This window comes from Pseudoalteromonas rubra, from assembly GCF_000238295.3.
GTDB classification, from domain to species: domain Bacteria; phylum Pseudomonadota; class Gammaproteobacteria; order Enterobacterales; family Alteromonadaceae; genus Pseudoalteromonas; species Pseudoalteromonas rubra.
Genome location: NZ_AHCD03000030.1, coordinates 57,672 through 115,342, shown reverse-complemented (window position 1 = coordinate 115,342; position 57,671 = coordinate 57,672). Strand labels below are relative to the sequence as shown.

Sequence of the window (57,671 nt, the reverse complement as noted above, 5' to 3'; positions counted from 1 at the left end):
CATCAGCACCGACAATGGTCACCTGCTGGTTAACTTTAACCGTACCGCGCTTGATACGACCAACACCGATTACACCGATGTATGAGTTGTAGTCCAGCTGAGAGATCTGCATCTGGAAGTCGCCAGCTGGATCTGCATCCGGCTGCTCTACCTGCTCAACAATGGCTTCAAACATAGGCTGCATGTTGTCTGACGGCTCGTCCAGGTCCAATGTCGCCCAACCGTTAATCGCTGATGCGTAGATAACCTGGAAGTCTAGCTGCTCGTCAGTGGCACCTAGGTTATCGAACAGGTCAAATACCTGATCCATAACCCAATCAGGACGTGCGCCTGGCTTGTCGATTTTGTTGATAACAACAATAGGTTTCAGACCCAGCGCGAATGCTTTTTGCGTTACGAAACGCGTTTGTGGCATTGGACCTTCTTGGGCATCAACCAGTAGCAATACTGAGTCAACCATTGAAAGTACACGTTCTACCTCACCACCAAAGTCGGCGTGTCCCGGGGTGTCTACGATATTGATGTGGTAGTCATTCCACTCGATGGCGGTGTTTTTCGCCAGGATGGTGATGCCACGCTCTTTTTCAATATCATTCGAGTCCATGACACGCTCTTCGTTGCCACCGCGTGTCTCTAATGTGCCAGATTGTTCCAGCAGCTTATCGACTAGGGTAGTTTTACCATGGTCAACGTGCGCGATGATCGCGATATTTCTTAACTTTTCAATGCTCATATTTTTACTCAGAGAAGTTGGCCCTCAGTGATCCTAGTCGAATCGCGCAAAAATGCGCACCTAAGATGCCGATCCACAATTAAAGGTCGCGTATTATCCCCTAATAATGTGACAGATGAAAGTTTATCCAGCGTTTTTTTCTGCTTAGTATGCCTAAACACGCAATTGTCTGTGTCCAATGAACCGACTCAGCAGAGAACACGCAGTAAGGGCAGTCATTGTGTATACCTGAGCACCTGCCCCCTAATCCGGCCACAACTTTTAATCCTTGCAGACAAGCGTGAAGTCTGTATGACGGCTCGCATCGTATTGAAAGAAATTGACTATTGAGCCAAAAAACCCGCTCAGACCAAGATAATCTGAACTTTGCTCATGCTGGTTGCACTCTGACATATCACAGCAAACTCCGGCACTATGTACTTATAAGATACGACTCATCGGGTCTGCGCACTGCCGTTCAGGCTCCTTTATCCTGTCCACCTAGCTTGCCACCACAACGAAAAATAAAATACGCTCTGACCCGCCGGATACGGTTTCAACTGTGCTAGATTAAAACCGTGCTTAACGCACCTATATGGTGCATCAACAGCACCCTTAACGCACCAAATTAGTGCAAAACTATTTTTTATTTGTTTAGATATAAACTAAATCCTTTATAAACATGTAGTTAAAAAATTGGCACGAATAACGCTTAGTAGTGCGCAAATGCAGAGCACTGCAACAAAATATAACCCTACGAGTCGGAGGACACATGTCACAATCGGTTTTAGATCTTATTAAAGAACATGACGTTAAATTCGTTGATTTACGTTTCACGGATACTAAAGGTAAAGAGCAACACGTTTCTATTCCTCATCACCAGGCCGATGAAGACTTCTTTGAAGATGGCAAAATGTTCGACGGCTCATCTATCGCAGGCTGGAAAGGCATTAACGAATCAGACATGGTACTGATGCCAGATGCAACGACTGCTAAGCTTGACCCTTTCTCAGAAGAGACCACTCTGATTGTACGTTGTGACGTGCTTGAACCTTCAACCATGCAAGGTTACGAGCGTGACCCGCGTTCTGTTGCAAAACGCGCTGAAGACTACATGCGTTCTACTGGCATTGCTGACACAGTATTGTTCGGTCCTGAGCCTGAATTCTTCCTGTTTGACGACGTGAAGTTCAAAACAGATATGTCTGGCTCTATGTACAAAATTGATGCGCAAGAAGCGAGCTGGAACTCAGACAAAAGCTACGAAGAAGGCAACATGGGCCACCGTCCTGGCGTTAAAGGCGGTTACTTCCCGGTTGCACCAGTTGATTCGTCAGGTGACTGGCGTAGTGCAACCTGTCTTGTTCTGGAAGAAATGGGTCAGGTTGTAGAAGCACACCACCATGAAGTAGCAACAGCGGGTCAGAACGAGATCGCAACGCGCTTCAATACGATGGTTATCAAGGCTGACGAAATTCAGGAAATGAAATACGTTATCCACAACATGGCACACCTGTACGGCAAAACGGCAACCTTTATGCCTAAGCCAGTAGTTGGCGACAACGGTTCAGGTATGCACTGTCACCAGTCATTAGGTAAAGATGGCAAGAACATCTTCGCTGGCGACAAGTACGGCGGTCTGTCAGAAGACGCGCTTTACTACATCGGTGGTATCATCAAGCACGCGAAAGCCATCAACGCGTTTGCCAATGCTTCAACTAACTCTTACAAGCGTTTGGTACCTGGCTTCGAAGCACCTGTTATGCTGGCTTACTCTGCACGTAACCGCTCTGCGTCAATCCGTATTCCGGTTGTACCGTCTGAAAAAGCACGTCGTATTGAAGTCCGCTTCCCGGATCCAACTGCCAACCCTTACCTAGCATTCTCTGCCATGCTGATGGCAGGCCTTGATGGAATCAAAAACAAGATCCACCCTGGCGATGCAATGGACAAAGACCTATACGACCTGCCAGCTGAAGAAGCTGCAGAGATCCCTACCGTTGCCTCTTCACTGCAAGAAGCACTGGACTCTCTGGACGCAGACCGTGAATTCCTGATCCAGGGTGGCGTATTCACTAACGACCTGATCGACGCGTACATCGCATTGAAATCTCAGGAAGTTGAAAAGCTGAACATGACAACTCACCCGGTTGAGTTCGAAATGTACTACAGCGTATAAGCTGGTTTTCGGTGTTCTGGTGTGTGTGAGCTGCTATAGCTGACACACTGCGCGATCCGGAATGCTTATTTCAGCCGCATTCACTCACTGATCAGTCCGCTGGTCGTGAAAGAACAGGCTGACTCTGCGCTCTTAAATCATATGTGTTCTCAAGCCCGCAATGCGGGCTTTTTTCATGCCAGTGCAATGGTAAACTTGCACTAAAAGCACTAAAGTTATAGCTGGTAATGTGTGTCTTTTAAGCAAGGTGAAATCGTGTCGCGGCTTTATTGGGTGATTCTCTGTTTGGTGTTCAGCGCAAGTGCTGTGTCAGATCAAAAAGTCTACCGCTGGAAAGACGAAAATGGCAATTGGGTCTACTCCGATGTGCCAAAAAAAGGCTCTGAGAAAGTAAAACTGAGTACCAATATGCTCACCATGCCTGCCACCGACACCAGCATTTTAACGCCCACACAATCCACGCCCACCGTTTCTTATCAGGCAAAAATTACAGCCCCCAGCGATCAGCAAACTCTGCGTGAAAACAGTGGCAGCGTGTATGTGAACGGCTTAGTCACCCCGCGCTTTGCAAATGGTTTTCAGGTTCAGCTGTTTCTTGATGGTAAAGCCACCGGGCCCAAACAGAGCACCGCATCTTTTGCGTTACGCGATGTGCCCAGGGGGGAACATAAATTGCAAATGAAAGTATTTAATGACAAAGGCATGCTGGTTGCCCAAAGTGCAGTAACCACCTTTTTTCTACACCGCGCCAGCTTGCTCAACCGTTGATTATAATAATAGGTGTGCTAATCTGCTGTGCACCAACTTGGTGCAAGGCGATCCAATATGGCACAACCCTCCTCAGAATTAATACATGAATTATGGCAAAATCTATCCACTGCAGTGATCTTACTGACCGAAGACCTGACCATCTATTTTGCCAACAACAGCGCCAGCGAACTCCTTGGCCTGGGCAGTAAACGCTTATTAAACCAGCCATTCGAAGCGATTTTTCATCACCATATGATCGACATGAAGCGGCTTCAGCGTTACGTACTGGAAGACGGTGTCGATTGCCAGCAACACAAGGTTGACGTGGTCTTCATCGATAATCGCGCCAGCACACTGAACCTGTTTGCACGTCGTTTTATGTTCCAAAACAGGGCATTTATCCAACTGGAATGTCGGCGTATCGATGAAGAACTGCGATTCGATCAGGCCTTTAATCAGGCCCATCAATATCAGGCTGCCCGCAACTTGATCCGCGGTCTGGCACACGAAATAAAAAATCCGTTAGGCGGGATCCGAGGAGCGGCGCAATTATTGCAGTATGAAGTGCAGCAGGAAGAACGGGACGAGTGCGCAGAGTTAATTATTGAACAAGCAGATCGCCTGACCGAACTGGTAGACCGGCTATTGGGCCCCAATGAGTTGCCCCGCAAAGAGTCTTGCAATGTCCACCGCATGCTGGAATCGGTGATCCGGCTCAGTGAACTCGATGGTGCTGCCGGGATCCGCCTGGTCAAAGACTATGACCCGAGCATTCCGGATGTGGTTATGGATGAGGCGAAGATCCAGCAGGTGGTGTTAAACATTATCCGCAACGCACAACAGGCACTGGGTGAGCAAGGCGAGATAAAAGTATCAACCCGGATCCGTCATCGTATCAGACGCGGTAAGCAACTGATGAAAAAAGCGTTGCAGATCAGGGTTACAGATAACGGCCCCGGCATTGCCCAGGAAATGCAAGCCACCTTGTTCTACCCTATGGTAACCAACAAGGAAGGCGGTTCTGGATTAGGCTTGTCAATTGCCCAAACACTGGTCGAGCAACACCATGGTTTCATCGATTGCGACAGCTGGCCTGGCCATACTGAGTTTGCCATCTACCTGCCCTTTGAAGCATAAACGCGTCTTGTGACGTGCGTTCATAACCTATTTTGAGAAGTGGGATCACACCATGAAAAATGTTTGGCTTGTCGATGATGATGCATCTATTCGCTTTGTGTTGGAAAAAGCGCTGGCGCGTGCAGACTTTCAAACAGAGAGTTTCTCTAATGGCCAGGATGTACTCACCGCGCTGACCTATGATCAACCCGCGGTATTGATCTCAGATGTCAGAATGCCCGGCATAGATGGTATGGCTTTGCTGGAAGAAATCGCTGAGCAACACCCCAACCTGCCAGTCATCATCATGACTGCCCATTCCGATCTGGATTCAGCGGTCAATGCCTTTCAAAAGGGGGCGTTTGAATATCTCGCCAAGCCATTTGATCTGGACGAAGCTGTCTCTCTGGTGGAGCGCGCTTATCAGGCCAGCTCACAAAATAACAAAGCGAAGCGCCCCAGCAACAATGCCAAACAGCCAGATATCATTGGTGAGGCGCCGGCCATGCAGGAGGTTTTTCGCGCCATTGGCAAACTCTCGGTCTCCAGCATGAGCGTGTTGATCAACGGAGAGTCGGGCACAGGTAAAGAACTGGTGGCAGGTGCTTTGCACAACCACAGTCCGCGCCGGGAGCAGCCGTTTATCGCACTGAATATGGCAGCCATTCCCAAAGACCTCGTTGAATCTGAACTCTTTGGCCACGAAAAAGGCGCCTTTACCGGTGCAGACAGCATACGCCGCGGACGATTTGAGCAGGCCAATGGTGGTACGCTGTTTCTGGATGAAATCGGCGACATGCCACTGGATGTGCAAACCCGCCTGCTCAGAGTGCTGGCAGATGGCGAATTTTATCGGGTGGGCGGCCATCACAGTGTTAAGGTCGACGTGCGGATCATTGCGGCCACCCATCAGGACCTGGAACGCCTGGTAGAACAGGGGGAGTTTCGTGAAGACTTATTCCACCGCCTGAATGTCGTGCGGCTTAAGCTGCCGCCGCTGCGTGAACGCCGTGAAGACATTGCCAAACTGAGCGAGAACTTTCTCGTGCGCAGTGCCAAAGAGTTAAAAGTGCCTTGCAAGATACTGACAACCGAAGCACTCAACGTTATGCAGGCATTTCACTGGCCAGGTAACGTGCGTCAGCTTGAAAACAGCTGTCGCTGGTTAACAGTGATGGCACCTGGTGATGTCATCAATGTCGCTGATCTGCCAGAAGAGCTAAACCAGCCAATCAAAACCACCGCAGTGGACACCATCGAAGGCGACTGGCTGGATGCCTTTCAAAACTGGTTGGAACAGGAACTCCATCAGGGCAAAGAAGACATCTGGCCTCAGGTACAGGCTCAGCTGGAAACCCGCCTGATCAAAACTGCGCTGGCCGTATGCCATGGTCACAAACAAGAAGCGGCACTGAAAATTGGCTGGGGCCGTAATACCCTGACCCGCAAATTGAAGGAACGAAACTTTACCTGAGGAAAGCGTCGTCTGTATGAAAAAACATCACTTGTTCCTAAAAGCTTGAACTCGTACTTTTAATAGGTGCACTTTGCACACTAAAACTACAACGTTTAAGGAACGACTATGAAAATCAGCTTACAGAAAAAATCGCTCAAACGCTTGAATAACAAAACCCCGTTAGCTCAGGAACTGACGCCACAAGCTGCAGGTGGTATGTATGCCAGCTCGCCGTACAACCCAGGATGTATGACCTATCAGGGACTAACTTGCCCAACTTCTCCCTATGATCCGGGATGCTAAATATGCACCTGACTGCCGAGCGACAGCCCGGCAGTTTCTGAACTGGCTTCTGCCTTGACCCCATTGTAAAAAGCAAGCACTATGCTGTCATAGTGATCCGAATTTGCTTTATACCATGAAACTACTGGAGCATATCCCACTGATCAAACAGTTGGAAATTCTCAACAGACTCACCTTTTTCAAAGAGTTTACCCTGTCCGAGCGCCAGGTGCTGCTCGAATCCTTTAGCCACCTGTATCTGGTCAGCAAAGACAGACATGCATTTCGGCGTTTTGACAAAGATAATCGACTGTACATTGTGCTCAGCGGAGAGCTGTCTATCTACAACCAGGATCAACATCATGCCATTGGCCGGGTTGGCCCCGGTGAATTCCTCGGCGAAGGCGCTTTTATTTCTCACCGGGAACGCAGTACCAGCGCACTGGCATGCAAAGACACCATCCTGCTGGCTATTACACCCGATGCACTGACACGCTTACCAAATGTGATCAGAGAAAAAATCAAAGATAAGATCATTGAAGGGATGAGCGCGCGGATCAGCCAGCTCAATCATTATATTGAAGACCATTTATAACTGGTGAGCCTGGTGCTGAGTGCCCTCGTTAATCTAAATTGCAGCGAGACCTTTCTGGTTAAAAAAATCTCAATTGTCAACTAAGAATCCCCGCGGATATGATGGACCTGTTCAAACCACACTATAAGGACAGCTCTATGAAACTGACTCTATCAAAGAAATCCATCAAGCGACTGAACCAGACACCACTGGACAACCAGCAGACTCACGGCGTTGCCGGCGGTAACAGCCTCGCACCGGTAACTTGCCCACATACACAACCCGCCTGGCACTGTATGAGCTATCTGGGTTGCATCAGTAACAAGCCTCAGTACGGCTGCTGATATCTGGTGCATAAAAAAGGCGCCCTCAGACGCCTTTTTTTGTACTACTGTGCCAGTAATACTTCGAAGTGTCCGAACAAAGTGTCCAGCTCTTCAATTGTGTTGTAGTGCATACAACCGATACGCACAACGCCACCGCTTTGCATCACACCCAGCTGCTCACATAAACCCTGCGCATAGAAGTTACCATCCCACACGCAAATATGCTGTTTACCCAGGTATTCAGACACAGTGCGCGGTGCAATGCCATCAAAGGTCAATGCAAACGTCGGGGTCCGCTCGGCAAGGCGCGCCGTATCTTCGATACCATACAAACGGATTTGCGGAAATGCCTGCAGACGTGACAAGAAGTGCTCACTTAACGCCATTTCATGGGCTTTAGTATTGGCAAAAGCCACTCCCAGACGTTCACGTCGCGGGGTATCTTCAGGTAATCCACTCAGCGAGGCAATATAGTCAATGGCAGCCACAACCCCAGCCAGCCCTTCAAAACTTTGAGTGCCTGTTTCCCAGCGGCCCGGAACCACGTCTTTTGCAGGTTCGACTTTGTACGGCGTAAAGCCAGCCAGATGGGCCATCTTTCCGTATACCACACCGACATGCGGCCCAAAGAACTTATAGACAGAGCACGCCAGGAAATCACAGTCCAGTGCCTGCACATCAATCAGCTCATGGGGTGCATAGTGCACGGCATCAACATATACCAGTGCACCAACCTGGTGCGCCAGTTCAACGATCTGTTTAATGTCATTGATAGAGCCAGTGGTATTAGACGCATAAGTCACTGCCACCAGCTTAGTTTTACTGTTAAGCAAACTACGGAAATGATCCATATCCAGCGTGCAATCAGCTTCATTCACCTTCACGGCATGCACACTCGCTCCTTTGTCCTCAGCGGCCTGACGCCATGATGAGACATTGGAGTAATGATCCGCATTGGTAACAATGACCTCATCACCGGCCTGCCAGTCGCGTGAAATCGCGCGACTAAAACTAAACGTCAGACTGGTCATGTTGGCACCAAAAACAATCTGCTCTTTGGCAGGCGCATTGAGCAAGTCCGCCACTGCCTGACGCGCATTGTCCATCAGCTCGACGGTTTTATCACTGGAGAAAAAGGCTCCGCCAAGGTTGGAGTTAAAGTAACCCAGATACGCAGACATGGCACTCAGCACAGACTGCGGCACTTGCGAGCCCCCTGGACCATCCAGGAAAATAGGGGAACGGCCTGCTACTTGTTGCATCAGGGCAGGAAACTGACGACGCACTTGATTCAGATTCATAATGGCCTCTTACGCGGTAAATACAAAACAGTCCAAATACCCGGTCTGCGTGGCATCCAGCTTGTTCATTGGCGTCGCGTTGTGCCAGACCTCACGGTCATTGACCAGGGCAAACAAGCCATCTTTGATCTCCATCTTAAAGCAAGGCTCAGCGTCTTTGTGCTCGTATACCAGCAACTCACCACCCGCGATGTTCTCATGCGAAACACCACAGACACACACATGGTCGAAACCATCCTGATGCACGCCTTCTGGTGCTGGCGGTGTATCACTCTCAATGGCTAGCATGCGGAACTGATGCACTTCAATATCACGCTCATCGCTGATACCTGTCATTGCTCTAAACTCATTCAGCAGGTGCTTAAAACCTTCACTGTGGATCAGGTCTGCTTCCAGATTTTCATAAACGCGCTCAATGTTACCCTGAAAGGTGTTGATTGAGTCGTCCTGCACAAAAGCTTTAGTCGGCTGTAGAGCCACCTCACCATTGGCAAATTTCAATACGGAATAACGGCGTTTACGGAATGCGCCGTCTGCATAAGGGTTATCTGGCAGACGGTTAAACGAAGGTTTAACGGCATCGATGTGTGTTTGTTGAATAAAACGAAGTTGTAGCAAATTCTGGTTGTTTACTGCGGTCATTTTGCTCTCGCCTAGGGATGACAATTTGGCGGAGATCTTAATCTATTTATAGGGGAATTGTGATTTTGAATCTGTTTATTTAGTCGGTTTAAAAGAATAATTAGCCTGTTTTTTGCAATTTTTTAAATCAAAAATACACAAGTCATAAGTTGACTGTGTACTGCATACAAAAACAGGACTTTGTGTGCAAAGTCCTGTTTTAGCGGTCAGTGCCGTGTCGGTTAAACCGCAAAGCACAACGCTGGCATAGAATTAAGGCTGAGGCACAAACTCCACCTCTAACACACAATCCCCTCGCAATGGGCCAAGCCGGTAAACTGTGTCCAGTAACTCACCCGGGCAACCGGTGGCGCTGCCAAGCTGATGACCGGGATCGGGTCTCAGGTCAAGGTCAAATTTTTGCCCTTCAGCCATTTCCACATAAAGCCTACCAGCCTGGCCATTACCAGTTACTTTTATCTGAGCACGCGACACCTGACCAAAACGCAAATTGCTGTAACCTTGCGCCTGCATGTTCGCCAGATAGGCCATAGTCTCATCACTAAGCGGATTGAGGGTAAAATCAAGTGTTGCACCTTTATCATAAATAGACTCAATGCCGGAAACGGTAGTTACTGCGCTTTGCTGCACATCGAGATAGTGCAAAGAGGGGGTATGACTGAGGTCTAACGCGGTAATTTTTGTATTAACGATATCAAGGTACTTAAGTTGCGGGTGAGCACTCAAATCTAAACTGGTCAACTTAGTCCCTTGCAGGACCAAGTCGGTTAGTTGTGTTTGTTCACTAAAGCTTATCTCAGTTAAGGAACTCCCTGTCAGATAGAAGCGCTTAAGCTGAGGCAATTCAGACAGGTCCAGCTGCTCTACCTCCCCATTGAACCAAGATAGTGCTTCCAAGTTGCTCAGCTGAGCCAAATCGATATCTGCCGCATCCAAATCTGCCGCACCAATCTGATTTATACCTAATTGAACTAAGGCATTAAAAGTTGTTTTATCTATCATATCCAGTAAGTTTGGACTCGATGATATATTCAGATATCGCAGTGGTACGCCTGGTGCCAGAGTCAGTGTCTGCCAATGGTTGTTGTTTCCAACATCCAATTCAATCAGCTGAGATTGCTGACTCAGGTCCAACTCAGTTAGCTGTGATAAATTGCCAACATCAAGCTCCTGAAGTTGTGGGTTCGCCGATAAATCGAGCTGCTCAACAGGATTCCCATTAATATCCAATATCCGCAGCTGAGGGTTATATGCTAAGTCAAGTTGTGCAAAGTCGTTGTGCCATGCATCCAACACTGACAATTCAGGCATGTTTGTCAGATCCAGAGTACTTAAGTGGTTGTTCGATATTAAAAGAGTCGTTAATTGCGGATGGTTACCTGTGGTGAGTTGGCTCAGCGGGTTGCTGCTTACACTTAAAGATTCCAGCTGACTTAGAGTTGAAATATCCAGTTCCGTTAACTGATTAACACTCAAATCTAATTCTCTTAATGCTGTAAAACGGCTCAGTTCCAGCGCTGTAATCTGAGCGTTGGTTAAGCCGCAATAATTTAAGGTAAGCTCCTCTATTCGCTCTGGATTTGAGAGCGTTAATTGAGCTAGCCCATTGCAGCCATGGAAGACTTTTAACACCCTTAATTGCGTAAGCTCAGACAAATCTAACTCAGTGACAGACAGATTCAACAGCTTAAGCGTCTCCAGATGGGTCAGATTAGCTAATCCAGTAACAGACCTAATCTCATCATGACTGCTGCAATCCAGAACGGTCACTTCTTCAATCGACGAGACGTTGAGCTCATCCACACACTGTGCCAGAACAGGATCTGTTATCCCAACTTGTTTAGCCAGACTGGGCCGCTCGACAAAGGCTACTGTTACCTCACAGGATCCCGTTACTTCGGGGATTTCGTACCACCTGCCGTCTAGCCAACCATTACAACCCTGGATGGTATCGATCATATAACCCACATCGGGTATAACGTTTAACCCTGTGCTGTGACCTTCTATGACTTGCTGAGAATCCGGATCAACATAGCCATTACCTGTAGCACTGACTGCCACCGTAAACATGGTGGGGCTGAAGAACCAAGTCTGGCGATCTGCCTCGTGACAGCCTGTTGCCGCTGCATACACACACACCACCATTTTGTGCGGATCGTAATGCAGCAGATCGACAAAATACGCCTCTTCGTCCTTCGTAAATGCCAGCTTGCCTGCTCTTAAGGCAACAGGATAAGTCACCCCCTGTAAAGAAAGCTGATACCCGGCCTCACCTTGGTTGGGTGCATCTGCGTTTTGTGGCGTAATACCGGTGCCAAATAACACTTCCTGCCAACCTTGCTCTGCGTCATGAACCCGAAGCTGCTGCTTGCGTTCGAGGTTTCTTTGGTAAAATTCGCGCTGCGCTATCGTATCGCTGTACTGGTAAACAAACAGGTTGGCTCTGGTGAAGAATAGCTCTCCCTTTGAGTTATAATTTTCAAAGGTTTGTATCACGTATCGCTCATTCCCTGACACAGCCACGAGTTGATATTTATACCGGGCGTCAAGTATACAATCGGGCTCATCTGACTGGCACCCTTCGTCTTGAGGCCAGCGCGTGGAACTATAGTAGTCTCGATACAGCTCACCGTCCTTGATATACCAAGTTGACTTATCTTGAGACAGATTAAAATGCGTCTTACCGGTATCAAACAGATCTATATCGAATTGTTCAGTTCTACCAATCAAGCCATGCCAGCGACCTGCAGCCGTCTCTTCAGTCAAAGCCAAATCGGGCTGTGCAACGATCATCAGACCAAATTCGGTATTTGGCCACTGTGGCACGCTGAGGTCCAAGCTCACAACCTGGTAGCCCGTATCCAGCTTCTTGGTGAACCAGAACGCAATTGAGCCCGTCACATCGCCTTCACGGTAGCTCACCGTTAAAGTGTTATCGGTTAATTGCCAGCTGAGTTCATCATCGGGGTCATCCAGCGCTATAACCTGCCCGTCAGCTTTAAACTCAAATCTTTGGGGTGCTGATTTCTGAGATTCTTCATCTGCGTCCCTCAAGTCCAGGTACCAAACCCCCAGCAACGACTCTGGCGTGACTTGTACCGTTTTCAATTTGTCGATCAGATTACTGGTGTAGCTGACTTGGTGCACCTGCGTGCCGGCATTATCACCTTCTATCACCGCCTGTCCCAACTCGTCGATATCGACGGTTCTGAACACGGCATTTTCTGCCAGTACCGTGAGCTTGATTACATCAACATACACCATATGCTTACTGTGCGTTGATGGATAGACAGAGTAGTCTCTGTGCCACTTTGTGGATACATGAAGCGGCTGCTTCAGCGCAATGGTTACGGTGTTTTGATCCTGCACCCAGCGGTCAATTTCGACCGTATTAATTGCCGAAACTGAGCCGCTCCCTGCCTCATTCAGACTGATGTGATAGGGTGGCAGATCTGCGTACTTCACCGATTGAACAATGAAATCCCCCTCAAGTGAGGTGTGAGGCGCAGCAATCAAATCATCATCCGACTTAATACTTTTCCTGGTCTGTGCAATCAGCTGCGGATCAGCCGCATTCAATTCATCTTCGAATGCCTGCGCGGTTTGCTCATCATCGATTAAATCCAGCGTGGTGTTAACGCCCTCTGGCAGATTATATTCGTCGTTGTCCACCACAATTTTAATCAAAGATGCGAGGGTAAGTTGCTCGTCAGCATCCACATTCAATAACGCCTGCTCCAACTGTGCATCCGATTCAATGGTTGTGCCGGTGCGTGTCATTAAGGCATATTCAGCGGTGGTTACATTGGTCACATTCACACCGAAGTGCTCACTTTTGTCCAAAATACCATCCTCACCCGCTTGCTGCTCCAACCGGGCAACCGAATGAAGTACCGATACAAATTCGACCTGACTTTGTGCATCAACCCCAGTTGCGGTTACCACCACCGGACGATCGGCCTCGCTCTCATCCACAATGAGCGTTGCGGTATACTGACCTTCGCTGGATGCGCTCACTTGCGCTTGTGCACTAGCGGCTTGCACCACAACCTGTGCATTGGCTATCGGCTTGTCCGTCACAACACCGGTCAGGGTCACTGAGTTAATTTTTCGCTTGATCAAAACCTCTTGGCTGGCGCTACTTGTAGCCCCTTTATCATCGCTCACCGTGACAGTAAATGTGACTGTAATATCCTGATTTATGTCCGGCACAGTGTAGCTGGGCGTGGCCGTATTGGTGGCAGTTTCTGTCAACTCTAAGGGCGCATTGTGTGTCCAGACATAACTTGCCACTGAACCGTCGGTATCACTTCCCTCGGCTGTCAGTGTAAATGCTGTGCGCTCTAGCTGATCCCCGGTCGCGTTAATACTGACTACCGGAGGCTGGTTTTCCGGTTCGGTGGGTGTTGGTGTTGGTGTTGGTTTAGGGTTTGTCTGTGTATCTGGCTGGGTGTCAAGGGATGTACTTGGTTTATCACTCCCGCCGCCACAACCGGCCAATGTAAAGGCCATGGCTGAAATAAGTGGCAAACACCGCCACCTCGCATTCATTGCAAACTTCATGTTTTTCCTTATTGAAAAAATACAGCTAATTTAAAGGCTTATATGCCTTTTATGTTATTTTTGTCATTATTTACCCGGCTGTCCCAGTGTATGCCGACAGCCTCTGGGTACACGGTATTAAAGCTTATTGTTAATCGCCTCCAACTGCTCGCTAAAACTCAGGTGACGCAGATCCCCTAAACCAGCCTTATTTGTCATTTCTAAGAGCTGTGCTTCCAGTGCCAGCAACGGGGCTTCAGCGCGCTTATCGTCAATGGCAGCCTGCCTGCGCAAATGCTCGGAAAAAAGCTGCCCCATTCTTTTTATCTGTAACTCAGCGAGTTTCACCTTCAGCCTGATGTCTTCATAAGCACGCACATTTTGGCGAATATAACTTTGCGCAGACTCCGTCGTGGCTTTTACGTCCTGATATACGGTAGGCAAAGTGTCGGCCTTATCTGAGTTTGCCAGCGTTCGTACATCACGCAGCACATTTCCCAGGAAAAAGTGCTCAGCAGCGTCCTGTTCCAGCGCATTAAGCTGAGACCGCATTTCAGGCAACGCTCCCTCAACCTCAATGCGTTTGCCAGCAACCAACATCTCTTTGAAGTCCTCATGGCGCGCCGCAAGTCGCGCATAACGGCGCTTAAACTGCTGCTCAGCTTCAAGTGTATCAAGTACCGCAAAATGAGCGCGGACGGGTTCCAGTACACTGACTATCGCTTGCTTAGCGCTCTGCGCTGCGGCAATCAAGCTGACAATTTCCTGACTTAGTGCCATCACATCATCAGCTTTGGTGTCCGAAGAAAACAGGGAGGCACTTTCTAATGACTCCGCGGGGTTTGCAGTGAGCTCTGCAAAGTCCTCTTGCAAAGATTGCCAGAGTTTATTCGCTTTTGACGTCCGTTCGCTGTCGTATTCCCCCAGCTCCGCCTGGACAGACAAATCTATTGCCTGTTGTGCCTCCTGATAGGCCGCTTCAGCTTTATGATAGGCAGCCTGGATCTGCTCCGGGGTTGCCTTATCACTGCTAACAATATTACTCACTGAATCCAGTGTCTTACACCCGCCTAATAAGGTTACTGCCAGTAATAAGGCGATACTGCTTTGTTTGTACATTAATAACTCCATTGGATCCCGGCTGACAGGGATATATTGGTATACTCTATGTCCGGGACAGTGCGACGACTGCCATCTGATTCAGAGATAGCATCACGTTCTTTGTAGGATACATCCAGCCCCGCCATCACAGCAATGCTTTCAAAAACCTGGTAGCGGACGCCAGCACGCCCCTGCACGCCCCAGCCGTTAAAAGTTTCACTGAGTGTTCTCTCAATAGTCCGGGTATTCTGTACGCGGGTATAAACAGGCAGTGTCACTTCGGCGTCTGCATACCAGCTAAACTTATTCGATGGCTCCTGCAGTTTACTATCATACCTCAACCCGGCGGCAGCAATAATGCTCAACTGATCTTCTGTGGTAGAAACCGCAGGCTGCAAATTGCCTGGCAAGCCTTCCAGGTCCCCCGTGCCAGTATTATTTTGCCCGGGCAAATTGAAACGCGCAACGGGATCGCCATCACCGCGCGGGGCAGACTGTAAGACCTGATCAAACTGACCCGCTCCTGGTTGCGCGAACCGAAAGTCCGAGCGAGTAAAGCTAGCGGTGAAGATCCGCCCGCCCATAGTGACTTGCAATGCGCGAGTCATGTTATAGGCAGCGCTCATCGCTATTTCATTCGACTTTAATTTGAAATCGTTATGCTGCACAGCGCCAAACTGGTGCGTTACCGAGCTATCGTTGGGATCCTGAAAATCATTGACATACCAGGTTTCTGTATCCAGACCCGGATATATGGTTGCAGCAGTCCCAATATACACACCCCAGTCGTCATTAATACCAGAGTAGGACAATTGCCTGATTGTGGGATTACGCACTTTTGCGTCCTGAGTCAGACGACCCAGCCCGCTCAAATCATTGAGCGCTTCGCTGTATTCAATAGATTCAAAACCAAGTCGGATTTCACTAAAAGAAGGGTTAGGTGCAGCCACAGCGCTGCCTGAAACCAGGCAACACGCCATCATAAGTGATTTATTCATAACGTTAGACCTTGCGCAGAGTAGACTGGAAAGTAACTCAAGGACCAACGCACCACTCCCTGGTTACAGATTCTTACATTATTGTACAATAATAAGCCACCTCGCCAGATAGTCAAGAAACTCACCTCGCCTGACAAGGCCTGAAAAACAGCTGGAACAGGATATAAAAGAAATCAAAAACAAGTAGTTGCTTTCCAACTTTAATATATCAGAGCCAGCATGAAGCTGGCTCTGGCTGGATACCAACGGGTGACTTAAACAGCTTGCTGAATAATCACATCATCCGCTTTTTTAGTGTACTGAGGCATTTTGTGGAAATTCAGATAGCGGTAGGTATCCGCTGCTGTAGCATTGATCCGCTCAGCATATTGTTGATACTCCGCCGGCGTAGGTAGCTTACCCAAGATTGCCGCAACCGCAGCAAGCTCTGCCGATGCCAGATAGACATTGGCACCGGTGCCTAACCGGTTAGGGAAATTACGTGTTGAAGTCGAGACCACCGTTGCTTTGTCCGCAACCCGGGCCTGGTTGCCCATACACAAAGAACATCCAGGCGTTTCGATACGCGCTCCGACGCGGCCGTAAATACCGTAATACCCCTCATCGGTCAGTTGATCTCTGTCCATCTTAGTCGGCGGCGCAACCCAAAGCTGTGTGGGTAGCCGGGCACCAAAATGGTCGAGCAGTTTACCTGCGGCCCTGAAATGACCAATGTTGGTCATACAAGAACCAATAAACACCTCATCAATTGTTTCACCGGTTACCTCAGACAACAGACGTGCATCATCCGGATCATTTGGCGCACACAGAATAGGCTCTTTAATTTCAGCCAAATCAATCTCAATGGTATGTGCATATTCTGCGTCAGCATCTGCCGTCATCAGCTCAGGAGCCGCCAACCATGCTTCCATCTTGGTGATACGGCGCTCTATGGTACGGACATCACCATACCCTTCGGAAATCATCCACTTCAGCATGACAATATTGGAATTCAGGTACTCTTCAATCGACTCCTGAGATAATTTAACCGTACAGCCCGCAGCCGAGCGCTCAGCCGATGCATCGGACAATTCAAATGCCTGCTCTACAGTCAGGTGCTCAACCCCTTCAATTTCAAGAATGCGGCCAGAGAACTCATTGATCTTGCCTTTCTTTTCAACCGTGAGTAAGCCTTGATTAATCGCATAGTAGGGGATCGCATGAACCAGGTCGCGCAACGTGATCCCGGGTTGCATCTTACCTTTAAACCTCACCAATACGGATTCTGGCATATCTAGCGGCATCACACCGGTTGCAGCTGCAAATGCCACAGCCCCCGATCCGGCCGGAAATGAAATCCCCAATGGGAAACGGGTATGGGAGTCACCGCCTGTCCCCACGGTATCTGGCAGCAACATGCGGTTCAGCCATGAGTGGATCACGCCATCGCCTGGACGCAGTGATACGCCACCACGATTCATGATGAAATCCGGCAGAGTATGGTGGGTATTCACATCAATAGGCTTAGGGTAAGCTGAGGTATGACAGAATGACTGCATCGTCAGATCAGCCGAAAAACCCAGACATGCCAGATCTTTCAATTCATCTCGAGTCATTGGCCCTGTGGTATCCTGCGAGCCCACAGTGGTCATTGTTGGCTCACAATACTGACCGGGACGCACCCCTGGCATATTACAGGCACGACCAACCATTTTTTGCGCCAATGTGAACCCTTTGCCTGAGTCCTCTACCAATTTAGGTTTACAGAAAATATCTTCCTGGTCCAATCCCAGCGCATGCCGAGCCTTGTCAGTCAGCCCACGTCCAATGATCAAAGGAATACGACCACCGGCGCGTACTTCATCCAGGATCACCTCTGACTTCAAACTAAATGTGGTGATCACTTCATCGCTGCCATGGCGCTTAACGACCCCTTCGTATGGGTAGATATCAATCTGATCACCCATGTTCAGATCATCAACTGGCAGCTCAATGGGTAAGGCACCCGAATCTTCCATTGTATTGAAGAAAATAGGCGCAATCTTACCACCGAGGCACACACCACCCACGCGCTTATTTGGCACAAACGGAATATCGTCACCCATAAACCATAGCACAGAGTTAGTCGCTGACTTACGTGAAGAACCGGTACCTACAACATCACCGACATAGGCCAATGGCAAACCTTTTTGTTTCAGCGCCTCTAATTGGGTGACCGGACCAATTTCACCCGCTCTGTCAGGCGTAATGCCATCGCGCTCATTTTTCAACATGGCCAGCGCATGCAGCGGAATATCGGGTCGTGACCAGGCGTCCGGTGCCGGAGACAGGTCATCCGTATTGGTTTCGCCCGTCACCTTAAAGACCGTCACAGAGATTTTATCTGCGACTGCTGGCTTTTCCAGGAACCAATCGGCGTTTGCCCAGGATTCAATGACCTGCTTAGCAAATGTATTACCTGCTTTGGCTTTTTCCTCAACATCATAGAAGGCATCAAACATGAGCAAGGTGTGTGATAAGCCTTTCACCGCTATTGGCGCTAATGCGGTGTCATCCAGCAACTCAATCATCGGCGCAATGTTGTAACCACCCAACATAGTGCCCAATAGCTCCGCGGCATAAGCTTTAGAGATAAGGGGAGAGGTCGCTTCGCCTTGTGTAATAGCCGCTAAAAAGCCCGCTTTCACGTAGGCTGCATCATCCACACCGGGTGGTACACGATTGATAAACAGATCCACGATGAACTCTTCTTCACCTGCTGGTGGCGTTTTCAATAACTCGATCAGTTCTGCGGTTTGCTGCGCATCCAGCGGCTTGGGAACAATCCCTTGCGCTGCGCGCTCCTCAACATGGTTACGATATTCTTGAAGCACAATAATGCCCTCTTGGTGACGTGAACAGGTAATTAATTTTTAGGGTTAAAAACCCTAATAAATTTGCTTATATGTAAAATATGATGATTTATTATAAGGTCTTAGAGTATAGATGAAAATCAAACCGCCACTTTGCCGCCTTATATTGACTATAAACTCTGTGAATATACTGAGTTAAAAACAATGTTTATATGAATGGCTTGAAGTAAGGAAAAGAGACAAAAAGGCCCGGACAATGCCGGGCCAGAGTAGAATAAAGAATAAACAAGGGTTAGCGCTTAACTTTGACACGCTCTACAGATTTCACTTTTGCCTCAACACGGCGGTTTTCAGCATGGGCTTGCGCGGAGTCATCGGTATTTTTCAGACGCTCTTCACCATATCCCACTGTTGTGATGCGCATCTCATCAATGCCTTTCTCAATAAGCTGCTTGGCAACTGCATCAGCACGCTTCTTAGATAACCATTTGTTGTAGTCAGCTTTACCCACAGCGGAAGTATGGCCTTCAAGTACCACGGTGGTTTCTGGGTGCTCCTTCAGGAAGCTTACAACAGCTTGAATATCATCAAGATACTGTTGTGACACACTTGAATTATTGTTCGGGAAACGCACCAACAGGCTGACAGTCACCTCTTTGTCTTCGTACAAAGTACACCCTTGTGCATCCACTGCATCACTCATTGGTGTATTGGCACATTGGTCATCCATATCATAAATGCCATCTTTGTCCGTATCGACAGGCGCTGCGACAACAGCCACTGGCTCGGGCTGCGGAGCTGGTGCTGGCTCAACAGGTTTACTGCTGCTCGCGCCGCCAAAGAAATAGTTAATACCAAGCTTTGCGCCCACATCGGTGTAACCCCGATCAATGCCCTGATAAATAGCCGTTTCAAAGTTAGCTGCAAAGTTGTCGCTGAAGTGATGACGATAACCCGCGCCCACATTGGCAAAGGTGTTATTGTCGAACACATCGATTGATTTCAGACCAAATAGTGCATAGAAAGGGCCGCCATTAAAGTGGTAAAGGCCATCAATGCCAATTCTATCACCGTCTGCAGAGTCGCTACGTAATCCAGACAAATCAAAGTCCATATCAGCATACTCAAGACGAGCACTCCAGTATTTGCTAAAGCGATAACCCAGCTCGGCACCCCACCCCATTGAATCATCAACGGTGACACCAGCTGCATCCCGGCTGTTTTCCCACTCAGCATTATAGTAGTCACCAAAGACGCCCAAATAAACGCCTTCTTGGTGGTCATCCGCATACGCACTGGTTGCCATCAAAGCTGTTACAACAACGCTTAGCATTCGTAGTTTCATCATCCTTCCCTCTCTAAAATAATAATAATGCAATCTGATATTTGCAGTAATAATAGTAGATGATGTCTTAATATTTACTTAACACAAATTAGGAATTTTTTGTTAATTTTACATTCAGCTCTGATGACCAAATAACACCCGGTACAATCCCTGCTCCGCAACCAGACTATGATGATCTCCCGCCTGACTCACGACGCCATCATCCAGCACATAAATCTGATCCGCCTGACGAATCGCGCTCAGTCGATGGGCAATGATCAGGGTCGTACGGCCTGACAAGAAAGTATTCAGATTACGGTGTATCTTGGCTTCAGTTTCCACATCCAGCGCAGACGTTGCTTCATCTAGCACCACCACTTTAGGATCCGCGGCAACCATACGGGCAATGGCCAGGCGTTGCTTTTGTCCGCCCGACAGTCTCACCCCATTGCGACCCACCACAGTATCGAGCTGTTCGGGCATGTCTGTGACAGTGTCTGCCAGTTCAGCCACCTTTAACGCATGCCATAACAGCTCATCATCACAGGCTTTACCCATGGCCAGATTTTCCCGAATGCTGGCATTAAATAGAATCGGCTGCTGTAGCACTGTCACAACATGCTCCCGAATGGCATGAAAACCAACCTCTTCGGCAGGCTCGTCATTTATCAAAATCTCGCCGGACTGCTTCTGATATAATCCCAGCAATAATTGCACAACAGTCGACTTACCACCCCCCGATACCGCAACTAACGCTGTTTTCTTACCGCTGGGCAAGCTCAAAGACACATCATTGAGTACCGGCAAGCCATCTTGATAGGCAAAACTAACATGACGAAAATCGATGCGGATCGTCGGTTGTTTGAATACCTCACTGTTAGCAGGCTGATGGGGCTCTGTACTGAATGCCAACACTTGATTCAGACGCTGAAGCGCAGCGGTCGCGCCATAATAAGCATACTGAATACTCAGTATTTCCTGCACAGGTCCCATCATAAACCACAAGTAGCCAAATACCGCGAATATCTGACCTACGGTTAAGTCAGAGAAAACCACCATCAGCATAGCGATGGCACGAAAGACTTCAAATCCCAACAAGAAAACGGTGAAGCTGAGACGATTGACTGCGTCTGTTTTCCACTGTGACTGTACAGAGTGGTAACGAAGCGATTTTGCCGCCCCTACAACCGTATCGAAATAACTTTGCTCGCGTCGCATTGCCTTGAGCTGAGCGATGGCGTCTAAAGTATCGACCAGTGCACTTTGAAATGCCTCAAACGCATTATTCTGACGCTTCTTCAAATCTTTAACGCGCTTCCCGAACTGCCGGGAAAAATAAATCACCGCAGGGTTGAGTGTCAGAATGATCAAGCCCAACAGCCAGTCGATCCATAACAGTACCGCAGCCGTCCCAACAATCGTCAAAATACCTATCAAGAAACGAGACAGGGTCTGGCTGATAAAAGCATCCAGCGTCTCTATATCTGTGATACATCGCGAACTGATCGCCGCGGCGCCCTGAGTTTCATATTCCTTGAGTTGCACCTTTGCCAAATGGCCAAGCAGTCTTTCCCGGATCCGATAAGAAATGTCCTTTCCAATGATAGTGAACTGACGTGATTGAGCAACACCCAGCACCAATGCCCCCAGGCGCATACACACCACAGCTATCAGGATAGAGATGATATAGCCCGTCGCTCCGTGCCACTGAGCAGGCAATACATGATTGAGGACCTCCACCGCTGTACCAGGGCGTGCCAATAACACTTCATCCACCAATAATGGCATCATGAGCGGAATGGGCACACTCACCAAAGCGGCACAAAAAGCAATCAGGTGTGCGTAAATCAAGGGGGTTTTATGTGTCAGGATCTGTCGCTTGATTTCCTGCCAGGTCAGTGCCTGGTTGCTCTGCTCATTCATAGCTTACGTACCACAAAACGTCTGGTAGGCTTGTTCATGTGCCATAGTCGCCAACCATTGAGCAGGATAGGCTTGATAGGTATATGGAGTCTTCAGCGCATTTAGCCAATCAGTAAACTCATCACTCTGGGTCCCTTCATTAAACTGGGCAATAAATCGCTCCACCAGATCATTGCGCGGTATAATAGCCGGATTCACAGATTGCATCAGTGCCAGTGCCTCAGCTGTATTGTGTCCGCTAATCCGCTTTCGCCACTTACTCACCCAGTCAGCTAATACTTCAGGTACAGGATAGGCCGGTAGTGGACTGGCATGTAGTGCGTTTGTCAGAGCAGCAAACGTATTGGTGTAATCCAGTTTATTTTGCTGCATCAGCGATAATAACTCACTCAGTAATGCCTGATCGGATTCCTCCCAGGTGCCTATCCCAAGCTTTTTAGACCACATTAACTGGTAGCCCTCATTAAAACTCTCAGCAAACTGGCTTAGAATATTTGAAAAGCGCTCCAGCGCCGCGTCTTTATCCTCAATCAACTCCATCAGAGACTCCGCCAGGCGCCCACAATTCCAACTGGCAATGTTAGGTTGCTGACCGAAGGCATAGCGTCCTTGACGATCAATAGAGCTAAACACGGTATCGAACGAAAAAGACTCCATCATCGCACAGGGGCCATAGTCAATCGTCTCACCATTGACTAGGGTGTTATCTGTATTCATAACCCCATGAATGAAGCCAACCTGCATCCATTTAAGTATCAGTGCACACTGGCGCTGACATACCTGCGCAAAGAAATCAAAGATACGTGCCTCACCACTGGACGTAATATCGCTAAAGTGTTCACGGATACATAACTCGACAAGCTTACTCATCGCCGAAACATCTTTATTCACTGCCATCAACTGAAAGGTGCCAACCCGGATATGGCTTCGGGCAATGCGACATACAACAGCGCCGGGCTCTGGCGTCTGTCGCATCACCTGTTGACCCGTGGACAAGACTGCCAGACAGTGTGTTGTTGGTACGCCCAAAGCTTGCATTGCATGGCTCATGATGTACTCCCGGACAGCCGGGCCCAGTGCACACAGGCCATCCCCCCCTCGCGAAAAGACTGTCGCGCCGGAGCCTTTAAGGTGCATGTCATAGCTGAGGCCATCTGCTGCGGCGATTGATGCAATTAGGTGTGCTCGTCCATCACCAAGTTGCGGATTAAAATGACCAAACTGATGGCCACAGTACGCCATTGCAACCGGCTGAATGTGCTCGACCTGAGACACACCCGCAAGGTAGTCACGTAGCGCTCGCTGATCGATCTCAAAGCCTAATTCGGATAACAATGCCTGATTCGTAAGTAGCAATTGAGCCTGCTCAAACTGATAAGGCTGCTGAGGGACCAGGTAAGTCTCTCCCAACTCGGTGTAGCGGGTAAAAAACTGGCTCATGATGACACTCCTAGCACGTTGTCACCCACACTATAAGCGACAAGCTGACTTAATTTTTGCAATGAATAACCACTTTGTCCACGTAACTCATTGAAGAAGGCTTGTGCAGAGCGCAGTGATTTTTGGCTATGCAAACCACCAGAGATCACCTCATGGGCGCGTAGATAAGCTTCTACATCGCGGCTCAGAATAAATGTATCTTTACCAACAGCCCTCAGCGCATAAGGGCCGGTGTTGCCCCCTAATCGACTCCCTTGCTTTTTGAGTAACAGCCATAATTCAATGATGTTGTCCTCTGGCCAATGAGCAACAAGCTTACTAAAAGTGCCGTGTTCTAATGCCAATTCATGGATCATCAGACAGTTATGAGCAATGCTTTGTACTTTTTTATAGTTACGTACAATGCGTTCATCCTGAGCACGCTGTTCAAACATCTCAGGCGACATATAAAGTAACTTCTCAATCGAAAAGTCCCAGAATACTTCTCGAAAGCCAGCCCACTTGGCGTTAATCACTGACCAATAAAAACCACTTTGAAATATTTTACGAGTGAACTCTTCCAGCCAGACATCATCGGGAAGCATTGCAAGTTGTGTTTTTGATACTGGCTCGCTGAGTAATGATTCCAGTATGTCCTTCGAACCTTTTCGCTCGCACGCTCGTTCATAAATATCTAAAAAACTTTCCACAGCTTAGCCTTTTACTTTTGATCAATGGGATAGACGCTTTTGTTTGGCGATTCGTTTTATTCAACAATAAGCGCTATAGTTTTGTTTAGCCCGGTTTTCAGAGCGTTGTCAGTGAAATACATTATTTTTGTTTTATTTTATAGTTTTACGTTAAGTGCTGAAACAGTGCATATTACAACTGGTCAATGGCCTCCATACGTAGACCGGCATCGTGAGGATCAAGGGTGTACCGCTCAGCTTATCCGAGATGCCTTTGCTTTGCACGGGATCCGTGTTCGGTTTGTGTTTATGCCCTGGCAACGCGCATATGAAGAGGGGAAGAAAGCAGAGTTTATTGGCAGCGCTTATTGGTATTACAATGAAAAAAGAGCAACCGAATACCTGTATACGTCATACCCCCTCACCTCGGAAGTGTCTCACTTTTATCATCTGGATAGCATACCATTTAAATTTAACTCCTACGCCGACCTAAAGCCATACAGATTACTTATCAATAAAGGTTTAACGTATCCAAACACACTATGGCAGGCGATCAAAGAGTATGAAATTGAAGTGATGGAAGCCACCTACACCACCAAAAATTTGCAATTCCTGCTGCGTCAGCGCGCGGATATTGTCGTTCTGGATGAACAAACTGAGAGAGAGTATGCAAAAGCCCTATCTAACTCTGAGGTAAAACGCCTGGTACGGCAACCAAAACCGGCATTCGTCAATCAGGGGTTTTTACTGATAAATCAACATAACAAAAAATATGTGGCACTCTTTAATAGCGCACTTCAAAAGCTTATCTCAAACAAACCTTATCTGGCGCAATATCAAGACAATTGCTCATCGATTAGTACCCAGTGATTGTTCGTCATACCCATAAATACAGCTTTAAAGAGCGCTCGATCAGGTACCTGATCATGGTCGCCAGGTGGAAGTACGATTCATACTCTCCGTGTGGCCTGTGAGTAGTTCCCGCATCAAGTGCGGGATGACAGTAGTGTGGGCTTTGTGATCGGTAAGTTATACAACTTTTTTAAATCACACATAGCAAAAAAACCGCTGCATTGCTGCAACGGGTTTGACGTACATGGAAGTACGAATGTCGATGAGATTCATGGATGAATGTCTTTCGTCGACCTTTTATTAGGCCCTGGCGATGTCCTACTTTCACATGGGTGAATTGCGACCGAAGCACCGCTTCGCAGCTATCGTTCAAAGTCGTACTTTAGCGCGCCTTTGCGCAAGGTGAAATGAGCAATTGTAGAGAACGCAGACCTATTCACAACGCAAAAGAGCCCTCCACAAAGAAGTGTGCCCAAAGACTGCTAGATACCAGCTTCATGGATGAATAGACAACGCCATTCTGTCTACAGCTTCATCGACACTTTTTTAAATTTCAAACGCAAAAAAGCCCGACTCTTTCGAATCGGGCTTTCTTTTATTAGGAGCTTGGCAATGTCCTACTTTCACATGGGAAACCCCACACTATCATCGGCGCTATTTCGTTTCACTACTGAGTTCGGCATGGAGTCAGGTGGTTCCAAAATGCTATGGTTACCAAGCAAATTCTTTCGTGCAAGATGTTTATCAACACCTCACTAAAATCTGGAAAAGCGTATTAAATTCTTATCGTCTACTTTAATTCTTAACTTCTAACAAACAAAACCACTTTGGCGTTGTATGGTTAAGCCTCACGGGTAATTAGTACGAGTTAGCTCAATGGCTCACACCACTTCCACATCTCGCCTATCAACGTTGTAGTCTTCAACGGCCCTTCAGTTAACTTAAAGTTAAAGTGAGAACTCATCTCGAGGCTCGCTTCCCGCTTAGATGCTTTCAGCGGTTATCGATTCCGAACGTAGCTACCGGGCAATGCCATTGGCATGACAACCCGAACACCAGCGGTTCGTCCACTCCGGTCCTCTCGTACTAGGAGCAGCCCCTCTCAATTCTCAAACGCCCACGGCAGATAGGGACCGAACTGTCTCACGACGTTCTAAACCCAGCTCGCGTACCACTTTAAATGGCGAACAGCCATACCCTTGGGACCGACTTCAGCCCCAGGATGTGATGAGCCGACATCGAGGTGCCAAACACCGCCGTCGATATGAACTCTTGGGCGGTATCAGCCTGTTATCCCCGGAGTACCTTTTATCCGTTGAGCGATGGCCCTTCCATTCAGAACCACCGGATCACTATGACCTACTTTCGTACCTGCTCGACGTGTCTGTCTCGCAGTTAAGCTGGCTTCTACCATTACACTAACCGTACGATGTCCGACCGTACTTAGCCAACCTTCGTGCTCCTCCGTTACTCTTTGGGAGGAGACCGCCCCAGTCAAACTACCCACCAGGCACTGTCCTCAACCCCGATTAGGGGCCTAAGTTAGAACATCAACACTACAAGGGTGGTATTTCAAGGACGGCTCCACGCAATCTAGCGACTGCGCTTCAAAGCCTCCCACCTATCCTACACATGTAGGGTCAATGTTCAGTGCCAAGCTGTAGTAAAGGTTCACGGGGTCTTTCCGTCTAGCCGCGGGTACACAGCATCTTCACTGCGATTTCAATTTCACTGAGTCTCGGGTGGAGACAGCGTGGCCATGGTTACACCATTCGTGCAGGTCGGAACTTACCCGACAAGGAATTTCGCTACCTTAGGACCGTTATAGTTACGGCCGCCGTTTACCGGGGCTTCGATCAAGAGCTTCGCCTAAGCTAACCCCATCAATTAACCTTCCGGCACCGGGCAGGTGTCACACCGTATACGTCATCTTACGATTTTGCACAGTGCTGTGTTTTTAATAAACAGTCCCAGCCACCTGGTCACTGCGGCTCTCGCCTGCTTACGACGCGAAGTCTTCACAAGTAAGAGCGTACCTTCTCCCGAAGTTACGGTACAATTTTGCCTAGTTCCTTCACCCGAGTTCTCTCAAGCGCCTTAGTATTCTCTACCTGACCACCTGTGTCGGTTTAGGGTACGATTCGGTATAAACTGAAGCTTAGAGGCTTTTCCTGGAAGTAGGGCATCAACAACTTCACCACCGTGGTGGCTCGTCTCGACTCTCAGCCTTAGCGACCCGGATTTTCCTAAGTCACCAGCCTACAGTCTTTCACATGGACAACCAACGCCATGCTTGCCTAGCCTGCTCCGTCCCCCCATCGCATTTATACCAAGTACGGGAATATTAACCCGTTTCCCATCGACTACGCTCTTCAGCCTCGCCTTAGGGGTCGACTCACCCTACCCTGATTAACATGGGATAGGAACCCTTGGTCTTCCGGCGTGCGGGTTTTTCACCCGCATTATCGTTACTCATGTCAGCATTCGCACTTCTGATACGTCCAGCAAACCTTACAGTTCACCTTCAGCCGCTTACAGAACGCTCCCCTACCCCGCATACTAAGTATGCAGCCGTAGCTTCGGTGGTATGTTTAGCCCCGTTACATCTTCCGCGCAGGCCGACTCGACTAGTGAGCTATTACGCTTTCTTTAAAGGATGGCTGCTTCTAAGCCAACCTCCTAGCTGTTTTAGCCTTCCCACATCGTTTCCCACTTAACATACACTTTGGGACCTTAGCTGACGGTCTGGGTTGTTTCCCTCTCCACGATGGACGTTAGCACCCACCGTGTGTCTCCCGGATAGTACTTTACGGTATTCGGAGTTTGCAAAGGGTTGGTAAGTCGGGATGACCCCCTAGCCTTAACAGTGCTCTACCCCCGTAAGTATTCGTCCGAGGCTCTACCTAAATAGATTTCGGGGAGAACCAGCTATCTCCCGGTTTGATTAGCCTTTCACTCCTAGCCACAGGTCATCCCCTAACTTTTCAACGTTAGTGGGTTCGGTCCTCCAGTCAGTGTTACCTGACCTTCAACCTGCCCATGGCTAGATCACCGGGTTTCGGGTCTATACCCTGCAACTTAAGCGCCCAGTTAAGACTCGCTTTCGCTACGGCTCCCCTAAATGGTTAACCTTGCTACAGAATATAAGTCGCTGACCCATTATACAAAAGGTACGCAGTCACCCTCGAGGGGCTCCTACTGCTTGTACGTACACGGTTTCAGGTTCTATTTCACTCCCCTCACAGGGGTTCTTTTCGCCTTTCCCTCACGGTACTGGTTCACTATCGGTCAGTTGGGAGTATTTAGCCTTGGAGGATGGTCCCCCCATATTCAGTCAAAGTTTCACGTGCTCCGACCTACTCGATTTCACTTTAAATAAGTTGTCGTGTACGGGACTGTCACCCTGTATCGTCATACTTTCCAGAATGTTCCACTAACTACATTAAAGCTTAAGGGCTAATCCGATTTCGCTCGCCGCTACTTTCGGAATCTCGGTTGATTTCTTTTCCTACGGGTACTTAGATGTTTCAGTTCTCCGCGTTCGCTTCATACAGCTATGTATTCACTGCATGATGACCCAAAGGGCCGGGTTTCCCCATTCGGAAATCCTAGTCTCAAGTGCCTCTTACTGGCTCAACTAGGCTTATCGCAAGTTAGTACGTCCTTCATCGCCTCCAACTGCCAAGGCATCCACCGTGTACGCTTAGTCACTTAACCATACAACCCAAAATGGTTTTTCTGCGCCTTTGTCTCTCATGCTGCGTTCCTTAAATATTTTACTTGGTTACAACCAGTAAGGTTGCGCCCTGCGATAAAATATTTAAGCGCCTTGCCTGAAAAACAAATTCATTGAAAAATGTATTTTAAGCTGTAGTGCTAAAGACAGTTTTAACTTCGCCAGAAGTTAAGTAATACTAAAGTAGACGCTAATAAATTCTTTCGAATTTATCGGCATTTTTCTTTCGAAAACTCTATAGAACAACAATTTTCATTGTCATTCCGAGAATTTAATATCAGCTTTCCAAATTTTTAAAGAGCAAGAGAATGACTTCTCAGAGTTAAAAACTCTCAGAGTACCAAATCGTTGGTAAGAGTGTTTATCTATGAGGAGTAGGTAGTAAAGTGGTGGAGCTAAGCAGGATCGAACTGCTGACCTCCTGCGTGCAAGGCAGGCGCTCTCCCAGCTGAGCTATAGCCCCACATTACTAGGAATAACATTGTTTTGAACCGAGCTTCTTTTTGAGGCCAGGCATTAAGTGAGGACGTTTAGTGTTTTCTAAACGACGAGCTTAATAACGCAGCATCGGGAAGAAGTGGTGGGTCTGAGTAGACTTGAACTACCGACCTCACGCTTATCAGGCGTGCGCTCTAACCAGCTGAGCTACAGACCCAAACAATGTTTGTGTTCTCTAATTCTAATCAACAATCATCTGTGTGGACACTTCGAACAAATTAGTTCTAAGTCGATAAGGAGGTGATCCAGCCCCAGGTTCCCCTAGGGCTACCTTGTTACGACTTCACCCCAGTCATGAATCACTCCGTGGTGAACGCCCTCCCGAAGGTTAAGCTATCCACTTCTGGAGCAACCCACTCCCATGGTGTGACGGGCGGTGTGTACAAGGCCCGGGAACGTATTCACCGCGGCATTCTGATCCGCGATTACTAGCGATTCCGACTTCATGGAGTCGAGTTGCAGACTCCAATCCGGACTACGACATACTTTAAGTGATTCGCTTACTATCGCTAGTTCGCAGCACTCTGTATATGCCATTGTAGCACGTGTGTAGCCCTACACGTAAGGGCCATGATGACTTGACGTCGTCCCCACCTTCCTCCGGTTTATCACCGGCAGTCTCCTTAGAGTTCCCGACCGAATCGCTGGCAACTAAGGATAAGGGTTGCGCTCGTTGCGGGACTTAACCCAACATCTCACAACACGAGCTGACGACAGCCATGCAGCACCTGTATCAGAGTTCCCGAAGGCACCAAACCATCTCTGGTAAGTTCTCTGTATGTCAAGTGTAGGTAAGGTTCTTCGCGTTGCATCGAATTAAACCACATGCTCCACCGCTTGTGCGGGCCCCCGTCAATTCATTTGAGTTTTAACCTTGCGGCCGTACTCCCCAGGCGGTCTACTTAATGCGTTAGCTTTGGAAAAGTTGTCCGAAGACCCCAGCTCCTAGTAGACATCGTTTACGGCGTGGACTACCAGGGTATCTAATCCTGTTTGCTCCCCACGCTTTCGTACATGAGCGTCAGTGTTGACCCAGGTGGCTGCCTTCGCCATCGGTATTCCTTCAGATCTCTACGCATTTCACCGCTACACCTGAAATTCTACCACCCTCTATCACACTCTAGTTGACCAGTTCGAAATGCAGTTCCCAGGTTAAGCCCGGGGCTTTCACATCTCGCTTAACAAACCGCCTGCGTACGCTTTACGCCCAGTAATTCCGATTAACGCTCGCACCCTCCGTATTACCGCGGCTGCTGGCACGGAGTTAGCCGGTGCTTCTTCTGTCAGTAACGTCACAGCTAGCAGGTATTAACTACTAACCTTTCCTCCTGACTGAAAGTGCTTTACAACCCGAAGGCCTTCTTCACACACGCGGCATGGCTGCATCAGGCTTGCGCCCATTGTGCAATATTCCCCACTGCTGCCTCCCGTAGGAGTCTGGACCGTGTCTCAGTTCCAGTGTGGCTGATCATCCTCTCAAACCAGCTAGGGATCGTCGCCTTGGTAAGCCGTTACCTTACCAACTAGCTAATCCCACTTGGGCCAATCTAAAGGCGAGAGCCGAAGCCCCCTTTGGTCCGTAGACATTATGCGGTATTAGCCATCGTTTCCAATGGTTGTCCCCCACCTCAAGGCATGTTCCCAAGCATTACTCACCCGTCCGCCGCTCGTCATCTTCTAGCAAGCTAGAAATGTTACCGCTCGACTTGCATGTGTTAGGCCTGCCGCCAGCGTTCAATCTGAGCCATGATCAAACTCTTCAATTAAAAGTTTTTTGTTTGAAGTAAACTTCAAACCATGCTCAATGAATTCTGATTTTGATTCTTTCGAATCGAATTGACTGTTATAGTCACTCAGTTCAGTTGAGACTCTAAATTTTTGTGCGTCATTCAGTAAACTGAAATCCGCTGTTAGAACTCAATCTGTACGAGTGCCCACACAGATGATTGCTTCATATTTTTAAAGAACAGTGCGATAACTTGTTATCGCTGCGCTGTTAGCGCTGAGGGTTGTGCATTCTAATCACTTCCCATTTTATGTCAACACTTAATTTTGAAAAATTTCAGAACCAAGTTTTATTTGACTCCCAACTCGCTGGCTCGTAGAGTTCCCGAAGGCACCAAACCATCTCTGGTAAGTTCTCTGTATGTCAAGTGTAGGTAAGGTTCTTCGCGTTGCATCGAATTAAACCACATGCTCCACCGCTTGTGCGGGCCCCCGTCAATTCATTTGAGTTTTAACCTTGCGGCCGTACTCCCCAGGCGGTCTACTTAATGCGTTAGCTTTGGAAAAGTTGTCCGAAGACCCCAGCTCCTAGTAGACATCGTTTACGGCGTGGACTACCAGGGTATCTAATCCTGTTTGCTCCCCACGCTTTCGTACATGAGCGTCAGTGTTGACCCAGGTGGCTGCCTTCGCCATCGGTATTCCTTCAGATCTCTACGCATTTCACCGCTACACCTGAAATTCTACCACCCTCTATCACACTCTAGTTTGCCAGTTCGAAATGCAGTTCCCAGGTTAAGCCCGGGGCTTTCACATCTCGCTTAACAAACCGCCTGCGTACGCTTTACGCCCAGTAATTCCGATTAACGCTCGCACCCTCCGTATTACCGCGGCTGCTGGCACGGAGTTAGCCGGTGCTTCTTCTGTCAGTAACGTCACAGCTAGCAGGTATTAACTACTAACCTTTCCTCCTGACTGAAAGTGCTTTACAACCCGAAGGCCTTCTTCACACACGCGGCATGGCTGCATCAGGCTTGCGCCCATTGTGCAATATTCCCCACTGCTGCCTCCCGTAGGAGTCTGGACCGTGTCTCAGTTCCAGTGTGGCTGATCATCCTCTCAAACCAGCTAGGGATCGTCGCCTTGGTAAGCCGTTACCTTACCAACTAGCTAATCCCACTTGGGCCAATCTAAAGGCGAGAGCCGAAGCCCCCTTTGGTCCGTAGACATTATGCGGTATTAGCCATCGTTTCCAATGGTTGTCCCCCACCTCAAGGCATGTTCCCAAGCATTACTCACCCGTCCGCCGCTCGTCATCTTCTAGCAAGCTAGAAATGTTACCGCTCGACTTGCATGTGTTAGGCCTGCCGCCAGCGTTCAATCTGAGCCATGATCAAACTCTTCAATTAAAAGTTTTTTGTTCGAAGTAAACTTCAAACGCGCTCAATGAATTCTGTATAAATTGACTATGTTAGTCACTCATAAGAAATTGAGACTCTAAATTTTTGTGCGTCATTCAGTAAACTGAAATCCGCTGTTAGAACTCAATCTGTACGAGTGCCCACACAGATGATTGCTTCATATTTTTAAAGAACAGTGCGATAACTTGTTATCGCTGCGCTGTTAGCGCTGAGGGTTGTGCATTCTAATCACTTCCCATTTTATGTCAACACTTAATTTTGAAAAATTTCAGAACCAAGTTTTATTTGACTCCCAACTCGCCGGCTCGTTGCTTTTCAGCGTTGTGCCCCGTGTCGGTGGATGCGCATTATAGGGAAATCGAAACCCAGCGCAACCCCTTTTTTGAAGAAAAGTGAGAAAAACAGCGCGTTCGAACAAGATTCAAACAAAACGCACTTTTTTAGGCCTTTATTGTACAAAAAGAGCGCTTAATCGCGCTCAATTTTCAATATCCAACCGGCTTTTTCCTGATACCCAGCTTCTAACTCTAATTCGCTGCGCATCAATGGGTGCTCGTGCAACCACTCATCAGGCAAAGTCAGGGTAAGCGTTTCAGGTTCAGTCGCTGTGATGTATAGATCTGGCAAAACATCATCCTGGCGGCGCATAGATAAAATGACAGCAATCCGGAAGATCCTGACAAGTAACTCAATGAATCCCTGATGATGACCAAACTGAAGAAAGGTATCTTCTTCTACATCGAGTCGGTGATTACCTACTAAAGTTACCACCATCTGCTTTTGTACTCGGGAATATCCAGGCATGCCTGTGTGTTTTAAAATGTAAGCGCTGTGCAGATGATAAGACTTATAATCAATGACCAGACCAATCTCATGCATGGATGCAGCGGCATTCAATAAACTACATGCACTTTGAAAATCAAACTGCATTGGTGTTTTCAATTGCTGTAGAAAAATTTTGCAGATATCAAATACACGTGTCGCCTGCCCCGCATCAACATGATATCGGGACATAAAGCCGTCGAGTGTACGTTTACGAATATCAGCCTGATTCAGCTGATCAATCATGCAATATAGAATGCCTTCGCGCAGTGCTCCCCCTGCAAGACCCATTCGCTCGATCTGTAACGCTTCAAACAAAGCTATCAAGATTGCCAGACCAGAAACAAAGACCAAACGACGTTCTTCACTCAATCCGGGCAACTCAAGTTGCTCTATACTTTCAAATTGAATAGCTTGCGCACGAATTGCCTGGAGCTTATCCAGCGTCAGCATCTCATCCAGACCCAGCGCCGCAAAAATTTCCTGAATTGCCTGAACCGTTCCGGATGCGCCAATTGCCAGCTCCCAACCAGACGATTTATATTGAGCAGCAAAAGGAGCAACCACTTTGTGCGCAGCTGCGGTTGCAGCGGAGAAATTGGCCTCACTCAGTGCACCATCTGAGAAATAACGCTCTAAATAAGTGACACATCCCATATTCAGGCTATGGTACAACTGTGCTTCAAAGCCCTGACCAATGACAATTTCGGTGCTCGCACCGCCGATATCCACAACGAGCTGTCGGCCCTGGCAGGCTGAGGTATGCGCTACGCCCTTATATATAGATCGGGCCTCTTCTTCGCCACTAATGATAGAAATAGGGTGACCCAGAATTTGCTCGGCTTGGTGCTTAAAAACGTCAGCATTGGTTGCCAGACGCAAGGTTGCAGTGGCCACAATACGTATATTGTCAGCCGGGATATCCTGAAGTCGTTCGGCGAACAAGGATAAACACTCCCAGCCTCGCTGCATCGCTTCTTCACTCAGCAAATTTTGCTCATCCAGGCCTGCGGCCAGCCGTACTTTACGTTTGACTCGACCAATTGTATGCACACCGCCGGCCATATGTTTTGCGATCAACATGTGGAAGCTGTTTGATCCTAAATCAATCACCGCATACACATTTTCATGTGGAGATCTCTGAACCACGCTTACTAACCTCTATCTACCTCTACCAAAACGCCCGATTAATTGCGCGGGCGCGACTTTTGGTAACTACCTTGTCGACGGTTATTACCGCTGCGGTTACCGCGCTGACCGGACGTATTTCTGCGCCTTTGTTGTCTGGCTGGCGCTTTAATATCATCTAGCAGAGCTGACTTATCGTAGTGCGAAACCGGAATTGCATGATCAATGTATTCTTCAATCTCATGTAAGTTATATGCATATTGCTCGCAGGCAAAACTAATCGCATGCCCTGATGCGCCTGCTCGGCCAGTACGGCCAATACGATGCACATAATCTTCACAGTCATCTGGTAAATCAAAATTGAGTACATGACTCACTTCAGGAATATGCAACCCTCGCGCAGCAACATCCGTTGCAACCAGCAGGTCCAGTTCACCTTTAGTGAATTTAGACAAAATCGACAAACGCTTTTTCTGATTAACATCACCGGTTAACAGTCCAACCCGATGCCCATCATTTTTTAGCCATTCATACACGTTTTCACAACTGTGCTTAGTGTTGGCAAATACAATCGCCTTGTCTGGCCACTCTTCCTCAATCAAGGTAAGGAGTAAAGGAATTTTGTCCTCTTGCGAGGGATGGAACAACTCTTCTTTGATCCGTTTGCCTGTTTTAACATCCGGTTCAATTTGTACATGAATCGGATTGTGCATATGTTCAAAAGCTAGCTCCTGAACACGATAAGACAGAGTTGCAGAAAACAGCAGATTCAGACGTTGTTGTGTATCCGGCATGCGATTAAACATATAACGAATATCTTTGATAAAGCCCAAATCAAACATTCGGTCTGCTTCATCTAGTACAACAACTTCAATATTATTAAGGTTATAGGCACCTTGTTTATAGAAATCGATCAGGCGTCCGGTCGTACCAATGAGGATATCCACCCCTTTTTCTAGTTGTGACCGTTGTTTTTCGTATTCTTCGCCACCATATACTAAACCAAGCTTTAACCCACACGCCGGCGCCATGATTTGTGCGTCTTTGTGGATTTGGATCGCGAGCTCTCGTGTCGGTGCCATAATCAATGCCCGTGGCTGACCGGCAACCTGAGCGTCAGATTGGCTTTGCATCAGCCTGTGACAAGTTGCAGTTAAAAACGCCAGCGTTTTACCTGTACCTGTCTGAGCCTGACCGGCAATGTCTCTGCCCTCACTGATGTAGGGCATGCACTTTGCTTGGATTGGCGTACAGTATTCGAAGCCACTCGCTGTCAAACCGGCGACCACTTCCGGCGCTAAAGCAAAGTCGATAAATTTTTTATTGGTCAAATGTGTCTTAGTCATAGCGATTAAGCATAACGTTTAAACTTGCAATAAGAAACAAGAGTGTTTAAATACGCATTAAATAATTGACCTAATTCTAACGGAGAGCGCAATGAGCGACAAAATTATTCAATTAACTGATGACAGCTTCGAAGCAGACGTGCTTAAGTCGGATACCCCTGTACTGGTAGATTTCTGGGCTGAATGGTGTGGTCCATGTAAAATGATTGCACCTATCCTGGACGAAATTGCAGACGAGTTCGAAGGTCGCGCAACTGTAGCTAAGCTCAACATCGATCAAAACTCACTAACACCACCTAAATTTGGTATCCGTGGTATTCCAACTTTACTGCTATTCAAAGACGGTGCAGTTGCAGCCACTAAAGTTGGTGCGTTGTCTAAAACACAACTGATCGAGTTCCTTGAGAACAACATCTAACTGAACACTTATTACCAGCATCAGCGTACGCTGGTCGCTGATAAGTCACAGTCTGAATGTAACAGGTAGTGCTGTGTTGGCACTGCCTGATTAAATTTGTATAAAGACTGGACGACTGCTCCCCTAGCTGCTAACTTATAGAGCCACTAACCTTAAGCAATTTCAATTCAATCCCTCGTACCACGAGAGAACAACTTTTAAATAAAGAACCCACCAATATGCATTTACGCGAACTGAAAGACAAGTCAATCAATGAGCTTGTAAAACTTGCCGAGTCTATGGGACTCGAAAACGTCGCCCGTCTGAGAAAACAAGACATCATCTTCGCCATCTTGAAAGCGCACGCAAAAAGCGGCGAAAACATTTATGGTGGCGGCGTGCTGGAAATTCTTCAGGATGGCTTCGGCTTTTTACGCTCATCGGAAGCCTCCTACCTGGCAGGCCCGGATGACATTTATGTTTCGCCAAGCCAGATCAGACGCTTTAGCCTACGTACCGGTGACAGTATCAGCGGTCTGATCCGCCCACCTAAAGATGGTGAGCGCTACTTCGCACTGTTGAAAGTGAATGAAGTTAACTTTGATAAGCCTGAAAACTCCAGAACGAAAATCCTGTTCGAGAACCTAACGCCTATCCACGCCAACGAACGTATGGTGATGGAACGTGGTAACGGTAGTACAGAAGACATTACTGCCCGAGTTCTGGACCTGGCTTCTCCAATCGGTAAAGGTCAACGTGCATTGATTGTTGCACCACCTAAAGCCGGTAAAACCATGCTGCTACAGAACATTGCGCAGTCTATTTCTTACAACAACCCAGACGCAACACTCATGGTACTGCTGATTGACGAGCGTCCGGAAGAAGTAACAGAGATGCAGCGCCTGGTACAAGGTGAAGTAGTCGCCTCAACCTTCGATGAACCAGCAAGCCGTCACGTACAGGTTGCGGAAATGGTCATTGAAAAGGCAAAACGTTTAGTTGAGCACAAGAAAGACGTGATCATTCTACTGGACTCAATCACCCGTCTTGCACGTGCCTACAACACCGTAATCCCATCTTCAGGTAAAGTCCTGACAGGTGGTGTTGATGCCAACGCACTGCACAAGCCAAAACGCTTTTTCGGTGCTGCACGTAATGTAGAAGAAGGCGGCAGTTTGACCATCATCGCCACAGCCCTAATCGACACGGGCTCGAAGATGGACGAAGTTATTTACGAAGAGTTTAAAGGCACCGGTAACATGGAACTGCACTTAAACCGTAAAATTGCTGAAAAGCGTGTCTTCCCGGCGATCGACTTTAACCGCTCAGGTACCCGTCGTGAAGAACTGCTCACTAAGCCAGATGAGCTTCAGAAAATGTGGATTCTACGCAAAATTGTCCATGAGATGAGCGAAATCGATGCAATGGAGTTCCTGATCGATAAGCTGTCGATGTGCAAAACCAACAACGAGTTCTTTGACTCAATGAAGCGTAAGTAACCCATCGCTTAAGAAAAAGCCTGCTGATGCAGGCTTTTTTTATGCCATGATAGCTTGGAACTCTCTGCCGGGTGTTCTATATATTAGGAAGTGTGTAAAAACACATGTGTGTATGTCAGGGAAGGCCTCCTCTCCCAATCGCGCAGCTCGTACCCTGGGCCTGCAATGCACTACCACACGTGTTATTTAGTAAGCCTGATAAGGAAGAACACATCCATGCGTTTAGTAGCCAGTGCCATGGCCGTGACTACGGTGAACATAGCCGCCGTGCTGGTCTGTGCAGCCATATTTTCCCTCCCTCTGACAGCCACCGCTTTACTCATTGCTATGATGCTGGTTTCATCTGTTCTGATCACACTCTGGATAGATAAAAAGCAGGAAAAAGGCGCCTACCTGCAAAGTTTTGTCAGTGCGCTTCATCACCAGGACACCATTGATCTCACCTTTCGCTTTGACGAAAAAGACAAATCACTGCCCAAAGCTTGCCTGGCCATAAATGCCAGTATGGCAATGATGGAGCACATTATTGGTGAAGTATATGCCTCTTCATCGCGTCTCACCCCCATGGCCGATAGCCTGCGTGATACCTATGCCTCCATGACACAAAAGGCCACCATTCAACATGCTCATGGAGAAGACCTAGCCACGGCCATCAACCACATGCTGACGGTTTCAAGAGAGCTGGATGACAGCCTGGAGAAAATCTACAGCTCCGTCGAAAATGCCACCCAGGCGGTCAAAAAAACCCGAGTGGATACCGACAAGAGCCAACAAAGCCTGATGACGCTGGCAAGCAATATTCAGGCGACCAGCGAACAGATAGCCACCCTTAAAACAGACAGTGATGCCATTAGCTCCGTAATTGATGTGATTAATGCCATTGCCGATCAAACCAACTTACTGGCCCTGAATGCCGCCATTGAGGCCGCAAGAGCAGGTGAACAAGGCCGGGGGTTTGCCGTGGTAGCGGATGAGGTGCGCAGTCTTGCGGCACGCACCAGTCAGTCGACACAAGAGGTTCGCAACATGGTCAATAAGATCCAAGCAGGTACGGACAGTGCACACGCCCTGATGTTAACCGCGCTGGAAGAAACCGATAAAACGGTTAGTTTATCAGAAGCCTCAACGAAGGAAGTCGATCAGATAGAGCGGGCCATGATAGATATAAACGCCATGTCACACAGCATCCATGACCAGGTAAGCCAACAAAAAACCGTCTCTGACGAAGCCCAATCCAGTATAGAGTCTATGGTTGAACTCAATTCAGATGCCCTGTCTGCGTCAAAAATTCAGGCCGTATCGAGCAGTGATCTGATCAACCTGGCCGCATGTATTCATGAGAAATTGTCTATGTTTACGGCGGAGCGGCCACATCCTGATATGTCTCATAGGACCGATACCAGTCGCTATAACAGTGATGCCGATTCTAACGCGGTCTCCAATAAGCCTCACAGCCCCCAAGCTGAAGAACACAGTAAATTAGGAGACATCGAGCTGTTCTGAGTAACTGCACACTTTGAGTTCATCACACAGGATCAGAAACAAATCCTGATAAAGCGCTGTTTGCTCTTGCTTCAATGCTGCTTCAAACTGTGAGGCAATATCTGCAATATGCACAAACTCGAACATACTCGCCGCCCCGTTTAATTTATGACAGTGATGCTGTAATGCCTGCCAATCCTGCTCCTGCCACAGATCAATTAGCTTGTACCTTTCCTGTTCCAGAGTTTGTGCAAAACTCTGTTTGAGATCACTCATATCTATCGACAAATCCAGTGCCTGAGCCGCATTGGTGCGCTGCAAGGACTGAGCAAGCGTTTGATATAGCACATCACTGTTGATCGGTTTACTAAGATGACCACTGAACCCCTGAGCCAGATAACCTTTAATTTCGTGCTCCATCACGTTTGCCGTCAGTGCATAAACCTCTCCTTCAAAACCAGCTTGTCGCAATAATTGCAACGCTTCCAGACCATCCATTTCTGGCATCTGAATGTCCATCAGCACGACATCAGGATAAGCGCTGAGACAGCGCTCTACAGCTTGCTTTCCATTGCTGACGGTATCAACATCCAGCCCCATTTTTTCCAGCAAACGAGTAATAAGCACTCGGTTGTCATCATGATCTTCCGCCAGTAATACCGTGCCGGACAAACGTGGATCAGGCATTTGGGAAGGCATGGGCTGCACCTCATTAAGGCACTCAGCCTCCTTGGTATAACTCAGGCGGGCACAGGGGACAACCAGCTTAAACTGACTCCCTTTCTCAACTTCACTATGCACCGAAATCTCTCCCCCCATCATCTTGGCCAGATGCTGTGACAGACTAAGCCCTAATCCGGAGCCGCCAAATCGACGCGTGATACTATTATCACCTTGCTGAAAGCACTCAAATATCCTGGCCACCTGAGATGGCGACATCCCAATGCCACTGTCCTGAACAATAAACGTGAGGCCATCCTCATACTGGCGGATAATCAGCTCTACCTGCCCGTGCTGCGTAAACTTAACCGCATTGCTGAGTAAGTTAATTAAGATCTGTTTCAGACGCACATAGTCGAGCCGAACCAAATAAGGCACAGGCAAATCATTTTCTACTACTAAAGCGAGTGACTTTTCCATACAGGGGCGCTGGAACATATCGCAGACATCAGCCAATAAATTCTCTATGGTAAATTCGGTGTATTCCAGCTCCAGTCGCTGCGCCTCTATTTTACTCAGGTCCAGTACATCGCTGATGAGGTCTTTGAGATGATTGCCCTGTCGTGTCACAACAGCCAGTGACGACATAAGATGGGCGTCGTGCGTGTAATCCTGCTGCAAGCTTTCGGCATGGCCCAAAATTGCAGTCAGCGGCGTGCGAATCTCATGGCTGATATTGGCTAAAAACTGACTTTTTACCTGATTGGCATTACGCAGCTCATCGGCGCTTTGCTGCAACTGTGCCGTTCGCTGCGCGACTTTTTTACTGAGCTCAATTTTTGCCCGCCGCTCGGTCGCGCGATGATAAAAAGCAAACACGGAGATCAGCGCCAGACATAAGATCAGTCCACTCATCCACAACAGCTGATTACGTTGCTCGTCCTGCAGTTGTTGCAGCTCCTGTGCCTGCTTCATTTGCGCCAGTTCCTGGCTTAACTGACTTTCTTCAAACTTACTTTGATATTTATTGAGGCGCGTAATTAATCCCTCATTTAGCAATGAAAATTGCAAGTCCCGATAATAGTCGAGTGTTTCAGCCGCAGACTGCATCTTGCCTGTTGCCGCCTGAACCAGCGCCAGCAAATGTAAAAACTCACGCTCCCTGAGTCTGTCTCCCAGCTTGCGCGTCAGCATTAGCCCCCGATCAATACTGGCTTCCGCACCGGCGATATCATCACGCATCAGCTGCAACCTGGCCATCGGGTGCAAGGCATGCATTATCCCGGCCTGGTTGTCGGCTTTTTCAGCATAATACATAGCAAAATTGACCTCCTGCTCCGCTGCAGAGTAATCACGGATCAGCAGGCTCAGTTTCGCCATATTGACATATTCAAACGCCAAATGACGTGTATCATTAATACTGTGATAGTAATCAACAGCCGCTTTCACTGCTTCACGGGCCAGCTCAGGGCGGTTTGACTCGGTATAGATCACGCCCAGATTACCCTGCACTAAAGCCACACCATAATGATCTTCGAGCCGCTCAAACAAGGTCTTTGCACGCTTGAGTAGCTCCTCTGCTTTGTCATAACGAAACTGACGAATATAAACACCAGCAAGATTCAGCAACATGTCAGCTCTGTCCTGCTCATTACCGTGCTGTTCATACAACATGTATGCAGCCAGGTACTGCTCCAGTGAGGCTTCTAAGTCATGGATCTGGATAAATGACATACCCAGATTATTGTGAATGTCTGCGCGCTCAATGGGATTATTTCTTTGTTCAGCAACAGCGAGCGCCTGCTGATAATCAACCACAGATGCAGCATAATCTCCCTGATAAAACGCACTGATCCCCTGCATTTTAAGGGCGTGATACAAGCTGTCAGACAGGCGCTCATCACGACTAAAAGATTCCAGTTGCTCAAAATAACGGATCGCCATCTCATAGCGCATGCTTTCCAGCGCAATTTTACCTATCGCTTTAAGGGTCGCAGCACGGTGTTTCGGACTTAATTCAGGGACATGTAGCAAGCGTTCAGCACTGAGCACTTGCTCCTGCCAGTTGGGCATATCTGATAATGCCTCAATTTGTGATGTAATCTCAGGCTTGGCAGCAGATGTATCAGCATGGCCTTGCGCCGACCAGATCCCCACCAGTAACACAGTGGTCACAGCCCACTTAAACCCCTTTGTCATCCCTGTCTGCCCCGTAGTACTTGCAATAGACGTGTCAAAAAATAAGAATTGAACAAAGAAGATACACTATGTTTACAGGCGGAACAATGTTGAACCCCCTCCTTGATGCCACTTTTAGAATAATCACCCGTGAACGCGCAACTCAATTACATCGACTGGCCGCGGCGCTGGATGCTGAGTTTGGATTGCCGAAACTAGATAATGATCCAGACAAGGACCTTTTTAAGCGCAATTTTCTGCTGATGAACGCGCTGTATCAGCTACAACAAGAGATGGCGGAACAAGGTTACTACCTTCAGGTCGAGGCCATGGATATCCGCCTGAATGAGCAATCGACCCAATCAGCCTTACAAACACACGATCCGCTCAGAGACTATTATTTAGATTGGTGCAACTATGATACCAGCAAGGACGACGTGATAGCGTTACTCGATCAGTTCTGGCAACGCTACCTCAAGGTACCGCAACTGGCGCCGCAGCAACACGCGGAGTTAATTGCAAAATGGCAACTACCCAGCCCATATTGCCGACGTCAGCTCAGCAAGCGCTGGCGTGCACTGGCATTTGCAGCCCACCCGGATCAACAAGGCAATCACGCCGCATTTCAACAGCTCCAGCACGAATATGAGCAACTCAAACACTATGCGCAAGCGGAAGAGCCATAGCAATCCGAATAAGGCAGGGGAACCTTAACGCGCACACGGCAATCACCAGGCTATTTAGCGCGTCAGAATTAGCAACTTTTAGCCCTGTTATCGATAAATTTCCTGTCGAATTGCTGAAAGCTCAGGTGGATTGATAGCCTACAGGCTCATTCGCTTCGCTTTAACTTTACGTCCCTTAAGCTTGCTCTCTTGCAACTTTCTCAGCGCAGGTTTTACGCCTTCTCTGGCAACTGCGACAAACGCCTGATGGTCCAGCACATCAATATTACCAATCAGGCTGGCACCGATCCCTTGTTCAGAAGTCAGACAACCGACGATATCACCGGCGCGAAGTTTATCTTTTTTACCGCCATCGACCTGCAAAGTCACCATCGGAGGCTTAAACACAGGTTTGTCGAGCAGGCTCAGTGGCGGGGGAGTCACCGGCTCAAAGTTTTGCTCATAAATTTCACCCAATTTAGCGACTTTAAACGCCTCATTTTCACCATACAAAGAGCAAGCAAGGCCTTTTTTGCCACCCCGCCCGGTTCGACCTACCCGGTGTACATGAGTTTGCGGATCCAGAGCCATATGGTAGTTGATCACCATATCAACATCTTCAATATCCAGACCCCGGGCTGCGACATCTGTGGCCACCAACACTGATGCACTTTTATTGGCAAAGCGGATCAGCGAACGAACCCGCTCAGCCTGGTCCAGGTCGCCGTGTAAGGTCACAACATTGACACCACTGCTTTTGAGTTCACTGTACAGCTTTTTTGTTTCCACTTTGGTGTTACAAAAGGCAATGCAGCTGATGGGTTTGTAGTGCTGGAGCAACAGACGTAGTGTATTGAATCTCAGCTTGTTATTTTTGAGTGCAAAAAACTGCTGCTTAATCTGCCTGTTCAGGGTTTCTTCTTCCCCTTTCACCATGACAGGTTCACGCATAAATTGCTGTGTCAGCGCTTCAATATCCCGCTGATAAGTCGCACTGAACATTAAGGTCTGACGCTCTGGTGGCAGATATATCGCGATATTCTCCAACGCTTCGACAAACCCCATGGCCAGCATCTGATCGGCTTCATCCAATACCCAGGTTTGCACTTGAGTCAAATCTAGGGTCCCTTTATACAAGTGCTCTTCAATCCGCCCTGGGGTACCAACCACCACGTGCGCACCATGCTCCAGTGAACTGATCTGGGGCCCGATAGGCTCACCACCACACACGGTCAATACTTTGATATTTTGCATACCACGCGCCAGCTTGCGGATCTCAGTCGCCACCTGCTGCGCCAGCTCTCGAGTCGGCGCCAGCACTAAGCTCTGGATAACCTGTTCTTCGGCCACCAACTTATTCAGCAGACCAAGGCTAAATGCCAGTGTTTTGCCCGACCCGGTTTTTGCCTGCGCAATCACATCCTGGCGGGCAATTATGGCGGGCAACGCCTGCGCCTGAATGGGCGTCATGGTCGTAAAGCCAGCTTGCTGTAAACCATTTTGAAGGTGTCGGGTCAACGACACTTGATTAAACGACTGAGTCACTCTTTTACCTCGGATGAATTCAATCCGCCAAGTTTAGCAAATCCCGCATAGCGCCGTCACTTCAGTAAGCAAAAACGCCCGTTCACCCCGAAACAGTTTAATTTAACAACAATTGTTGCGACAATCTCCATCGATGTAAATTACCAAGGGTTACTATGGATCAGATAATACGCTTTGTGCCTTTTAGCAGGCTCACCAGCGCCGCCAGACATTGGCTATTACCACTGTGTGCGTTAACCGCCAGTTTTGTGGGTCAGGCTGGTGAATTCACACAAAAACAACTTGAAGACGTCGCTAAAGTACGCACACTGGCAAGTCAGAGCGACCTAAGCTGGCAATTACTGGAATCGCTCACAACAGAAATTGGCCCACGCCTGCCCGGCACCGAAAACGACAAATTAACCGTGGCCTGGGCGGAGAAACAGTTTAATCGTTTAGGCTTTGATAAAGTTTGGCTGGAAGCTGCGACTTTCCCTGAATGGCGCCGCTATCATGAATCGGCCAAGTTGATTGCGCCCAGTGAGCAGCCTCTGCATATCACAGCGCTGGGCAACAGTATCAGCACGCCACAACAAGGCTTACGCGGTGAGGTGGTGCTGTTTGAAACCTTTGACGAACTTAAGGCTGCACCGACGGGTAGCCTAAAAGGTAAAATTGCCTTTATTAACTACCGAATGCATCGGGACATCGATGGCAACGGCTACGGCCCGGCAGTACAGGCACGCAACAAAGGCGCGGTAGAAGCGGCGAAAAAAGGGGCAATCGCTTACATGATGCGTTCGGTCAGTACTGCCCACCATCGCTTTGCCCATACCGGCGGCAGTCACTACGATGATCAGGTTACAAAAATCCCGGCCACCGCCATTGCGAACCCGGACGCCGACCAAATCGCACGTCTGCTTAAGCATGGTCACACGCCTCAGGTCGAAATCAATATTCAGACCGAAGATCTGGGCGAAGGAACCAGTTTTAACGTGATCGGAGAAATTACAGGTTCAGAATTGCCTGATCAATACGTTTTGCTTGGCAGCCATCATGACTCCTGGGATCTTGGGACAGGTGCGCTGGACGACGGTGCAGGCATGGCACTGACCATGGCAGCGGCCAAACACATTGCAACAGTAACTCGCCCCAAGCGCAGTATCCGGGTGGTCCTGTTTGCCGCAGAAGAGCTTGGATTATGGGGTGCAAAAGCCTACTTTAAACGCCATAAAGACAACCTCGGACAGATCGTTGCCGCTGCCGAGTCAGACCTGGGTGCTGATGTGGTCTATGCGTTCGAGTCAAAAGTGAATGCTGCCTCTCTACCGCTGGTACGCGCCATTGCAGAACAACTTAAGCCGCTAGGGATTAGCTATATTGGCGCAAATCGTGCTCGTGGTGGCCCGGACCTTATTCCGTTAAATAACATGACCTCAGCGCCCATTTTTGATCTACGCCAGAATGGAACAGACTATTTTGATTATCATCACACGGCCGACGATACATTAGATAAAGTGGATCCGGACAAACTCAAACAAAATACCGCAGCCTATGCAGTCTTTGCCTTAATGGCTGCTAATGGGAAAACACCTATGCAGGGCAAATAACGCCTGCATTATTCAAATCAGTGATTTCCTCACAGGCACCGGATTAGCATTGCCGGTGCCTCACCCCAACCAAGGAATCCCCATGAATAAACTCACCGCAGGCCTGTTTACCTCCCACGACCTGATCTCTCGCTTTCTCATCCGCTTCAAAAACGCGTTGCTGGGTGCGGCTATACTGAGCATTATCGCCTATTTTTGGCTCCAGCATACCCAGCAAACCGCGCAGTTTCAGCGCCTGTTGCTCGAGCCCAGAGCGGATGATCTGATTTTGATTGATTTGGGTCGCTTTGACACGCAACGGGTCTACCAGGCCCAATACCGGATCACCCAGGTCCTCGCGACGACCGACAACACTATCACCGTCAAACAAGGACGATATACTTATGGACGCAAACGGGATGTAAAACGGGCTATCCAGTTAGATAATCTGATGCTGGACAATTATTTTGATACCGCAACACTGCAATGGCCCCGCGCTGAACTGACACGCTATTTTGAGCAAGGTGCGATATACGCCATCCACCGCCCCAATGACATTTATGTCATGGGTGGGATCGTGAAACCCAGAGTGATACCACGCTTGCATACGCCGACAGCCAAACACCGACTCACGCCTGACAACCAACGCGGCATAGCGCATTACCAAATTGGCGAGCTGCAACAGGCACGCGAAGCCTTTGCGATTGCAGCACAACACGATGATCACTGGGGGCAGTATAATCTCGCAACCATGCTACTTGAGGGCGAAGGGGGAGAGCCAGACCCCAAACAGGCAATCGAATTGCTGCGTCAGGCCGCTGCACAGGGCAACGTCAAAGCACACACACTGCTCAACGAACTCTGTTCTGGTGATGAGGCGTGTGACTAACGCGCCATACTCGCCTGCCCTGTTTCTCCGTCAGGCAGTTCTGCATAATTATGAATAAAGGCTTCAAATTGTGCCGCATCAGCGGGTTTCGCATGCAGGAAGCCTTGCGTGTAATCACACCCGAGCGACTGTAAAAACGCCAGCTGAGCCGGGGTTTCAACCCCCTCTGCAATCACCGTCAGATTAAGCTGTCCAGCCATGGATATAATGGCACTTACCAGGGCTCGGTCCTCTTCATCCTCAGGCAGATCCCGGATAAAGGCGCGGTCAATTTTCAATTTTGACAGCGGGAAGCGTTTAAGATAGCTCAATGAGGAATACCCCGTCCCGAAGTCATCAATGGCCAGGCCGACGCCCATCCCACGCAAGCTCTCCAGCTGTCGCTGAATATGACCCGAGTTGTCCGCTAATACGGTTTCAGTGATCTCCAGTGTCAGCGCATCGGCCGCTAACCCGGTTTCTTTGAGCACCTTGGCAACCAGACTGGCAATGTCCTGTCGCTTAAACTGCGTACTCGACACATTCACAGAAACAAATAAGGGCTGACCCGTTTGTGTGATCCAGGACTTCGCCTGCGCACAAGCCTGATAAAGCACCCATTCACCAATAGTGATGATTAATCCCAGCTCTTCGCAGATGGGGATAAAGTCAGCAGGCGACACCAACCCCAGCTGCGGATTGTGCCAACGCAATAAGGCTTCACAACCCAGTCGCTTCTGACCGACGATCGGCTGATACGCCAGGTAGAGCTCACGATTTGTCAGCGCGCGGTGCAACGCCCCCTCCAGCGCACTGCGTGCTTTTGCATGCTCATGCATCGCAGAGGTGAAGAATTGAAAACAATTACGACCATGCTCTTTTGCTTTATACATGGCGCTGTCGGCATTTCTGAGTAACACTTTGCGATCTGCGCCATCGTCGGGGTAAAAGGTGATCCCCATACTGCCGGACACAAACGCTTCATGGCCTTCCAGAAAAAACGGTTCACTCAGCGTATGTAGTACCTTGGTCGCCAATTTTTCCATATCACTGATCTTGGCCATATCGGGCAACAGCAGCGCAAATTCATCTCCACCTAATCGCGCGACGGTGTCCGAGTTGCGAGTGCATTCACGGATCCGATTGGCCGCTTCAATCAGGAGCTGATCACCAATATGATGTCCAAGCGTATCATTCACGGCTTTGAAGCGGTCCAGATCGATAAAGCACACCGCCAGACGGGTTTGCTTTTGTTTGGCCTGTGCCAGCGCCAAATCAAACTTGGTGTGGTAATGGTGACGATTTGCCAGCCCAGTCAGATTGTCAAAGTTGGCCTGCTGCCACATCAGCTGCTCATTGCGCTTACGTGACGTAATATCATTAAACAGTGCCACATACATATCAATTTCGCCCGCGGCATCAAACACCGCAGACACCTGCAACCAGCTTGGATAAACTTCACCATTTTTACGTTTATTCCAGATCTCGCCTTCCCAGTGTCCACGCGAGGTCAAAGCATCATATAACTGAGCAAAATAGGCCGCATCATGCCGGCCTGAATTGAATATTGACGGTGTATTGCCCAGCACCTCTGCTGCTGAAAAGCCGGTGATATCAGTAAATGCCTGATTTACCATCTGGATCTGATTATCACGATTCGACACCAACACCCCTTCGCTGGTTGTCGCAAATACCGTGCTGGCCAGACGCTGCTCTTTTTCCCCCGCAAGGCGCTTACTGATGTCCTGGATAAGATAAATCGAACCAGTCTCCATGCCTGCATTGTCCAGCACCGGGGTTTTGCTGATCTCAACGTCTCGCCGTTTACCTGCCAGAGTAACCTGACATTCCACCGGCTCAGCACCCAGGTTATCCAGGCAGCGACAATCCTCCAGAATAAGCGCCATTGGGCGACCCTGAATACTGCCTAAGTCTCTCCGCGCTGCCTGATTGGCAGAAGCCACCACATTACTGGAATTGGTATAGATGAGGTAATCACCAATGGCATTAAAAATAGCACTGAAGCGGTTTTTCTGTAGTTCGGTGCGGCGTTTGGCGCGGCGCAAACGCAAGGTAAATAACACCAGTACCAAAATAGAACCGCCGAGAATCGCAATCACACTGCCAAGCAGGATCAACTGCACCGTATTCGCCTCTTTCAATTCGGCGGTTTGCAGGGCGACTTGCTGCTCAAGGTTAGACTGGTAATGCCACAGGTCGCGCTCCAGACTGCGTTGTGCACTGATATCCTGGATCACTGACAACAACAGTGGCTGCCCCTGTGCATTGCTAAACGGAGCAGAATACACACTCACGGTTCTGATTTCCTGGCTGGCAAGCTGATGCTGAAAGATAAAATAATTACGCCCTTCGCTGAGCGCTGACATTCTCTCCTGCTCGACCTGCTGGGGTGTAAACTGATTGATCTGCTGGATCTGCATGGTTTCCAGGCGAGCCTGGGAGTAACCATAAAACCGCGCCGCAGCCTCATTCGCCTGGACGATATTACCGCTTTTAGGCTCAATGAGTAACATCACTGCACTGTGTTGTTCAAACGCACTCACAGGCAAAAATGGCTGCGCGGTTGCACTACTCGCAGCGGAACAAAATAAGGCCAGAATGGCAATACATGAGCTGGCTATTATGGTTGTTATCTTCAAGCCGCCTCCAATCAAATACTGCGCAATGCAACTGACTATAACTGAAAGCCAAAAGCAAAGATATATACCCGGTTCAGACTATTGCGCCGAATCAATTATTTCCCCTGTTAGCATAATAGTCGTTAATAGAACTTTGATACACCCACAGCGCCCTTTTTCATCTAAGGTCACTCTGCCAGTAAACCAAACCGGCAAACCAGTCGTAAATCTCTGTTCTACATCTGGCGACTTGTTATACTAGCGCCATAAAATCTGTGCAGCCCAAATGAATGATGAAATATAAAGATTTGAGAGAATTTATTGCTCTGCTGGAAAAGCAGGGCGAGCTGGTACGGGTCAGCCAGCCCATTTCCACCAAACTGGAGATGACTGAAATTGCCGACCGTACATTGCGTGCCGGTGGACCGGCTATCCTGTTTGAAAACCCAATTGGCTTCGATATGCCAGTGCTGGCTAACCTGTTTGGCACCCCCAAACGTGTTGCAATGGGCATGGGTCAGGATGACGTCAGTGAACTACGTGAAGTGGGTAAATTACTGGCATTTTTGAAAGAACCTGAGCCGCCCAAAGGGATCAAAGAAGCGCTCGGGCAGATCCCGGTGTTTAAGCAAGTGCTGAATATGCCGACGAAGGAACTCAAAAAAGCCCCATGTCAGCAAGTAGTAATCAGTGGTGATGAGGTCGATCTCACCCGGCTCCCTATCCAGCATTGCTGGCCAGGTGATGCAGCACCACTCATCACCTGGGGACTAACCGTCACCCGTGGACCGCATAAAAAGCGTCAGAACCTCGGCATTTACCGCCAGCAGCTGCTCGGCAAAAACAAGATCATCATGCGCTGGCTCTCCCACCGTGGCGGCGCACTCGATTTTCAGGAATGGTGTCAACAAAACCCGGGAGAGCCGTATCCTGTGTCTGTTGCCTTAGGCGCAGATCCCGCCACCATTCTGGGAGCCGTAACCCCGGTGCCTGACACCCTGAGTGAGTATGCCTTTGCCGGTCTGTTGCGTGGCAGTAAAACCGAAGTGGTTAAATCTATTTCCAATGACCTGCATGTCCCGGCCACTGCAGAAATTATCCTAGAAGGCTACATTCAACCGGGCGAAACCGCACCAGAAGGCCCGTATGGCGACCATACTGGCTATTATAATGAAGTAGATGACTTCCCGGTGATGACAGTGACACACATTACGCACCGTGAGGATCCCATCTATCACAGCACCTACACCGGCCGTCCACCCGATGAACCGGCCATCCTGGGTGTTGCGCTCAACGAAGTTTTTGTGCCGATTTTACAAAAGCAGTTTCCAGAGATTGTTGATTTTTATCTTCCCCCGGAAGGCTGCTCTTACCGAATGGCAGTGGTCACTATGAAGAAACAATACCCGGGCCATGCTAAACGTGTGATGCTGGGTGTGTGGTCGTTCCTACGCCAATTCATGTATACCAAGTTTGTGATTGTGTGTGATGATGACGTCAATGCCAGAGACTGGAATGATGTGATCTGGGCGATCACGACGCGCATGGACCCTGCCAGGGATACCACTATGATAGAAAACACGCCAATTGATTACCTCGATTTCGCGTCACCTGTATCGGGCCTTGGCTCAAAAATGGGGATGGATGCCACCAACAAATGGCCAGGTGAAACCGATCGGGAATGGGGTGAGCCCATCGTGATGGACGAGGCGACTAAACAACGCGTTGATGACATCTGGGATAGCCTGAAAATCATTAAAACTTAAAGAATTCGACAGACTTTTTTCTGGCATACGACGATAAGCTAAGCGGGAATCTGTCTGTCTTGGTGTGAAAGCGGTTACAGGGTTAACCTGAGTGTGCTAAAGTGCACACACTTTCACCACCGTGCTTATTTTCTAAGGTAAAAAATGCAAGTACTCAAAGCCACAGTGGCCGAGATTTCGTCACTGACCGAATACGTATCTAAAGTTGTCTTAACACCTGAGCAGGATGCCGAATTTGCAGCTGGCCATTACCTGCAGTTAGTACTGGGTGAAAAAGACAAACGCGCCTTTTCAATCGCCAGCAGCCCATCGAAGAAAAATGCTCTGGAGCTGCACATTGGTGCATCTGGTGCCGACTCTTATGCGATGCAAGCATTGGATCATTTAAAAGCGGCCCACACCAACCAAACACAGGTTGACCTGGAAGTAGGGCTGGGTGTTTCTCAGGTTCGCCCTGAACAGGCAAGACCTCTGGTATTACTGGCAGGCGGCACAGGGTTTTCGTACGTTAAGTCCATGGCCGATCACCTTGCTGAAATTAACTACGACCAGCCAGTACTCTTTTACTGGGGCGTTAAAGAAGAATCTGCGTTGTATGCTAAAGCAGACATGGAAGCCTGGGCAAACAGCAAAGCAAACTTTCAGTTCATTCCTGTCGTTGAACATGCGTCAGAGCACTGGAAGGGCCATACCGGCTATGTCCATCAGGCAGTCATGAAAGACATCGTCTCGCTTGAACCATACAGTGTCTACATGGCGGGCCGTTTTGACATGATTGGCATAGTGCGTGACGACTTCATCAATCATGGCGCACAACGTGAGTTCATGTTCGCGGACGCTTTTGCATTCATCAAATAATGCCTTGTGATGCGCGGTTGCCCAACCGCGCATTCAATTCATAAAATCAATCACTCTGATACAAATAATCCATTTTAAAAATTGATAATAGTTATCCATACTGGGTCTGTCACTTAACAGGAGAACCCCCATGGCTAAACAATTTATCTCAGACATCATGTCCACACAATTTCCGCTGATCACCCCTGATACTGAAATCACAGAAGCCATTGCACAGCTAGAAAAGTTTGCCCTATTTGGCGCTCCAGTCCAGGACCGTAATGGTAAACTGGTCGGCTTTATTTCCGAGCAACAACTGCTTGCACCATTGCTACAAAGTAGCTATTTCTGTGATGGTGCCACCCAGGTTGGTCAGTTAATGCGTAAGGAAACTTTGTCGGTCAGCAAAACCACCACAGTGGTGGATTTAGCGACGCAGATGCAACAGGACAAGCCAAAAATCTATCCGGTTGTCGATAATGATAAGGTGATAGCGGTAGTGACCCGCAGCCAAGTGCTGAGTGCACTAAAAGAAAACTACTTAAGCTGCTCAACACACTGAGCAGCTCGGCAAAATACTAACGCGGGTTACGCATACTTTTGTAACAGCGCCTGTTTGTCTGAATCACTTAAAAATGCAATTTCAACCGCATTCTTTTGCGCCTGGAGGATATCAGAACCACTGAGCCCAGCCTGTGGTGCAGCATGCTCAAATTCATTGTCCAGCTCCACGCCTTGTACGGCAGGATCATCTGTATTGATGGTAGCCAGAATACCGTGATCTAAAAACTGTTTGAGCGGATGCGTCTCAATGCTTGCCACGGTGCTGGTTTGTAAGTTGCTGGTCAGGCAAGACTCGATGCCAATGCGATTATCACGCAGATAATCCATCAGTTTAGGATCTTCAATGGCTTTCACACCATGGCCAATCCGCGTCGCGCCCAGCTCATTGATAGCCTGCCAGATGCTGCTGGCCCCTTCGGCTTCTCCGGCATGGATTGTTGCGCCCAAGTAGGCGTCACGAACTTGTTTAAAATGATCAATAAACAAGGCACCCGGAAAGCCAATTTCATCCCCGGCCAAATCCACTGCCACTAAATCGTTTTTGAACGCCAGCAAGGCATCGAGTTCATATTGGCATTTTTCAACGCCAAAGGTACGCGACATAATACCAATCAGATTCACCTTGATATCCCGACCCTGCGTGGCAGATTTTATGCCGTCTACCACTGCCTCGACCACACCTTGCGGATGTAAGTTATGGGTTTTAGCCATATAATACGGGCTGAAGCGCAACTCAGTGTAATCCATCTTCTGCGCAATGGCGTCTTCCACGTTTTCAACTGCAATACGGCGACAAGCATCATAATCACCCAGCACCTTGACGCCCCAGTCCAGCTTGGCCAGAAAGGCCATCAGGTTTGGCGCATTATCAATGACCTGAACATGTGGCCTTAACCCTTCCACATCGTGAGCAGGCAGCGGCATATTAAACTTCTGACCAAGGTCTAAAATGGTCTCAGCACGCACGTTACCGTCTAAGTGGCGGTGTAAATCAAGTAAAGGTAGTTTGGTATTGATCATAAGGCACTCGGATTACAGATAAAATTTTTCAGATCATACGCAGCTTAAGTGTAGTTTCAAGGACAAATATCCGCAAAGCAGAATATTCATCGCAAAAAAAACCGGTCAGGCGACCGGCTTTTTGACTGTATTTTGCTATTACTGAGTGGCCAGCAGGTAGGCTTTGTCAAATTGCCCGGTCTGGGCATAAGCGCGCTGCGCTTGCTGCTGCCACAACGTTTGCCAGGGGGAGTTTGCCAGCGTGTCGAATATTTTAGCTGCCAGTTCATACTCTCCCTGCGCATTGGCCAAACATGCCAGACTAAACAGCAACTCAGGCTGCTCCGGCTGCTTTTGCAACGCCGCCTGTATCAGTTTGCGCAACTCGGGATCTGAGCTGCCAGCATACTGCAATGCCTCAGCCAATTGCTGATACAGGCCTTTTTTCAGATATTTTAGTAAGTCACCACGTACGGCATCAAATTGTCCATGTCGCAAGGCTTGCTGAGTCAAAGCACCAGCAGCCATAGGACGCAACGCTTTGGGTAGCGCGTTAAAGGTCGCCTGCGCCGAACTGTCATCTATGGCAAGCAACGCATTGAGGTGCTTTTTCCAGCGTGCTTCTGACCAGCGCAATTGTTTATGTCTTTGCTGGATCAGCGTCAACGCTTGCTCACGCTGCTCAGCCTGGATCAACGCGTCAAGGTAACTGGCAACCACGTTGTCCGGAACTTTTTTCTCATCCATTTGTGCACCCAGCAAGGACAGTGCCTGCTCACCCTGATTGGCTTTCAGCCACAACTTAGCGACCTGTCCCTGTGACTCTGGAGACATCCCCTGCAACTGTGCCAGCGCCTGTGCAGACTGTTGCTGCTGCAACGCAACCCTTGCCGCCATAGCGCGCTGCTGATCCTGCCACTGTGCTGGCAACTCAGCGATGGCCAGAGCCTGCTGCAACTGCGCGTCATCACCATTAATGCATGCCCAGACAGCGGCTTCCAGCGCTTGTTGCTGACGCTTATTTTTGCGCCCTTTTAGCCAGCCACGGCTACGAGCAAATGTCCGCCAAAGTGCACCCAGCACGCTCAGTACCAAAGCACCCAGCAACACAGCAAAAATCACAATCACAGCAAGCGCAAACAAAGAGGTCTCTATGGTGTGGTTGTTCACCGCAATCAATAAGTAGCCTTTTTCGTCAATCAACAAATGGCCTGCTGCCAGCACGCCCAGCAGCACAATGATCGAGATCAGTGTACGTGTCATTGTAACCACTCCTTCACCGCCTGTGGGGTCTGCAACTCAAGTGTTGCCTGAGCTGCAAACTCTTTTTGTTGCAGCGCTTTCAAACCTGCCTGCATCGCAACCACTGCACTGTTATCAGAGCGGTAATAACGCGCTAAGGTCATGCCGGCACCTTCCAGTGCGGTGAAATACACACTCTGCTGTTGCTGCATCAGAGCGGTCTGCGCCTGACGCAGATAACTGTTCAGTTGAGCACGAATAAGCTGCTGCTCCTGAGCATCCAGCAGCGGATCAATGACCGGTTTATCATGGGTGCGAACCTTAATGAACTGATCCTGGATTTTTAACCAGGAACGCCAGGCATTGGCTTTCCAGTCACTCACCTGCTCCGTTAGTTCACGCTGTTCGCTTTGCGGATCTGCCGGCTTGGTCATGATCTGTAACGGCAAATCGTCAGCCTGAGTCACATAACCATGCAGATCCAAATATAGGGCTTCCAGCTGCGGTTTAGGCTGAGCTTTCAAGAGCGCAAGATCCGCGGCAATGGCGGTTTGCACGGTCGTTGTATTGCTTTGTTCACGCACGAGTGTGTGCAAGCGTGTCAGTGTCGCGGCAGCGGCCAGATAGTGGCGCTGAATATTGGCCTGAAACTCGGCGCTGCGTGTCAGCGCGGCTATTTCTGCTTTTTGAGCGCCCCCAAGCTGCTGCTTGGCTGTTTGTAAGGTCGCCTGTAGTCGCTGTTCAAGTTCACGCGTTTGCGCCTTAAGTTGCTGCGCGATCGCTTGGTCACGTTGCGCCAGCTGCCCATGTAGCTCAGCAAGTGTCTGTTTACTCGACGCCAGTTCACCTTGCAATTGCTGATTATCCTGAGTCAGTTGAGCCAGCGTTTGCTGATACTGAATCAGCTGCTGCTGTCCCAGATAATAGACACCCGCAGCCCCGACCCCGGAAGTCAGCGCCACCAGCAGAGCCAGGACGGCCGTTTTGCTGATTTTGCCCGACACAGCGGCGGGTTTGGGTGACTTATCCGAAGACTGAGGGCCTGACTGACTTTGTTGTTGTTCTGTCATAGTTCCACCTTGGCGGGGCTGATTATCCATAATGCAGGCCAGTAACGCATCGTTATCGGCGCCTGCACTGATGGCGATTTGTTTGTCCTTTATCGCGTATTGTTCGCGAAGGTATTCTGCACTGCGTTGACTGACCAGATAAAACCGACGGCTGCTCAGCCAGTTTAGTAATTCGCTCTGCTGGGTATTAAAGATGGCATCAATGGCCGCATTACTGGTGATCACTATACCGTCAATGCCTTGCCTTTGCCAGTGGTCCAACCAGATATCAGATCCGGTGGCAGCCGGGATCCGCTCATACACCACACAATGTGATACTCGGGCGCCGCGCTGTTTGAGCATCTTGTTGATCAGCGTGCGTCCACCTCGTCCTTTGACCACCACAACCCGATTATCCTCAATCTGTTGCAGTGCGGGCAAGGCGAGTAACCCCTCTGAATCATGCTGCTCGGGTACAATGGCACGACGGTCAAAACAGGCGTCTATGGCCGCTGCGGTTTTTTCACCTACAGCAAAAAACTGACAGTCGGGGGAAAAGGTAGGCTGATGCTGGGCCAGGTAATACACCGCATCCTGAGAAATGAAAATCAGCTGCTCAGCTTCCATGATGGGTGCCAGTTCAGTCTCACTGACTGGCAGCTTTACCAGCTCCAGCACGGGGGTACAGTCACAGCTGATCCCCTGCGCTTCGAGCTGTTCACCAAGCAACGTTCCTTTGCCTGCCGGGCGGGTGATGGCTAGTTTCACATTAGTTGTCCCGGTAAACCTCAGCCAGAATTTGGTCCGCACCTTGTGCCAGCAAAGATTCCGCCAGGCGGATCCCCAATTGCTCAGCATCGGCAACCGGTCCGCTTTGCTCGCCACGTAAGATCTGGCTACCGTCTATCGCACCAACCAGTCCACGCAAGGTAAGTTGCTCGCCGTCGATTTCTGCATAAGCGCCAATCGGCACCTGACAACCGCCTTCCAGACGACGGTTCATTGCACGCTCAGCCAGCACCCGCATACGCGTTTCACTGTGTTCAAGCGGGGCAAGCCAGGCCTGAACCTGTGCATCGTCACTGCGACATTCAATACCCACGGCCCCCTGACCATTGGCAGGTAGTGAGTCTTCAACACGCACAAAACTGGCGATCCGCTCAGCCATCTCCAGTCGGATCAAGCCCGCGGCGGCAAGTATAATGGCATCAAACTCACCGGCATCCAGCTTAGCCAGGCGGGTATTCACATTGCCACGTAAATCTTTGATCACCAAATCCGGACGCTGGGCCCGGATCTGACATTGGCGACGCAGGCTTGAAGTACCGACAACAGCACCTGCCGGAAGCTCAGACAGCGACTGGTAGCGGTTCGAAACAAATGCATCACGGGGATCTTCGCGCTCACAAATGGTGTGCAATTCCAAACCGTCTGGGAAATCAACAGGGACATCTTTCATCGAGTGTACGGCAATATCCGCACGCCCTTCCAGCATGGCCTGTTCCAGCTCTTTCACGAACAGTCCCTTGCCACCGATTTTCGCCAGAGGGGTATCCAGAATTTTGTCGCCTTTGGTCGACATAGGCACCAGTTCAACCGTCAGCTCGGTATGAAATTTTTCCAGTTCAGCTTTCACATATTCGGCCTGCCATAAGGCCAGCGCACTTTTTCTTGTTGCGATGCGCAACACATTTTTTTTCGTCGTCATGCTTTACTCAGTCTGCTCACTATTGAGCGGTTGCGATAATTCTAAAGGTTTTTTGTGCCAGTAGCCGATCATCTGCGGTGATCACTTCAATACGCCACTGACCACTTTGGCTGGGCATTATGTTTTTGCTGGAGTAAGTGCGATGCCGGTACGCACTGATGGCCAAGTCAATCTCTGCCATCAACTGATCCTGATGAAACCATAAATGGCGAATGGTTTGTCCCTGCAAACCACGTACTTCGGTAAAGAAATACAGCTTATCCGAAAAGGCCGATTGTTCAACACTGTCTTTAAGCACATTCACCGGTTCCC

38 protein-coding genes, 2 tRNA genes, 3 rRNA genes and 1 other annotated feature (2 of these 44 cut by a window edge) are annotated in these 57,671 nt (G+C 48.9%); of the genes, 17 read left to right on the top strand and 26 right to left on the bottom strand.

Going from position 1 to position 57,671, the window contains the following annotated elements; genetic code table 11:
- Nucleotides 1-733, bottom strand: the 5' end (the start) of a protein-coding gene (gene typA / locus PRUB_RS07475; protein WP_010386145.1) for a translational GTPase TypA. 1,088 nt of this gene lie to the left of the window's left edge; only the first 733 of its 1,821 coding nucleotides appear in the window; the start codon lies at nucleotides 731-733; its stop codon lies off the left edge, out of view.
- Between the two features lie 751 nt (nucleotides 734-1,484).
- Between typA and glnA the strand changes: the two genes are divergently transcribed.
- The 7 genes from glnA (at nucleotide 1,485) to PRUB_RS07440 (ending at nucleotide 7,413) form a co-directional block, all read left to right on the top strand.
- Entirely contained in the window at nucleotides 1,485-2,891 is a 1,407-nt protein-coding gene (glnA, locus tag PRUB_RS07470) for a glutamate--ammonia ligase (protein ID WP_010386144.1), read from the top strand.
- Nucleotides 2,892-3,122: 231 nt separating this feature from the next.
- The gene (locus tag PRUB_RS07465) at nucleotides 3,123-3,659 is read left to right on the top strand and encodes a DUF4124 domain-containing protein (RefSeq protein WP_010386143.1); all 537 of its coding nucleotides are present in this window, start codon (nucleotides 3,123-3,125) and stop codon (nucleotides 3,657-3,659) included.
- Nucleotides 3,660-3,716: 57 nt separating this feature from the next.
- A complete protein-coding gene (gene glnL / locus PRUB_RS07460) occupies nucleotides 3,717-4,778 on the top strand; it encodes a nitrogen regulation protein NR(II) (protein ID WP_010386142.1) in 1,062 nt (353 codons plus the stop codon).
- A 52-nt stretch (nucleotides 4,779-4,830) separates the two neighbouring features.
- Nucleotides 4,831-6,231 carry a nitrogen regulation protein NR(I) gene (gene ntrC, locus PRUB_RS07455; protein ID WP_010386141.1) on the top strand — a complete coding sequence of 467 codons (1,401 nt, stop codon included), beginning with the start codon at nucleotides 4,831-4,833 and terminating at the stop codon, nucleotides 6,229-6,231.
- Between the two features lie 108 nt (nucleotides 6,232-6,339).
- Entirely contained in the window at nucleotides 6,340-6,516 is a 177-nt protein-coding gene (locus PRUB_RS07450) for a hypothetical protein (protein ID WP_155946308.1), read from the top strand.
- Between the two features lie 115 nt (nucleotides 6,517-6,631).
- A complete protein-coding gene (locus PRUB_RS07445) occupies nucleotides 6,632-7,090 on the top strand; it encodes a cyclic nucleotide-binding domain-containing protein (RefSeq protein WP_010386139.1) in 459 nt (152 codons plus the stop codon).
- Nucleotides 7,091-7,227: 137 nt separating this feature from the next.
- Complete coding sequence (locus tag PRUB_RS07440) at nucleotides 7,228-7,413, top strand: hypothetical protein (protein WP_010386138.1); 186 nt, start codon at nucleotides 7,228-7,230, stop codon at nucleotides 7,411-7,413.
- 44 nt (nucleotides 7,414-7,457) lie between these two features.
- On the opposite strand, the gene PRUB_RS07435 is transcribed toward PRUB_RS07440, so the two are convergent.
- From PRUB_RS07435 to PRUB_RS07390, 10 genes are all read right to left on the bottom strand, one after another.
- Nucleotides 7,458-8,696: a cysteine desulfurase-like protein gene (locus PRUB_RS07435; RefSeq protein ID WP_010386137.1), complete on the bottom strand. Its 1,239-nt coding sequence runs from the start codon at nucleotides 8,694-8,696 to the stop codon at nucleotides 7,458-7,460.
- Between the two features lie 9 nt (nucleotides 8,697-8,705).
- The gene (locus tag PRUB_RS07430) at nucleotides 8,706-9,338 is read right to left on the bottom strand and encodes a 2OG-Fe dioxygenase family protein (RefSeq protein WP_010386136.1); all 633 of its coding nucleotides are present in this window, start codon (nucleotides 9,336-9,338) and stop codon (nucleotides 8,706-8,708) included.
- 252 nt (nucleotides 9,339-9,590) lie between these two features.
- Nucleotides 9,591-13,901 (bottom strand): leucine-rich repeat domain-containing protein, encoded by a 4,311-nt coding sequence (locus PRUB_RS07425; protein ID WP_010386135.1) that lies wholly within the window; start codon nucleotides 13,899-13,901, stop codon nucleotides 9,591-9,593.
- Between the two features lie 117 nt (nucleotides 13,902-14,018).
- A complete protein-coding gene (locus PRUB_RS07420; RefSeq protein ID WP_010386134.1) occupies nucleotides 14,019-14,999 on the bottom strand; it encodes a hypothetical protein in 981 nt (326 codons plus the stop codon).
- Nucleotides 14,999-15,979: an autotransporter outer membrane beta-barrel domain-containing protein gene (locus PRUB_RS07415; RefSeq protein ID WP_010386133.1), complete on the bottom strand. Its 981-nt coding sequence runs from the start codon at nucleotides 15,977-15,979 to the stop codon at nucleotides 14,999-15,001. Before PRUB_RS07415 ends, PRUB_RS07420 begins: the two co-directional genes overlap by 1 nt.
- A gap of 254 nt (nucleotides 15,980-16,233) precedes the next feature.
- A complete protein-coding gene (gene acnB / locus PRUB_RS07410) occupies nucleotides 16,234-18,831 on the bottom strand; it encodes a bifunctional aconitate hydratase 2/2-methylisocitrate dehydratase (protein ID WP_010386132.1) in 2,598 nt (865 codons plus the stop codon).
- Nucleotides 18,832-19,102: 271 nt separating this feature from the next.
- Nucleotides 19,103-20,155, bottom strand: coding sequence for an OmpA family protein (locus PRUB_RS07405; protein ID WP_040644876.1), 1,053 nt, complete (start codon nucleotides 20,153-20,155; stop codon nucleotides 19,103-19,105).
- A gap of 114 nt (nucleotides 20,156-20,269) precedes the next feature.
- Entirely contained in the window at nucleotides 20,270-22,057 is a 1,788-nt protein-coding gene (locus PRUB_RS07400; RefSeq protein ID WP_010386129.1) for an ABC transporter ATP-binding protein, read from the bottom strand.
- Nucleotides 22,058-22,060: 3 nt separating this feature from the next.
- Complete coding sequence (locus tag PRUB_RS07395) at nucleotides 22,061-23,497, bottom strand: protein adenylyltransferase SelO (RefSeq protein ID WP_010386128.1); 1,437 nt, start codon at nucleotides 23,495-23,497, stop codon at nucleotides 22,061-22,063.
- The gene (locus PRUB_RS07390; protein ID WP_010386126.1) at nucleotides 23,494-24,186 is read right to left on the bottom strand and encodes a DNA-3-methyladenine glycosylase I; all 693 of its coding nucleotides are present in this window, start codon (nucleotides 24,184-24,186) and stop codon (nucleotides 23,494-23,496) included. The genes PRUB_RS07395 and PRUB_RS07390 overlap by 4 nt, the downstream gene beginning before the upstream one ends.
- A 165-nt stretch (nucleotides 24,187-24,351) precedes the next feature.
- On the opposite strand from PRUB_RS07390, the gene PRUB_RS07385 reads away from it, so the two are divergent.
- A complete protein-coding gene (locus PRUB_RS07385) occupies nucleotides 24,352-25,035 on the top strand; it encodes a substrate-binding periplasmic protein (RefSeq protein ID WP_242065224.1) in 684 nt (227 codons plus the stop codon).
- Between the two features lie 586 nt (nucleotides 25,036-25,621).
- On the opposite strand, the gene rrf is transcribed toward PRUB_RS07385, so the two are convergent.
- From rrf to rhlB, 7 genes are all read right to left on the bottom strand, one after another.
- A 5S ribosomal RNA gene (gene rrf / locus PRUB_RS07380) occupies nucleotides 25,622-25,736 on the bottom strand.
- 118 nt (nucleotides 25,737-25,854) lie between these two features.
- Nucleotides 25,855-28,734, bottom strand: a 23S ribosomal RNA gene (locus tag PRUB_RS07375).
- 406 nt (nucleotides 28,735-29,140) lie between these two features.
- Nucleotides 29,141-29,216: transfer RNA gene (locus PRUB_RS07370), tRNA-Ala, on the bottom strand.
- Between the two features lie 115 nt (nucleotides 29,217-29,331).
- Nucleotides 29,332-29,408: transfer RNA gene (locus PRUB_RS07365), tRNA-Ile, on the bottom strand.
- A 76-nt stretch (nucleotides 29,409-29,484) separates the two neighbouring features.
- Nucleotides 29,485-31,017, bottom strand: a 16S ribosomal RNA gene (locus tag PRUB_RS07360).
- The 16S, 23S and 5S rRNA genes sit together here with 2 tRNA genes alongside, the layout of an rRNA operon.
- Nucleotides 31,018-31,511: 494 nt before the next feature.
- Nucleotides 31,512-32,377: a sequence feature (16S ribosomal RNA rRNA prediction is too short), on the bottom strand.
- Between the two features lie 488 nt (nucleotides 32,378-32,865).
- On the bottom strand, nucleotides 32,866-34,368 hold the full coding sequence (gene gppA, locus PRUB_RS07355) for a guanosine-5'-triphosphate,3'-diphosphate diphosphatase (RefSeq protein WP_021032710.1): 1,503 nt from the start codon (nucleotides 34,366-34,368) through the stop codon (nucleotides 32,866-32,868).
- A 38-nt stretch (nucleotides 34,369-34,406) separates the two neighbouring features.
- Nucleotides 34,407-35,693 (bottom strand): ATP-dependent RNA helicase RhlB, encoded by a 1,287-nt coding sequence (rhlB, locus tag PRUB_RS07350; protein WP_010387093.1) that lies wholly within the window; start codon nucleotides 35,691-35,693, stop codon nucleotides 34,407-34,409.
- 91 nt (nucleotides 35,694-35,784) lie between these two features.
- Here rhlB and trxA point away from each other — a divergent pair, with 91 nt between their 5' ends.
- The 3 genes from trxA (at nucleotide 35,785) to PRUB_RS07335 (ending at nucleotide 39,092) form a co-directional block, all read left to right on the top strand.
- Nucleotides 35,785-36,111 (top strand): thioredoxin TrxA, encoded by a 327-nt coding sequence (gene trxA / locus PRUB_RS07345; protein ID WP_010387092.1) that lies wholly within the window; start codon nucleotides 35,785-35,787, stop codon nucleotides 36,109-36,111.
- A 218-nt stretch (nucleotides 36,112-36,329) separates the two neighbouring features.
- Nucleotides 36,330-37,589 (top strand): transcription termination factor Rho, encoded by a 1,260-nt coding sequence (gene rho, locus PRUB_RS07340; RefSeq protein ID WP_010387091.1) that lies wholly within the window; start codon nucleotides 36,330-36,332, stop codon nucleotides 37,587-37,589.
- Nucleotides 37,590-37,805: 216 nt separating this feature from the next.
- Nucleotides 37,806-39,092 carry a methyl-accepting chemotaxis protein gene (locus PRUB_RS07335; RefSeq protein WP_010387090.1) on the top strand — a complete coding sequence of 429 codons (1,287 nt, stop codon included), beginning with the start codon at nucleotides 37,806-37,808 and terminating at the stop codon, nucleotides 39,090-39,092.
- Here PRUB_RS07335 and PRUB_RS07330 read toward each other — a convergent pair.
- On the bottom strand, nucleotides 39,069-41,930 hold the full coding sequence (locus tag PRUB_RS07330; RefSeq protein ID WP_010387088.1) for an ATP-binding protein: 2,862 nt from the start codon (nucleotides 41,928-41,930) through the stop codon (nucleotides 39,069-39,071). The genes PRUB_RS07335 and PRUB_RS07330 overlap by 24 nt on opposite strands.
- 86 nt (nucleotides 41,931-42,016) lie before the next feature.
- Between PRUB_RS07330 and PRUB_RS07325 the strand changes: the two genes are divergently transcribed.
- A complete protein-coding gene (locus PRUB_RS07325; protein WP_040644530.1) occupies nucleotides 42,017-42,595 on the top strand; it encodes a DNA-J related domain-containing protein in 579 nt (192 codons plus the stop codon).
- A 138-nt stretch (nucleotides 42,596-42,733) separates the two neighbouring features.
- On the opposite strand, the gene dbpA is transcribed toward PRUB_RS07325, so the two are convergent.
- Nucleotides 42,734-44,119, bottom strand: a complete 1,386-nt coding sequence (gene dbpA, locus PRUB_RS07320; protein ID WP_010387086.1) for an ATP-dependent RNA helicase DbpA — start codon at nucleotides 44,117-44,119, stop codon at nucleotides 42,734-42,736.
- 155 nt (nucleotides 44,120-44,274) lie between these two features.
- On the opposite strand from dbpA, the gene PRUB_RS07315 reads away from it, so the two are divergent.
- Together PRUB_RS07315 and PRUB_RS07310 are read left to right on the top strand one after the other, a co-directional pair.
- Entirely contained in the window at nucleotides 44,275-45,708 is a 1,434-nt protein-coding gene (locus PRUB_RS07315) for a M28 family peptidase (protein ID WP_010387085.1), read from the top strand.
- 82 nt (nucleotides 45,709-45,790) lie between these two features.
- Nucleotides 45,791-46,576 carry a tetratricopeptide repeat protein gene (locus PRUB_RS07310; RefSeq protein WP_010387084.1) on the top strand — a complete coding sequence of 262 codons (786 nt, stop codon included), beginning with the start codon at nucleotides 45,791-45,793 and terminating at the stop codon, nucleotides 46,574-46,576.
- Here the strand turns inward: PRUB_RS07310 and PRUB_RS07305 are convergent.
- On the bottom strand, nucleotides 46,573-49,215 hold the full coding sequence (locus tag PRUB_RS07305) for a sensor domain-containing protein (RefSeq protein WP_010387083.1): 2,643 nt from the start codon (nucleotides 49,213-49,215) through the stop codon (nucleotides 46,573-46,575). The genes PRUB_RS07310 and PRUB_RS07305 overlap by 4 nt on opposite strands.
- A 272-nt stretch (nucleotides 49,216-49,487) precedes the next feature.
- Here PRUB_RS07305 and ubiD point away from each other — a divergent pair, with 272 nt between their 5' ends.
- The 3 genes from ubiD (at nucleotide 49,488) to PRUB_RS07290 (ending at nucleotide 52,359) form a co-directional block, all read left to right on the top strand.
- Nucleotides 49,488-50,960 carry a 4-hydroxy-3-polyprenylbenzoate decarboxylase gene (gene ubiD / locus PRUB_RS07300; protein WP_010387082.1) on the top strand — a complete coding sequence of 491 codons (1,473 nt, stop codon included), beginning with the start codon at nucleotides 49,488-49,490 and terminating at the stop codon, nucleotides 50,958-50,960.
- 144 nt (nucleotides 50,961-51,104) lie between these two features.
- A complete protein-coding gene (gene fre / locus PRUB_RS07295; protein ID WP_010387081.1) occupies nucleotides 51,105-51,818 on the top strand; it encodes an NAD(P)H-flavin reductase in 714 nt (237 codons plus the stop codon).
- A 130-nt stretch (nucleotides 51,819-51,948) separates the two neighbouring features.
- Complete coding sequence (locus PRUB_RS07290) at nucleotides 51,949-52,359, top strand: CBS domain-containing protein (protein ID WP_010387079.1); 411 nt, start codon at nucleotides 51,949-51,951, stop codon at nucleotides 52,357-52,359.
- Between the two features lie 26 nt (nucleotides 52,360-52,385).
- Here the strand turns inward: PRUB_RS07290 and add are convergent, their stop codons facing one another.
- The 5 genes from add to PRUB_RS07265 all read right to left on the bottom strand — a co-directional run.
- Complete coding sequence (gene add / locus PRUB_RS07285; protein ID WP_010387078.1) at nucleotides 52,386-53,381, bottom strand: adenosine deaminase; 996 nt, start codon at nucleotides 53,379-53,381, stop codon at nucleotides 52,386-52,388.
- 138 nt (nucleotides 53,382-53,519) lie between these two features.
- On the bottom strand, nucleotides 53,520-54,623 hold the full coding sequence (locus PRUB_RS07280) for a heme biosynthesis HemY N-terminal domain-containing protein (protein WP_010387076.1): 1,104 nt from the start codon (nucleotides 54,621-54,623) through the stop codon (nucleotides 53,520-53,522).
- Nucleotides 54,620-56,419 carry a uroporphyrinogen-III C-methyltransferase gene (locus tag PRUB_RS07275; protein ID WP_010387075.1) on the bottom strand — a complete coding sequence of 600 codons (1,800 nt, stop codon included), beginning with the start codon at nucleotides 56,417-56,419 and terminating at the stop codon, nucleotides 54,620-54,622. The genes PRUB_RS07280 and PRUB_RS07275 overlap by 4 nt, the downstream gene beginning before the upstream one ends.
- A gap of 1 nt (nucleotide 56,420) precedes the next feature.
- Nucleotides 56,421-57,359 carry a hydroxymethylbilane synthase gene (gene hemC / locus PRUB_RS07270; protein ID WP_010387074.1) on the bottom strand — a complete coding sequence of 313 codons (939 nt, stop codon included), beginning with the start codon at nucleotides 57,357-57,359 and terminating at the stop codon, nucleotides 56,421-56,423.
- A 19-nt stretch (nucleotides 57,360-57,378) separates the two neighbouring features.
- Nucleotides 57,379-57,671 carry the 3' end of a DUF2914 domain-containing protein gene (locus PRUB_RS07265; protein WP_010387073.1) on the bottom strand. The gene runs 577 nt beyond the window's last position, so the window shows 293 of its 870 coding nt (coding positions 578-870); the start codon falls outside the window, past its right edge; its stop codon occupies nucleotides 57,379-57,381.

Excerpts from the sequence above, each read along its gene's own strand:
- glnA (WP_010386144.1), top strand. The coding sequence starts at position 1,485 with ATGTCACAATCGGTTTTAGATCTTATTAAAGAACATGACGTTAAATTC.
- glnL (WP_010386142.1), top strand. The coding sequence starts at position 3,717 with ATGGCACAACCCTCCTCAGAATTAATACATGAATTATGGCAAAATCTA.
- ntrC (WP_010386141.1), top strand. The coding sequence starts at position 4,831 with ATGAAAAATGTTTGGCTTGTCGATGATGATGCATCTATTCGCTTTGTG.
- PRUB_RS07450 (WP_155946308.1), top strand. The coding sequence starts at position 6,340 with ATGAAAATCAGCTTACAGAAAAAATCGCTCAAACGCTTGAATAACAAA.
- PRUB_RS07445 (WP_010386139.1), top strand. The coding sequence starts at position 6,632 with ATGAAACTACTGGAGCATATCCCACTGATCAAACAGTTGGAAATTCTC.
- PRUB_RS07440 (WP_010386138.1), top strand. The coding sequence starts at position 7,228 with ATGAAACTGACTCTATCAAAGAAATCCATCAAGCGACTGAACCAGACA.
- PRUB_RS07435 (WP_010386137.1), bottom strand. The coding sequence starts at position 8,696 with ATGAATCTGAATCAAGTGCGTCGTCAGTTTCCTGCCCTGATGCAACAA.
- PRUB_RS07430 (WP_010386136.1), bottom strand. The coding sequence starts at position 9,338 with ATGACCGCAGTAAACAACCAGAATTTGCTACAACTTCGTTTTATTCAA.
- PRUB_RS07425 (WP_010386135.1), bottom strand. The coding sequence starts at position 13,901 with ATGAAGTTTGCAATGAATGCGAGGTGGCGGTGTTTGCCACTTATTTCA.
- PRUB_RS07420 (WP_010386134.1), bottom strand. The coding sequence starts at position 14,999 with ATGTACAAACAAAGCAGTATCGCCTTATTACTGGCAGTAACCTTATTA.
- PRUB_RS07415 (WP_010386133.1), bottom strand. The coding sequence starts at position 15,979 with ATGAATAAATCACTTATGATGGCGTGTTGCCTGGTTTCAGGCAGCGCT.
- PRUB_RS07405 (WP_040644876.1), bottom strand. The coding sequence starts at position 20,155 with ATGAAACTACGAATGCTAAGCGTTGTTGTAACAGCTTTGATGGCAACC.
- PRUB_RS07400 (WP_010386129.1), bottom strand. The coding sequence starts at position 22,057 with ATGAATGAGCAGAGCAACCAGGCACTGACCTGGCAGGAAATCAAGCGA.
- PRUB_RS07395 (WP_010386128.1), bottom strand. The coding sequence starts at position 23,497 with ATGAGCCAGTTTTTTACCCGCTACACCGAGTTGGGAGAGACTTACCTG.
- rhlB (WP_010387093.1), bottom strand. The coding sequence starts at position 35,693 with ATGACTAAGACACATTTGACCAATAAAAAATTTATCGACTTTGCTTTA.
- trxA (WP_010387092.1), top strand. The coding sequence starts at position 35,785 with ATGAGCGACAAAATTATTCAATTAACTGATGACAGCTTCGAAGCAGAC.
- rho (WP_010387091.1), top strand. The coding sequence starts at position 36,330 with ATGCATTTACGCGAACTGAAAGACAAGTCAATCAATGAGCTTGTAAAA.
- PRUB_RS07335 (WP_010387090.1), top strand. The coding sequence starts at position 37,806 with ATGCGTTTAGTAGCCAGTGCCATGGCCGTGACTACGGTGAACATAGCC.
- PRUB_RS07330 (WP_010387088.1), bottom strand. The coding sequence starts at position 41,930 with ATGACAAAGGGGTTTAAGTGGGCTGTGACCACTGTGTTACTGGTGGGG.
- PRUB_RS07325 (WP_040644530.1), top strand. The coding sequence starts at position 42,017 with ATGTTGAACCCCCTCCTTGATGCCACTTTTAGAATAATCACCCGTGAA.
- PRUB_RS07315 (WP_010387085.1), top strand. The coding sequence starts at position 44,275 with ATGGATCAGATAATACGCTTTGTGCCTTTTAGCAGGCTCACCAGCGCC.
- PRUB_RS07310 (WP_010387084.1), top strand. The coding sequence starts at position 45,791 with ATGAATAAACTCACCGCAGGCCTGTTTACCTCCCACGACCTGATCTCT.
- ubiD (WP_010387082.1), top strand. The coding sequence starts at position 49,488 with ATGAAATATAAAGATTTGAGAGAATTTATTGCTCTGCTGGAAAAGCAG.
- fre (WP_010387081.1), top strand. The coding sequence starts at position 51,105 with ATGCAAGTACTCAAAGCCACAGTGGCCGAGATTTCGTCACTGACCGAA.
- PRUB_RS07290 (WP_010387079.1), top strand. The coding sequence starts at position 51,949 with ATGGCTAAACAATTTATCTCAGACATCATGTCCACACAATTTCCGCTG.
- add (WP_010387078.1), bottom strand. The coding sequence starts at position 53,381 with ATGATCAATACCAAACTACCTTTACTTGATTTACACCGCCACTTAGAC.
- PRUB_RS07280 (WP_010387076.1), bottom strand. The coding sequence starts at position 54,623 with ATGACACGTACACTGATCTCGATCATTGTGCTGCTGGGCGTGCTGGCA.
- hemC (WP_010387074.1), bottom strand. The coding sequence starts at position 57,359 with ATGACGACGAAAAAAAATGTGTTGCGCATCGCAACAAGAAAAAGTGCG.